The organism is Curtobacterium sp. MMLR14_010 (assembly GCF_001865015.1).
In the GTDB taxonomy this organism is placed as follows: Bacteria; Actinomycetota; Actinomycetes; order Actinomycetales; family Microbacteriaceae; genus Curtobacterium.
The window spans coordinates 9,179-58,934 of record NZ_MJGV01000025.1 but is presented as its reverse complement, the minus strand read 5'-3'; the positions used below and the strand labels follow the sequence as shown (position 1 = coordinate 58,934).

45 protein-coding genes and 2 tRNA genes are annotated in these 49,756 nt (G+C 72.1%); 14 read left to right on the top strand and 33 right to left on the bottom strand.

The genetic code is table 11. The features are described from left to right. Positions 1 to 42: 42 nt before the first annotated feature. The 7 genes from BIU98_RS05715 to BIU98_RS05685 all read right to left on the bottom strand — a co-directional run bounded on the left by BIU98_RS05715 (position 43) and on the right by BIU98_RS05685 (position 9,272). Positions 43 to 3,744 (bottom strand): chromosome segregation SMC family protein, encoded by a 3,702-nt coding sequence (locus tag BIU98_RS05715; protein WP_071273053.1) that lies wholly within the window; start codon positions 3,742 to 3,744, stop codon positions 43 to 45. Between the two features lie 31 nt (positions 3,745 to 3,775). After that, the gene (gene mutM / locus BIU98_RS05710; protein WP_071273050.1) at positions 3,776 to 4,765 is read right to left on the bottom strand and encodes a bifunctional DNA-formamidopyrimidine glycosylase/DNA-(apurinic or apyrimidinic site) lyase; all 990 of its coding nucleotides are present in this window, start codon (positions 4,763 to 4,765) and stop codon (positions 3,776 to 3,778) included. Positions 4,766 to 4,769: 4 nt separating this feature from the next. Continuing rightward, positions 4,770 to 5,582 carry a ribonuclease III gene (gene rnc, locus BIU98_RS05705; protein ID WP_083393010.1) on the bottom strand — a complete coding sequence of 271 codons (813 nt, stop codon included), beginning with the start codon at positions 5,580 to 5,582 and terminating at the stop codon, positions 4,770 to 4,772. 14 nt (positions 5,583 to 5,596) lie between these two features. Continuing rightward, complete coding sequence (gene rpmF / locus BIU98_RS05700) at positions 5,597 to 5,800, bottom strand: 50S ribosomal protein L32 (RefSeq protein WP_071273047.1); 204 nt, start codon at positions 5,798 to 5,800, stop codon at positions 5,597 to 5,599. Positions 5,801 to 5,846: 46 nt separating this feature from the next. Continuing rightward, entirely contained in the window at positions 5,847 to 6,410 is a 564-nt protein-coding gene (locus BIU98_RS05695; protein WP_368073037.1) for a DUF177 domain-containing protein, read from the bottom strand. 157 nt (positions 6,411 to 6,567) lie between these two features. Beyond that, positions 6,568 to 7,059 (bottom strand): pantetheine-phosphate adenylyltransferase, encoded by a 492-nt coding sequence (gene coaD, locus BIU98_RS05690; protein WP_071273041.1) that lies wholly within the window; start codon positions 7,057 to 7,059, stop codon positions 6,568 to 6,570. 56 nt (positions 7,060 to 7,115) lie between these two features. After that, entirely contained in the window at positions 7,116 to 9,272 is a 2,157-nt protein-coding gene (locus BIU98_RS05685; RefSeq protein WP_254787801.1) for an ATP-dependent DNA helicase RecG, read from the bottom strand. A 283-nt stretch (positions 9,273 to 9,555) separates the two neighbouring features. On the opposite strand from BIU98_RS05685, the gene BIU98_RS05680 reads away from it, so the two are divergent. Beyond that, on the top strand, positions 9,556 to 10,119 hold the full coding sequence (locus tag BIU98_RS05680) for an RsmD family RNA methyltransferase (protein ID WP_071273038.1): 564 nt from the start codon (positions 9,556 to 9,558) through the stop codon (positions 10,117 to 10,119). Positions 10,120 to 10,282: 163 nt separating this feature from the next. Here BIU98_RS05680 and thiL read toward each other — a convergent pair whose 3' ends face one another. Beyond that, positions 10,283 to 11,314 (bottom strand): thiamine-phosphate kinase, encoded by a 1,032-nt coding sequence (thiL, locus tag BIU98_RS05675; RefSeq protein WP_175481296.1) that lies wholly within the window; start codon positions 11,312 to 11,314, stop codon positions 10,283 to 10,285. Between the two features lie 24 nt (positions 11,315 to 11,338). Here thiL and BIU98_RS05670 point away from each other — a divergent pair, with 24 nt between their 5' ends. After that, on the top strand, positions 11,339 to 11,824 hold the full coding sequence (locus tag BIU98_RS05670; RefSeq protein WP_071273035.1) for a DUF3515 family protein: 486 nt from the start codon (positions 11,339 to 11,341) through the stop codon (positions 11,822 to 11,824). A 285-nt stretch (positions 11,825 to 12,109) separates the two neighbouring features. On the opposite strand, the gene BIU98_RS05665 is transcribed toward BIU98_RS05670, so the two are convergent. The 6 genes from BIU98_RS05665 to leuC form a co-directional block, all read right to left on the bottom strand. Next, positions 12,110 to 13,195, bottom strand: a complete 1,086-nt coding sequence (locus BIU98_RS05665; protein WP_071273031.1) for a D-alanine--D-alanine ligase family protein — start codon at positions 13,193 to 13,195, stop codon at positions 12,110 to 12,112. 32 nt (positions 13,196 to 13,227) lie between these two features. Next, entirely contained in the window at positions 13,228 to 14,241 is a 1,014-nt protein-coding gene (locus BIU98_RS05660; RefSeq protein WP_071273080.1) for an NAD(P)H-dependent glycerol-3-phosphate dehydrogenase, read from the bottom strand. A gap of 106 nt (positions 14,242 to 14,347) precedes the next feature. Further along, positions 14,348 to 15,211, bottom strand: coding sequence for a 1-acyl-sn-glycerol-3-phosphate acyltransferase (locus tag BIU98_RS05655; protein ID WP_175481295.1), 864 nt, complete (start codon positions 15,209 to 15,211; stop codon positions 14,348 to 14,350). A 1-nt stretch (position 15,212) separates the two neighbouring features. Beyond that, positions 15,213 to 16,580 (bottom strand): UDP-N-acetylglucosamine 1-carboxyvinyltransferase, encoded by a 1,368-nt coding sequence (gene murA / locus BIU98_RS05650; protein WP_071273028.1) that lies wholly within the window; start codon positions 16,578 to 16,580, stop codon positions 15,213 to 15,215. Beyond that, positions 16,580 to 17,176, bottom strand: coding sequence for a 3-isopropylmalate dehydratase small subunit (leuD, locus tag BIU98_RS05645; RefSeq protein WP_071273025.1), 597 nt, complete (start codon positions 17,174 to 17,176; stop codon positions 16,580 to 16,582). Before leuD ends, murA begins: the two co-directional genes overlap by 1 nt. Beyond that, the gene (gene leuC, locus BIU98_RS05640; protein ID WP_071273021.1) at positions 17,176 to 18,612 is read right to left on the bottom strand and encodes a 3-isopropylmalate dehydratase large subunit; all 1,437 of its coding nucleotides are present in this window, start codon (positions 18,610 to 18,612) and stop codon (positions 17,176 to 17,178) included. Before leuC ends, leuD begins: the two co-directional genes overlap by 1 nt. 169 nt (positions 18,613 to 18,781) lie before the next feature. Here leuC and BIU98_RS05635 point away from each other — a divergent pair, with 169 nt between their 5' ends. Continuing rightward, positions 18,782 to 19,849 carry an FUSC family protein gene (locus BIU98_RS05635; RefSeq protein ID WP_071273018.1) on the top strand — a complete coding sequence of 356 codons (1,068 nt, stop codon included), beginning with the start codon at positions 18,782 to 18,784 and terminating at the stop codon, positions 19,847 to 19,849. 60 nt (positions 19,850 to 19,909) lie between these two features. Further along, positions 19,910 to 20,335 (top strand): GNAT family N-acetyltransferase, encoded by a 426-nt coding sequence (locus BIU98_RS05630; RefSeq protein ID WP_071273015.1) that lies wholly within the window; start codon positions 19,910 to 19,912, stop codon positions 20,333 to 20,335. On the opposite strand, the gene BIU98_RS05625 is transcribed toward BIU98_RS05630, so the two are convergent. The 3 genes from BIU98_RS05625 to BIU98_RS05615 are packed head-to-tail and all read right to left on the bottom strand — an operon-like array spanning position 20,332 to position 21,730. After that, positions 20,332 to 20,934, bottom strand: coding sequence for a histidine phosphatase family protein (locus tag BIU98_RS05625; RefSeq protein ID WP_071273012.1), 603 nt, complete (start codon positions 20,932 to 20,934; stop codon positions 20,332 to 20,334). The genes BIU98_RS05630 and BIU98_RS05625 overlap by 4 nt on opposite strands. Then, entirely contained in the window at positions 20,931 to 21,305 is a 375-nt protein-coding gene (gene crcB / locus BIU98_RS05620; protein ID WP_071273009.1) for a fluoride efflux transporter CrcB, read from the bottom strand. The genes BIU98_RS05625 and crcB overlap by 4 nt, the downstream gene beginning before the upstream one ends. Beyond that, the gene (locus BIU98_RS05615; RefSeq protein ID WP_071273006.1) at positions 21,302 to 21,730 is read right to left on the bottom strand and encodes a CrcB family protein; all 429 of its coding nucleotides are present in this window, start codon (positions 21,728 to 21,730) and stop codon (positions 21,302 to 21,304) included. Before BIU98_RS05615 ends, crcB begins: the two co-directional genes overlap by 4 nt. Positions 21,731 to 21,814: 84 nt before the next feature. Between BIU98_RS05615 and BIU98_RS05610 the strand changes: the two genes are divergently transcribed. The 4 genes from BIU98_RS05610 (at position 21,815) to BIU98_RS05595 (ending at position 25,445) form a co-directional block, all read left to right on the top strand. Next, complete coding sequence (locus BIU98_RS05610; protein WP_071273003.1) at positions 21,815 to 22,087, top strand: BatC protein; 273 nt, start codon at positions 21,815 to 21,817, stop codon at positions 22,085 to 22,087. Continuing rightward, positions 22,084 to 23,331, top strand: a complete 1,248-nt coding sequence (locus tag BIU98_RS05605; protein WP_071273000.1) for a cupin domain-containing protein — start codon at positions 22,084 to 22,086, stop codon at positions 23,329 to 23,331. The genes BIU98_RS05610 and BIU98_RS05605 overlap by 4 nt, the downstream gene beginning before the upstream one ends. A 65-nt stretch (positions 23,332 to 23,396) precedes the next feature. After that, positions 23,397 to 24,263, top strand: coding sequence for a sucrase ferredoxin (locus BIU98_RS05600; RefSeq protein WP_071272997.1), 867 nt, complete (start codon positions 23,397 to 23,399; stop codon positions 24,261 to 24,263). 54 nt (positions 24,264 to 24,317) lie between these two features. Beyond that, on the top strand, positions 24,318 to 25,445 hold the full coding sequence (locus tag BIU98_RS05595; RefSeq protein ID WP_071272994.1) for a GntR family transcriptional regulator: 1,128 nt from the start codon (positions 24,318 to 24,320) through the stop codon (positions 25,443 to 25,445). Here BIU98_RS05595 and BIU98_RS05590 read toward each other — a convergent pair. The 5 genes from BIU98_RS05590 to BIU98_RS05570 form a co-directional block, all read right to left on the bottom strand. Further along, the gene (locus tag BIU98_RS05590) at positions 25,399 to 26,454 is read right to left on the bottom strand and encodes a glycoside hydrolase family 76 protein (protein WP_083393008.1); all 1,056 of its coding nucleotides are present in this window, start codon (positions 26,452 to 26,454) and stop codon (positions 25,399 to 25,401) included. The genes BIU98_RS05595 and BIU98_RS05590 overlap by 47 nt on opposite strands. Continuing rightward, positions 26,451 to 27,707, bottom strand: a complete 1,257-nt coding sequence (locus BIU98_RS05585; RefSeq protein ID WP_071272991.1) for an ABC transporter substrate-binding protein — start codon at positions 27,705 to 27,707, stop codon at positions 26,451 to 26,453. The genes BIU98_RS05590 and BIU98_RS05585 overlap by 4 nt, the downstream gene beginning before the upstream one ends. Before the next feature lie 62 nt (positions 27,708 to 27,769). Further along, positions 27,770 to 28,708, bottom strand: a complete 939-nt coding sequence (locus BIU98_RS05580) for a carbohydrate ABC transporter permease (protein WP_083393007.1) — start codon at positions 28,706 to 28,708, stop codon at positions 27,770 to 27,772. After that, complete coding sequence (locus BIU98_RS05575; RefSeq protein WP_083393006.1) at positions 28,705 to 29,688, bottom strand: carbohydrate ABC transporter permease; 984 nt, start codon at positions 29,686 to 29,688, stop codon at positions 28,705 to 28,707. Before BIU98_RS05575 ends, BIU98_RS05580 begins: the two co-directional genes overlap by 4 nt. Continuing rightward, positions 29,685 to 30,968 carry a glycoside hydrolase family 125 protein gene (locus BIU98_RS05570; RefSeq protein ID WP_254787800.1) on the bottom strand — a complete coding sequence of 428 codons (1,284 nt, stop codon included), beginning with the start codon at positions 30,966 to 30,968 and terminating at the stop codon, positions 29,685 to 29,687. The genes BIU98_RS05575 and BIU98_RS05570 overlap by 4 nt, the downstream gene beginning before the upstream one ends. A gap of 157 nt (positions 30,969 to 31,125) precedes the next feature. Here BIU98_RS05570 and BIU98_RS05565 point away from each other — a divergent pair, with 157 nt between their 5' ends. After that, positions 31,126 to 32,664 carry a glycoside hydrolase family 76 protein gene (locus BIU98_RS05565; RefSeq protein WP_071272985.1) on the top strand — a complete coding sequence of 513 codons (1,539 nt, stop codon included), beginning with the start codon at positions 31,126 to 31,128 and terminating at the stop codon, positions 32,662 to 32,664. Between the two features lie 53 nt (positions 32,665 to 32,717). On the opposite strand, the gene BIU98_RS05560 is transcribed toward BIU98_RS05565, so the two are convergent. The 8 genes from BIU98_RS05560 to BIU98_RS05530 all read right to left on the bottom strand — a co-directional run bounded on the left by BIU98_RS05560 (position 32,718) and on the right by BIU98_RS05530 (position 38,941). Then, positions 32,718 to 32,793: transfer RNA gene (locus BIU98_RS05560), tRNA-Glu, on the bottom strand. 60 nt (positions 32,794 to 32,853) lie between these two features. Next, positions 32,854 to 32,929: transfer RNA gene (locus BIU98_RS05555), tRNA-Glu, on the bottom strand. Between the two features lie 122 nt (positions 32,930 to 33,051). Beyond that, positions 33,052 to 33,681: an MBL fold metallo-hydrolase gene (locus BIU98_RS05550; RefSeq protein ID WP_071272981.1), complete on the bottom strand. Its 630-nt coding sequence runs from the start codon at positions 33,679 to 33,681 to the stop codon at positions 33,052 to 33,054. A 535-nt stretch (positions 33,682 to 34,216) separates the two neighbouring features. Next, positions 34,217 to 35,284: a LacI family DNA-binding transcriptional regulator gene (locus tag BIU98_RS05545; protein ID WP_083393005.1), complete on the bottom strand. Its 1,068-nt coding sequence runs from the start codon at positions 35,282 to 35,284 to the stop codon at positions 34,217 to 34,219. Between the two features lie 23 nt (positions 35,285 to 35,307). Beyond that, a complete protein-coding gene (locus tag BIU98_RS18410) occupies positions 35,308 to 35,589 on the bottom strand; it encodes a hypothetical protein (RefSeq protein WP_139200579.1) in 282 nt (93 codons plus the stop codon). A gap of 5 nt (positions 35,590 to 35,594) precedes the next feature. Further along, complete coding sequence (locus tag BIU98_RS05540; protein ID WP_071273062.1) at positions 35,595 to 36,437, bottom strand: carbohydrate ABC transporter permease; 843 nt, start codon at positions 36,435 to 36,437, stop codon at positions 35,595 to 35,597. Positions 36,438 to 36,502: 65 nt separating this feature from the next. Next, positions 36,503 to 37,477, bottom strand: coding sequence for a carbohydrate ABC transporter permease (locus tag BIU98_RS05535; protein WP_139200581.1), 975 nt, complete (start codon positions 37,475 to 37,477; stop codon positions 36,503 to 36,505). Positions 37,478 to 37,681: 204 nt separating this feature from the next. Next, on the bottom strand, positions 37,682 to 38,941 hold the full coding sequence (locus BIU98_RS05530) for an ABC transporter substrate-binding protein (RefSeq protein WP_071273059.1): 1,260 nt from the start codon (positions 38,939 to 38,941) through the stop codon (positions 37,682 to 37,684). Positions 38,942 to 39,255: 314 nt separating this feature from the next. On the opposite strand from BIU98_RS05530, the gene BIU98_RS05525 reads away from it, so the two are divergent. Then, entirely contained in the window at positions 39,256 to 40,578 is a 1,323-nt protein-coding gene (locus tag BIU98_RS05525) for a glycosyltransferase (RefSeq protein ID WP_071272975.1), read from the top strand. Between the two features lie 215 nt (positions 40,579 to 40,793). Here the strand turns inward: BIU98_RS05525 and BIU98_RS05520 are convergent, their stop codons facing one another. Continuing rightward, the gene (locus BIU98_RS05520) at positions 40,794 to 42,101 is read right to left on the bottom strand and encodes a glycosyltransferase family 2 protein (protein WP_071272972.1); all 1,308 of its coding nucleotides are present in this window, start codon (positions 42,099 to 42,101) and stop codon (positions 40,794 to 40,796) included. A gap of 157 nt (positions 42,102 to 42,258) precedes the next feature. Between BIU98_RS05520 and BIU98_RS19295 the strand changes: the two genes are divergently transcribed. From BIU98_RS19295 to BIU98_RS05505, 4 genes are all read left to right on the top strand, one after another. Then, complete coding sequence (locus tag BIU98_RS19295; protein ID WP_175481294.1) at positions 42,259 to 42,432, top strand: hypothetical protein; 174 nt, start codon at positions 42,259 to 42,261, stop codon at positions 42,430 to 42,432. 103 nt (positions 42,433 to 42,535) lie between these two features. Next, positions 42,536 to 43,471: a beta-1,6-N-acetylglucosaminyltransferase gene (locus tag BIU98_RS05515; RefSeq protein ID WP_071272969.1), complete on the top strand. Its 936-nt coding sequence runs from the start codon at positions 42,536 to 42,538 to the stop codon at positions 43,469 to 43,471. Further along, a complete protein-coding gene (locus BIU98_RS05510; protein ID WP_083393003.1) occupies positions 43,468 to 45,021 on the top strand; it encodes a lipopolysaccharide biosynthesis protein in 1,554 nt (517 codons plus the stop codon). Before BIU98_RS05515 ends, BIU98_RS05510 begins: the two co-directional genes overlap by 4 nt. Beyond that, the gene (locus BIU98_RS05505; RefSeq protein ID WP_071272966.1) at positions 45,018 to 46,283 is read left to right on the top strand and encodes a glycosyltransferase family 4 protein; all 1,266 of its coding nucleotides are present in this window, start codon (positions 45,018 to 45,020) and stop codon (positions 46,281 to 46,283) included. The genes BIU98_RS05510 and BIU98_RS05505 overlap by 4 nt, the downstream gene beginning before the upstream one ends. A gap of 121 nt (positions 46,284 to 46,404) precedes the next feature. On the opposite strand, the gene BIU98_RS19290 is transcribed toward BIU98_RS05505, so the two are convergent. Next, complete coding sequence (locus BIU98_RS19290; protein ID WP_071272964.1) at positions 46,405 to 47,421, bottom strand: glycoside hydrolase family 16 protein; 1,017 nt, start codon at positions 47,419 to 47,421, stop codon at positions 46,405 to 46,407. Further along, the coding region (locus tag BIU98_RS05495) for a PIG-L family deacetylase (RefSeq protein ID WP_175481293.1) at positions 47,403 to 49,756 on the bottom strand (2,354 nt) is incomplete at its 5' end. The genes BIU98_RS19290 and BIU98_RS05495, both read right to left, overlap by 19 nt.

Below are 49,756 nucleotides of genomic sequence, written 5' to 3'. Positions count from 1 at the left end.
GCACCGCGCCTCCCGTCCGTCTGCGGCCGGCCGGGCCGCCGGCTACGCGACCGCGTCCGCCGGCTCGGCCTCGCGGCGCTGCACGCGCTGCCCCACCACGGCGGAGACACCGTCCTGGCGCATCGACACCCCGTACAGCGCGTCGGCGATCTCCATCGTGCGCTTCTGGTGCGTGATCACGATGAGCTGCGACGTGTCGCGGAGCCGCTCGAACACGGTGAGCAACCGCCCGAGGTTCGCGTCGTCGAGCGCCGCCTCGACCTCGTCCATGATGTAGAACGGCGACGGCCTGGCGGTGAAGATCGCCACGAGGAGCGCCACCGCTGCCAGGGACCGCTCGCCGCCGGACAGCAGCGTCAGCCGGTCGATCTTCTTGCCGGCGGGCTTGACCTGCACCTCGATGCCCGTCGCGAGCATGTCCGTGGGGTCCGTCAGCGTGATCGACCCCGAGCCGCCCGGGAACAGGATCGGGAACACGACGTCGAAGGCGTCCTTCGTGTCGTTGAACGCCGACTCGAAGATCGTCTGCATCTTCGCGTCCAGCTCCTCGATGATCGTCATCAGGTCCGTGCGGGTCTTCTGCAGGTCCTCGAGCTGGTCGGTCAGGAAGGCGTGCCGCTGCTCGAGCGCCTGGAACTCCTCGAGCGCGAGCGGGTTGACCCGCCCGAGCTGCCCGAGGTCGCGTTCGGCCGCGGCCAGTCGGCGCTCCTGCTCCGCACGGACGTAGGGCACCGTCTCGACGTCGGCGGGGTCGATCTCGTCCGAGGCGTCGAACTCGGGCAGCGCCGGACCACCGGGGAGCGTGGACTCGGCGGGCAGGAGGTCGGCGGCGTCCGCGTCGGAGCTGTCCGCGTCATCAGGGGCGCCGGCCGCAGCCGCAGCCGCCCGCTCGGCGTCCCGGTGCCGTCGCGCCAGCACCCGGGGGTCGATGAGCACGTCGACGGGCACCGGCACGTGCGGCCCGTACTCGGTGACCAGGACGGACTCCACCAGGCCGAGTTCGCTGAGCGCCCGGTCCACCACGCCCGACACGTGCAGCTTCTTCTCGTAGATCTCCATCTCGAGCGAGTGCACCCCGTCGGTGATCCGCTGCAGCCGGTCGCGGAGCTCGCGTTCCTCGGTGCGGATCGTCTGCAGCTCGGTGTTCCGCTTCGCGCGCTCGGCTTCCTCGGTCGCCAGGCGCACCCGGGCCTCGGCCAGCGAGCGGTCCACGGCACCGAGCACCTCGGGCAGGTCGGCGAGCACGCGCTCGGCGGTGGCCATCTGCCCGCGTCGGATCACGGCGAGCCGTGCGGCCTCGGCTGCGGCGGCCCGTTCGGACGCGAGCTGCCGGTCGAGCTGGTCGGCGCGCGTCCGCTCGGACCGGGCCCGTTCGCGCACCGTCTCGACCTGGATGCGCTGTTCGATCTCCGCGGCACGGGCGGCCTCGAGCGCGTCGAGCAGCCCCTGCCGCTCCGATGCGTCGACCCGTGGTCGTGGCTGCGCGGCGTGCTCCTGCTGCGCGCGTTCGGCGTCCGCGAGGACCTGCTCCGCAGCCTCCACCGCGCCGTCGGTCTCCGCCAGGGCGGCCCGCAGGCGCTCGACCTCGGCCCCGGCGTTCTCCGCGCGTGCCCGGACCGACGCGCTGGTGCGGTCGTACTCGGCCACCGCCGCGGCGTGCGCACGGCTCGCCCGGTCGGCGTCGTCGAGCTGGCGGCGCGCGTCCTCGACGGCACTGCGTGCGGCCTGGAGGCTCGTGGCCACGTCCTCGGCGTCCGTCGCGACCGCGTCACGCCGGACCACCGCGTCGTCGCGTTCGGCCGCGAGCTCGATGCGGGACGTGGTGCGCGCGCCGCCTCCGGTGACGCGGACCGCGCGGAGCAGGTCACCCGACCGCGTCACGACCGTCGCCTGCGGGGCGGCGGTGAGCACGGCCTCCAGGTCGACGTCGTCGGAGACCGCGACCAGCGTGTCGGCGAGGATCGCGGTGAGGGCCGGCGGGCCGGTGACCAGGTCGAGGGCCGGACGGACGCCGTCGGGGACCGGGCCGGCGGACGGCGTGCCGGAGGCGTCGGCGACGACGACGTCGATGCGGCCGATGTCCTCGGCCCTGGCGTGGGTGACGGCGTCGAGCGCAGCGGATCGGTCCTCGGCGAGGACCGCGTCGGCGAGGCCGTCGAGGGCGGCCGCGATCGCTGCCTCGGAGCCGGGCGTGACGCTGAGGCGGTCGGCCAGGCGGCCGACGATGCCGGCACGACCGGCGTCGATGAGGGCCTGGGAGCCGTCGCGGACGTCGATCGACATCGCGAGGGCGGCGACGCGGGCCTCGAGGGCGTCACGCTCACGTTCGAGCCCGTGCAGCCGGTCGCGGAGGGCGTCGCGGTCGGTCTGCGCCTGTTCCAGGCGGGTCCCGGCGGCGTCGAGCGCGGCCTGCAGGGCGTCCGGGTCGGCGTCGGCCGAGGGGTCGGTGCCGACCTCGGCCAGCGCGGCCTCGGCGGTGCTGGCGCGCTCGGCGGCCTCGGCGAGGGCGCGTTCCCGGCGCTCGCGGTCGGCCACAGCGGACCCGCGCTCCGCCCGGGCGACGTCGACCGCGCTCGCGAGGCGCTGCGCGGTCAGGTCGTGCTGCGTGACGAGGGCCGCCTGCGCGGCGATCCGCTCGTCGAGGGCGTCGAGCGTGGCCCTGGCGGCACGGACGGTCTCGGCGGTCGCGACCATCCCGCCGGCCATTGCGGCGGCCTGGGCGTCGAGCCTGGTGGCCTCGGCGCGGACCCCGTCGACCTGCTCCGGCGTGATCGTCGGGCCCTGCTGCGGTGCGTCAGCCTGCTGCGCGAGGAGCATCAGCCGCTGGTTCGCGAGGCTCGACAGCCCGCGGAGCCGCTCCTGCACGCTCTCGAGCCGGTGCACGACCGTGCGGGCGCGGTCCACGTCGTCGCCGACCATGCTCTGCTCGACCTGCTGCTGCCGTGTGCGGGTCTGGTCGAGGCGTTCGGACAGGACGATGCGCTCGGACTTCCGGCCGGCCTCGACCTCCTGGTGCTCGTGCAGCTCTTGGCGCAGGCGCACGACGTCGTCCGCGAGGATGCGGGCCTTGGCGTCGCGGGCGACGGCGGCGACGGACTGGGCCTTGCGGGCGACCTCGGCCTGACGACCCAGGGGCTTCAGCTGGCGGCGGATCTCCCCCGCCAGGTCGGACAGGCGCGTCAGGTTCGTCTGCATCGCGGTGAGCTTGCGGAGGGTCTTCTCCTTGCGGCGGCGGTGCTTCAGGATCCCGGCGGCCTCCTCGATGAAGCCGCGCCGGTCCTCCGGGGTGGCGCGCAGGACCTTGTCGAGCTGGCCCTGCCCGACGATCACGTGCATCTCGCGGCCGAGGCCGGTGTCGCTCAGGAGCTCCTGGACGTCGAGGAGCCGGCAGTTCTCGCCGTTGATGGCGTACTCGCTGCCGCCGTTGCGGAACAGCGTGCGGGAGATCGTGACCTCGGTGTAGTCGATCGGCAGCAGGCCGTCGGTGTTGTCGATCGTGAGCAGCACCTGTGCGCGACCGAGCGGACCCCGGCTCGAGGTGCCGGCGAAGATGACGTCCTCCATCGTGCCGCCGCGGAGGGTCTTCGCCCCCTGCTCCCCCATCACCCAGGCGAGGGCGTCGACGACGTTGGACTTGCCGGAGCCGTTCGGACCGACGATGCACGTGACGCCGGGCTCGAACGCGAAGGTCGTCGGCTGCGCGAAGGACTTGAACCCCTTGATGGTCAGGCTCTTCAAGTACATGCGGTCTCCGGGCTCCCTCGTTGCCGGAAGGCTAACGCCTGGTGGCCCGCGGACGCGGTTGGCACACGGGGCAACGGTGGCTGGACCGGTTCATGAAGGCCTCGCGCACGATCGGGGTGCCGCAGCGGGGGCACGGCTTGCCCTGCTGGCCGTAGACCGCGAGGCGCTGGGAGAAGTACCCGGACTGCCCGTTCACGTTGACGTACTGGGCGTCGAAGCTCGTGCCGCCGTCCTCGAGCGCACGGCCGAGCACCGCGCGGACCTCGGCGAGGAGCAGGCGCAGGTCGGCCCGGGTCAGGCGCTCTGCGGGACGGTCGTAGTGGAGCTTCGCGCCCCACAGCGACTCGTCGGCGTAGATGTTCCCGATGCCGCTCACGACGCCCTGGTCGAGCAGGACGCGCTTGATGCCGCTCGCCCGCTTGCGCGCCATCGCGATGAAGCGGTCGTCGTCGAACGCGGGGTCGAGCGGGTCACGGGCGATGTGCGACACCTGGTTGGGGATGCTCCGCCGCCAGGACGCGTCCGGGTGCTCGTCGTCGACGTGCCCGCCGAACCCAGCCGGGGCGCCGTCGATCGTGGGGACCATGGTGTCGATCGCCATCGAGCCGAACGTGCGCTGGTCGACGAACTCGAGCTCGACCGGGGGTTCCGGCGTGCCGGCGCGGTCGGTGCCGGCGGGCTGGACGTCGAGCAGGATCCGGCGGTGCTTGGCGGCCGGGCGGTCGCCGCGGCCGAGGAGGATCTGGCCGCTCATGCCGAGGTGGGCGACGAGGGCCTCGGGGCGCGCGTTGGTGGTCGCTCCGTGGGCCGGTCCTGGTTCGAGCGGCATCCAGAGGAACTTGCCCCGCCGGACCGCGGCGGCGATGGTCCGGCCGGTCAGCCGGTGGGCGAAGTCCTCGCCGGGGCCGTCGTGCCGGGTGAGTGCCCGCTCGTCGAGGACCTGCACGGCGAGGACACGGGCACCACTGACCGCGGGTTCGAGGCCGGCGCGGACGACCTCGACCTCGGGGAGCTCTGGCACCTGGTCAGGCTCCGCGGGTGCTGGACTGGCGCGTGCTGGCCGTGCTGGCCGTGGTGGTCGCCGCTGGGTCGACGGTACCGGGCGCTGCCGTCTCGTCGCCGCGCCCGGACAGCCGCGTCCAGGCTTCCAGTGCCGCGGACATCTCGGCGGTCTTCTTGCTCGACCCGGAACCGGTGGCGATGTCCTCGCCCTGCAGCACGACCGTCGCGTGGAAGGTCTTGTCGTGGTCGGGTCCCTCTTCGGTGACCCGGTAGGCCGGGTTGCCGAGCGTCAGGGACGCCGCGAGCTCCTGCAGGCTGGTCTTCGGGTCCATCGCCGCACCGAAGCGGTCCGGGTCGATGAGCAGCGGGTCGACGAGCCGCAGCACGAGCTCGGTCGCGGGGTCCGGCCCGGCGGAGAGGTACGTCGCGCCGATGACGGCCTCGACGGTGTCCGCGAGGATCGAGGACTTGTCGCGGCCGCCGGTCTGTTCCTCGCCCTTGCCGAGCCGGAGCCAGGCGCCGAGGCCGTTCAGCCGGGCGATCTCCGCGAGCGCGACCGTCGACACCAGGCTGGCGCGGCGCTTGGCCAGGTCGCCTTCGTCGAGGTCGGGGAAGTCGCGGAAGAGCTTGACGGTGACGGCCTGCCCGAGGATGGAGTCGCCGAGGAACTCGAGGCGCTCGTTGTGTCGGATGCCGCCGTGCTCGTACGCGTACGAGCGGTGGGTGAGGGCGAGCTCGAGCAGGTCGAGGTCGACGTCCACCCCGAGGAGTGCACGCAGACGAACGACGTCCGACCCCACCGGGTTGGACCCCGCGGAGCCGGACGTCGCTGTCATGCGTTCAGTCCGGATCAGACGTCGGCGACCTTGCGGCCCTTGTACTCCATGTACAGGGGCGTGCCGGCCGAGTCCTCGACGACCTTCGCGCGGTGCGGGAGGCTGTAGGTGACCTGACCGTTCTCGATCGTCTTCACGAGCTGGACCGGTGCGGCCTTCCACTGCGAACGACGGGCGTGCGTGTTGGAACGTGACTGCTTGCGCTTCGGAACGGCCATGGTGGTTCTCTTTCGGTTGGTCGGTGGTCAGTCGGTGGGGGTGCGGTCACTCAGCCGTGTCGGCTTCGGTCCGCGCCGCGCCATCGGTGGCATCGGGGGCGGTGGTGGTGCTGTGCGTCGTGCTGCTGTCGTCGAACCGGAGCCCGTCCAGCGCGGCCCAACGGGGATCCGTGGGCCCGGAAGCGGGACGGTCACCGAGGTCTGCCAGGCGTTCGCCCGTCACCGGGTCGAGGCCTGGGCAGTCCGGTCGGCAGACCGGCTGGAACGGCAGTGACAGCACCACTGCGTCTCGAACGACCGGTTCACAATCCACGTGGTCTTCGTGAACATGGAAGTCGAAATCCTCCGAGGGATCATACGCGAACAGCTCGGCGAAATCGACCTCGACGGGTTCGGAGATGTCGATGAGGCAGCGCGAGCACTGTCCGGTGGCTTCGGCGGACGCGTGCCCGGAGACGAGCACGCCCTCGTGGAGGCCTTCGAGACGGAGCTCGATGTGCATCTCGTCGCCCTGACGGACGGCGACGACGCCGGCTCCGAGGTCCTCCGGAACGACGAGGTCGAGCGTGTGCTCGCGCATCTCGCCCGGTCGGTGCGCGAGGTCACGCACGCGCAGGGCGTAGGGGCTGTTCACGGGGGAAGACACGATCGACCATCCTAGCGCGGGACCGCTCCCACGTCGAGGAGCGGCGTGCCGTGTCGGGGCGTGGCGTGCTCGTGGCGGGTCCGGCGTGCTGGGCGCGCCGTGCTGCTGGCGTCCGCCGGGATCAGCGCAGGCGGTCCTGCAGCGCGCGCTCCACCACGGTGGGGACGTACGGCGTCACGTCACCGCCGAGCGTGGCGACCTGACGGATGAGCGAGCTGGAGACGTGTGCTCGCGATGCCTCCGGCAGCAGGAACACGGTCTCCACGTCCGCCAGGTGCCGGTTCATGATCGCCATGGGGGTCTCGTAGGCGACGTCCTCGCCGGAGCGCACGCCCTTGACCAGGACCGTCGCCCCGACCTGGCGGCAGTAGTCGACGAGCAGCCCCGCGGTCCACTCCCCGACCCGGATGTTGCCCGGCGCGCCGACCTCGGCGAGCGACTCCTCGATGAGGCGGACCCGGTCGACGGCGTCGAACATCGCCGTCGACTTCGCCGGGTTGTGGACCACGAGGACGTGGACCTCCTCGAAGAGCCCCGCCGCGCGGCCGATCACGTCGAGGTGCCCGAGGGTCACGGGGTCGAAGGAGCCGGGGACCACCGCGATCTGCGTCATGCCCCCGACGATACCGGCGGTGCTCGTCCGGGGGCCCCGGCGCGTGCGGTGCCGGGTCAGTTCTTGCCGAGGAACGCGGCGTCGGACTCGTCGAGCCGCCGGGCCAGGGCGTCGCGCAGCTCGGGCTGGTCGCTGAGGTCGGGGTCACGCTCGAGCAGGCGCTCGGCTTCCTCCCGCGCGTCGATGATCACGTCGGCGTCCCGCACGACCCGCAGGAGGTTGAGCGACGAGCGCCCACCGGACTGTCGTTCGCCGAGCACGTCGCCCTCGCGCCGGAGCTCGAGGTCGACCCGGGCCAGCTCGAAGCCGTCGTCCGTGGCCGCCACGGCGTCGACGCGCTCGCGGGAGGTCGTCTCGTCCTCGGCGGCGGTGACGAGCAGGCACACGCCCGGGTACTGGCCGCGGCCGATGCGTCCGCGGAGCTGGTGCAGCTGCGACACCCCGAACCGGTCGGCGTCGAGGATCGCCATCATCGAGGCGTTCGGCACGTCGACACCGACCTCGATCACCGTGGTCGCGACGAGCACGTCCACGTCCCCGGCGGCGAACGCGGTCATCACGCGGTCCTTCTCGTCGCCGGACATCCGGCCGTGCAGGACCTCGATCCGCCGCCCCTGCAGCACGGGCATCGTGCGCATCCGCTCCGCGGTGGTCAGCACCGTCGCCGGGGTGCGTTTCGGGGCGTCCTCGTCCGTCTCCGGGTCGGGCTCGCCGTCGTCTTCGGCGTGGGCGTCGTCGATGGCCGGGCACACGACGAAGGCCTGGCGTCCGGAGGCGAGTTCCTCGGCCATCCGGGTCCAGATGCGCGACTCCCACCCGGGGTGCTCGGCCAGGCCGACCGTGAAGGTCTCGACGCCGGCACGGCCGGACGGCATGCCCGCGATGGTGGAGACGTCGAGGTCCCCGAACACGGTCATCGCCACGGTGCGCGGGATCGGCGTCGCGGTGAGCACGAGCACGTGCGGCGGGGCCTGCCCCTTCGTCCGCAGTGCCTCGCGCTGCTCGACGCCGAAGCGGTGCTGCTCGTCGACGACGACGAGGCCGAGCTCGGCGAAGTCCACGCGATCGCCGAGGAGCGCGTGCGTGCCCACGACCAGCCGCGACCCACCGGAGGCCGCGGCGAGCAGTGAGCGTCGTCGCTCGTCCGTCGACTGCGACCCGGTCAGGATCACCGGGCGGAGCTCGGCGGCGAGGTCGGCGCCGAGGAACTTCACGATCGAACGGAGGTGCTGGGCGGCGAGCACCTCGGTCGGGGCGATGAGCGCGGACTGCCCGCCGGACTCGGCGACGGTGAGCATCGCGCGGATCGCCACGAGGGTCTTGCCGGAGCCGACCTCGCCCTGCACGAGCCGGTGCATCGGCCAGTCCCCCGCCAGGTCGTGCGCGATCTCGTCGCCCACGGAGCGCTGGTCGTCCGTCAGGGTGAACGGGAGCGTGGCGTCGAAGCGCTCGAGGATCCCGCTCGGGGACGCCGTGCGCGGGGTCGACGCGGTCGCACGGGCGGCGATGCGGCGCTGGACCAGGGCGGTCTGCAGCACGAAGGCCTCGCGGTACCGGAGGGCGTCCTGGGCGCGCTTGAAGTCGGCGACCTTCTCGGGGCGGTGCAGCAGCTCGAGGGCACGACGGAACGGCACCAGGTCGAGCCGTGCGCGCACCGACGAGGGCACCGGGTCGGCGATCTCCGGCAGCGTGTCGAGCACCACCGCCATGGCCTTCGCGATCTGCCACGACGACAGCGACGCGGTGGCCGGGTAGATCGGGATGGGCTGACGGGAGAAGCGGATCGCCTCCTCGGACTCGGGGTCCGCCGTCGCGCGGGGGTCGTCGGCGTCGAAGAGCTCGTAGTCCGGGTGGGCCAGCTGCCGGGCGCCGCGGTAGTCGCCGACCTTGCCCGCGAAGATGCCACGCGCGCCGACGACGAGGTCCTTGGTCCGCCACCCCTGGTTGAAGAACGTCAGCGTCAGCAGGCCCTTGCCGTCGCCGATCTTGGCTTCGAGGATCGACCCCCGGCGCTGGCGCATCGTGCGCTCCCGGACGTCGACGACCTCGGCGACGATGGTCACCGACTCCCCGATCGCGAGCGAGTCGAGCGCCGTCAGGGCCCCACGCTCGGCGTACCGACGCGGCGCGTGCTCGAGGAAGTCACCCACCGTGCGGTACCCGAAGGCCTTCTCGACGGCCTTCGCGGTGCGGCCGCCGAGCACGTTCGCCAGGCGGGTGTCGAGCGGCGCCGGTGCCCAGGCGGTGCCGGCGGGCAGGTCCGACCCCGTGGAGGCCGACCCCGCGGGCGCGTCGGCTGCGGGCGCGTCCACTCCGTGCGCGTCTGCTGTTGGCGCATCGGCACCGGGGGTGCCGTCGGATGACGCACTCGTGCGCGCAGCGGCTCGTGAGGTGACCACACGGCAACGGTACCCGGGACGGCCGACGTGCACCGAGCCTCCCGACCGGCCTGTGGACAACCGCTGCGAGCGCTCGGGCGGCCGCTACGGTTGCTGCATGACCCGCATCATCGCCGGCGCCGCCGGCTCCACGACGCTCCGGGTGCCGAAGTCGGGCACCCGTCCGACGAGCGACCGCGTGCGCGAGGCGCTCTTCTCCTCGTTGGAGTCCCGCGGGCTCGTCGACGACACCGCGGTGGCCGACCTGTACGCGGGCACCGGGGCCCTGGGGCTCGAGGCCGCGTCGCGTGGTGCGGTGGAGGTCGTCCTCGTCGACCGCGGCGCTGCGGCGGCTGCGGCCTGTCGCGAGAACGCGCGGATCGTCAAGCAGCGGGTGCCGGGTGTCCGCATCGACGTGCATGCGCAGCCTGCGCTCGGGTTCCTGCGTGGGACCGTGCGGACCTTCGACCTGGTCTTCATCGACCCGCCGTACGAGGTCACCGAGCACGAGATCGCCGAGGTGCTCGAGGCCCTGGTGCCGCGGCTGACCGCGGACGCCGTGGTGGTCGTGGAGCGGAGCAAGCGCTCCCCCGAGCCGAGCTGGCCGGCGGGGCTCGAGGCCTTCAGCAAGCGCAGCTACGGCGAGACCGTCGCGTGGGAGGCCGTGGTCGCTGCGGCGTGAGGCCTGGGCGTCGGGTGGCGCGTGGGGGTGCGGCTCCGACCCCGAACGACACCACCGCTGTCGTACGACGTCGACGTTGTCGCGCACCGCCCCAGCGCCCACGCACCGCCCCAGCGCCCACGACGCCCGACCCCGAACGACACCACACCGCCCGCTACACCCCTCAGCCCGCGACGCCGTCCCAGTCCGCGTAGGGGTCCCACCCGGTCGTCGGCACGGGCTCGCCCGCACGCAGCAGATCGGCCTCGCCACGCGGCACGACGACACCGATGCGACGGAAGCCACCGGGAAGCACGACGTCCGTGGGGAAGGTCGCGAGCAGGCCGTGGTCCTCGCCCCCGCGCAGTGCGATGTCGTCCAAGACGACACCGGCACCCGCACCCGAGCCCGCGTCGAGCTCCAGCGTCACCCGGCTGGCCCGCGCGAGTCGTCCGGCGTCGATCGCGAGCCCGTCCGACAGGTCGAGCATGGCCGTGGCGCCCGCGACGCCCGCAGCGACACCGTCGGCGATCGGCGGCACCGGCCGACGCTGCCGTCCGACGTCGGGGTCGGTGTCCAGTCCTGCGGCCCGCACGGCCTCGGCCGAGGGTTCCCCGTGCGCGTCCACACCGTCGCGGAACAGCCGCCCGAGTCCCCGCGCCGCGGCCCCGAGCTCGCCGGACACCGCCAGGACGTCGCCGACCCGGGCACCCGACCGGAGCACCGGGGCCCGGCCCTCGAGGTCGCCGAACGCCGTCACCGCGACCGTGAACGCCGACGAGGTCGACAGGTCCCCACCCACGACGCCACAGCCGGGCGACAGTGCCGCGACCGCCAGGCGGAAGCCGTCCGCGATGCCCTCGAGCACCGCGACCGGGGTGTCCTGCGGCGCAGCCAGCGCGACGACGAGCCCCGACGGCACGGCGCCCATCGCGGCGACGTCCGAGAGGTTCGTGGCGGCGGCCTTCCAGCCGACGTCCTCGGGCGAGGACCACGCCCACCGGAAGTCCGGCCCGTGCACCATGAGGTCCGTCGTGACGACGAAGCGTCCGTCGGGCGCAGCGACCACGGCGCAGTCGTCACCGGGTCCCACCAGCGGCGAGCCCGCCGGCAGCCGGGAAACCACTCGGTCGAGCACGACGAGTTCGCCCAGCTCCCCCACGGTCGGTCCGGTCCAGGGGTCCACGGGTCCGCTCGACTCGTCCGTCTCGTCCACACGAGAACGGTAACCTGGTCGACGATGGACACCGCGCGCCGCACCACCCGGATCGCCGCCGGACTCGGCCTGCTGGTCGCCGTGGCCGGTGTGCTCACCGGGTGCACGAACGCCGTCTCGATGACGGCCGCGCCGTCCGCCGACGCGGCAGCGTGTGCCGGCGCGCAGGTGCGGCTCCCCGAGACGGTCGACACGAAGTACGCGATCCGCAACACGAACGCGCAGTCGACCGCCGCGTGGGGCGACCCCTCGGCCGCGGTCTACCACTGCGGCGTGGCTGTCCCGACGGTCTCCGACCTGCCGTGCTTCTCCAAGGGGTCCGTCGACTGGATCCGCGACGACCGCGGCAAGCAGGTCGTCTTCACGACGTTCGGGCGCGACCCGGCGGTGCAGGTCGTCATCGACACGTCGAAGACGACGCCGAACGTGCTGCAGGACATCGGCAACGCCGTCGACTCCCTGCCGAAGGACGGCCACGAGTGCCTCGACCCGTCCCAGGTGCAGGGCTGAGCGGTCAGGACACCCCGCTCACGTCTGCTGAGCGGTCAGGTCCCGTCGCCTGACGGCGCCGCAGGCGACGCCTGGTGACCACTCGGTGGACAGCGCGCGGTGCGTCGTGACCAGCCGCCGGACGGGAGGCTCGGCGCAGGTCCGGCACCGAGCCTCCCGTCGGGTGGAACGCGCGTTCCCACCTGCTGACGCGGCGTCGGCGAGTCGGAACGCGCGTTGCAGGTCAGAACTTCCGACCCCCTACGCGCGAAACAACTCACTACGCGCGGAAGGACCACCGGCGCGTCAGCGGACCGCGGCGCGACCCAGCTCGATGAGCTCGGCGACGAGCTCCGGGTAGGACACCCCGGTCGCCGCCCAGCACCGCGGGTACATCGAGAACGGCGTGAAACCGGGCATCGTGTTGACCTCGTTCACGACGAAGCCGTCGTCGGTGAGGAAGCAGTCGACGCGGGCCAGGCCCGAGCCGCCGATGGCCTCGAACGCGCGGGCCCCGATGGAGCGGATCGCGTCGGTCTCGTCCTCGGTCAGGGGCGCCGGGCAGAGGAGCTGCTCGTCGCCGCCGAGGTACTTGGCGGCGAAGTCGTAGAAGCCGTCCTCGGCGACGACGATCTCGCCGGGCAGGCTGGTGCGCGGGACGCCGTCACGGCCCTCGAGCACGGCGACCTCGACCTCGCGACCGAGGACCCGGGGCTCGACGATGACCTTGCTGTCGTGCTCGAAGGCGAGGTCCATCGCAGCGCCGAGCTCGGACGGCTCATCGACGCGCGAGACGCCCATGCTCGAGCCGGCGCGGGCGGGCTTGACGAACAGCGGCCAGCCGTGGATCGCGATGCTCTCGGCGATGCCGAGGCGGTCGGCGTCCCACTCGCGGCGGAGGACCGTCGACCACGGGGCGACCCGCAGGCCGGCGTGCTCGAGGACCGCCTTGGCGACGTGCTTGTCCATGGCGAGGGCACTGGCGAGCACGCCGTCGCCGACGTACGGCAGCCCGGCGATCTCGAGCATGCCCTGGATGGTGCCGTCCTCGCCGAACGGGCCGTGCAGGATCGGGAAGACGATGTCGACGGAGACGGTGGTGACCGAGCCGTCGCGGTGTTCGACCGTGAGCGCGCGGGGTTCGGCAGCGCTCGGGAACCGGACGCGCGTGCCGTTGTCCGGCACCACCGGCAGGTGCTGGCCGTCGAGGGCCCACGCCGACGGGTCGTCCGGCTGGAGCGTGAAGTCGCCGTCCTTCGTGATGCCGACGGGGACGATGTCGTACGCGGTCCGGTCGACGGCGTCCATGATGCCGCCGGCGGTGACGCAGCTGATCTCGTGCTCGCTCGACCGGCCGCCGAACAGGACGACGACGGTGGTGGTGCTGGTCATGGACGCTCCTGGTTGCAGAGTGGCCGGACCGGTCACTCGCCCTGGGGCTCGTCGGTCTCGGTGAGGTGCGGTGCGATGTTGCGCGGATCGAGCCTACCGGCGAGGACCTCGGCCACCTGGCCCACGATGGGCATGTCGACGCCGTTCGCCGCGGCGAGCTCGAGGATCGGGGCGACGGACGCCAGCCCCTCGGCGGTCTGGTTCATCTGCCGGACGACCTCGTCGAAGCGGTACCCCTGGCCGAGCAGGCGGCCGGCGGTGTTGTTGCGGGAGAGCGGGGACTGGCACGTGGCGATGAGGTCGCCGAGGCCGGCCAGCCCGGACAGCGTGGAGGGCTGTGCGCCGAGCGACACCGCGAACTCGGTCATCTCGGCGAGGCCGCGCGTGATGATCGACGCCTTCGTGTTCTCGCCGTAGCCGACGCCGTCCACGATGCCGATCGCGACGGCGATGAGGTTCTTCAGGACGCCGCCGAACTCGGTGCCGATGACGTCGGTGTTGATGAACGACCGGAAGTACGGGTTCGTGGCGACCGCGGCGACGGCGGTCGCGGTGTCGACGCTCGAGGACGAGATGACGGCAGCGGTCGGCTGGCGGCGGGCGATCTCCAGGGCCAGGTTCGGGCCGCTCGCGACGGCGATGCGGTCCTGGTCGATGCTGAGGCCCTGCAGCAGGACCTCGCTCATCCGGAAGCCCGTGCCCTTCTCGACGCCCTTCATCAGGCTGACGACGGGCACGCCGGCAGGCAGCAGCTCGCGGATCGCGTCGAGGTTCGAGCGCAGGGTCTGCGACGGCACCGAGACGTAGACCTGCTCGGCGCCCTCGAGCACCTTGGCCAGCGAGGTGTTCGCGGTCAGGGTGCGGGGCAGGTTGATCCCGGGGAGGTACTCCGAGTTGCGCTTGGTCTCGGTGATCTCGCGGGCGATCTCCGGACGGCGGGCCCAGAGGACCGTCTCCGCGCCGCCCTCGGCGAGGACCTTCGCGAACGTGGTGCCCCAGCTGCCGGCACCGATGACGGCGACGCGTGGCTTGTCGGTGGACTGCATGACGACGCGGATGGCCGCGGTGTCGACGGCGCCACGTGCGGCGACGGAGGGGTCCGGGTGGTCGTCGTGCGGGCGGAGGCCGGGTGCGGTGGTCCGGTCGGCTGCGTCACTCAAACTTGCCGGTCTCCTTCTGGTTGTTCGCGCTCGGGTCCCAGCGCTGCGCCGGGGCCTGCTCGCCGCGGAGCTGTTCGACGAGCGCGGTGATCTGCGCCATCAGCTCCGCCGTCACCTCGGCCAGCAGCTGCTGGTCGAGGGGCTTGCCGCGGTACGCCGACAGGTCCATGGGCTCGCCGACGATGACGTCGACGTGCGCCTGGCGGAACAGGTGCAGCCGCTTGGAGTACCGCGGCATGATCCGCTGCGTGCCCCAGTGGGCCATCGGGATGAGCGGCACGTCGTTCTCGAGCGCGATCCTGGCGGCGCCGGTCTTGCCGCGCATCGGCCACAGGTCGGGGTCACGGGTGAGCGTGCCCTCCGGGTAGACGATCACCGCGCCGCCCTGCTCGACCAGGCTGCGGCCGCCGCCGAGCGGGTCGTTGAGGCGCGTGCGCCCGGACCGCTCGACGGGGATCTGGCCCATGCCCGTCATGAGACGCCCGACGACCGGCACGCGGAAGATCGACGCCTTGGCGAGGAACCGCGGCAGGCGTCGGCTGACCCACACCGCCGTACCGACGACGAGCGGGTCGATGTTCGTGTAGTGGTTCGGCGCGAGGACGAACGCCCCGTGCTCGGGCAGACGGTTCGGCCCGTGCCAGCGGTACGCCGACACCCAGCGGAACAGCGGGATCACGAAGACCGAGGTGATGCGGAACGCGATGTTGCGCTCACCCCGCTTCCACCGCCTGCCCGGGTTGGGCAGGCCGGTGGTGACGGTGTCGAGGGCGCCGCCGCTTGAGCGGTCGGACCCGTCGAGCTCGCGGCCGTCGTCGGAGCGGTCGGACCCGTCCCCGTGCGATCGTGCAGCCATCTCAGCCGGCGAAGTCGAAGTCCGCCCCGAGCTTGCGCAGCTTCGGGATGAAGTGCTCGTACCCGCGGCTGATGATGCCGACGTTCGTGATGTGCGACTCGCCCTCGGCGGTCAGCGCCGCGATGAGGTGGCTGAAGCCACCACGGAGGTCGGGGACGCGGACGTTCGCGCCGTGCAGCTTGGTCGGGCCGGTGATGACCGCGGCCTGCTCGAACGGACGGCGGGCGACGCGGCGGTCGTGCCCGGGCAGCCCCTCCTTGTGCACGACGATGTCGGCACCCATCTCGTTGAGGGCGTCGGTGAAGCCGAAGCGGTTCTCGTAGACGGTCTCGTGCACGACGCTGCGGCCCTCGGCCTGGGTCAGCGCCACGACGAGCGGCTGCTGCCAGTCGGTCATGAAGCCGGGGTGCACGTCGGTCTCGATGACGACGGGCTTCAGGACCTCGAGCTCCCGGTAGAACCGGATGCCGTCCTCCTGGATGTCGAACCCGCCGCCGACCTTGCGGAAGACGTTGAGGAACGTCATGAGCTCCTGCTGCTTCGCGCCCTCGACGAAGATGTCGCCGTTGGTCGCGAGTGCGGCGGAGGCCCAGCTGGCGGCCTCGTTGCGGTCGTTGATCGCACGGTGGGTGTAGCCGCGGAGCGACTTCACGCCCTCGATGAAGATCGTGCGGTTCGGCTCGACCGTGATGATCGCGCCCATCTTCTGCAGGATCGCGATGAGGTCCATGATCTCGGGCTCGATCGCGGCGTTTCGGAGCTCGGTGGTGCCGTCGGCGAGCGTGGCGGAGAGCAGGACCTGCTCGGTCGCGCCGACGCTCGGGTAGGGCAGCTCGATGTCCGCGCCCTTGAGGCCGTTCGGCGCCGTGATGTGGATGCCGGAGATCTGCTTGTCGACGACCGCACCCATGGCCCGGAGGGCGTCGAGGTGGAAGTCGATCGGACGGTCGCCGATGCGGCAGCCGCCGAGGTCGGGGATGAATGCCTCGCCGAGCTTGTGCAGCAGCGGGCCGCAGAACAGGATCGGGATGCGGCTCGAGCCGGCGTGGGCGTCGATCTCGGCGAAGTGGGCCGACTCGACGTTCGACGGGTCGAGGATGAGCTCGCCTCGTGCAGGGTCCGTGATGCGCACACCGTGCACCTCGAGCAGCGCCCGGACGACCTTGACGTCGGAGATGTCCGGGACGTCCTTGAGGATCGACGGGGTGTCGCCGAGCAGGGAGGCCACCATGGCCTTGGTCGCGAGGTTCTTGGCCCCACGGACTTCGATGCGTCCGACCAGCGGCTTGCCACCGCGGATGACGATCTCGTCCGACTTGAGTCCCACGCGTGCTCCTGCTGCTGCTGCGTCCTGTACGAGAGAGTTCACTACTTCACCGGCAATGTTTTCGGCCGCCAGTTTCCACGGCGGGATTCGAACTCCGTGATCGAGGTCTCGTCACGGAGGGTGAGCCCGATGTCGTCGAGCCCTTCCATCAACCGCCAACGAGTGTAAGCGTCGATCTCGAAAGCCACGTCCACATCACCCAGCGACACGCGCTGCGTCACGAGGTCCACCGTGGCCTCGATCCCCGGGTGGGCCTCGATCTCGGCCCAGAGCCGCTCCACGTCGGGTTCGGTGACCATCGCGGTGACGAGGCCCTGCTTGCCGGCGTTGCCCTTGAAGATGTCCGCGAAACGGGGTGAGACCACGACGGAGAACCCGAAGTCGCGGAGCGCCCACACGGCGTGCTCGCGGGACGACCCGGTGCCGAAGTCCGGCCCGGCGACCAGGACCTTCGCGCCCTGGTACCGCTCCTGGTTCAGGACGAACTCGGGGTCCTGGCGCCAGCCGGAGAACAGCGCGTCCTCGAAGCCCGTCTTCGTGACGCGCTTCAGGTACACGGCGGGGATGATCTGGTCGGTGTCGACGTTCGACCGCTTCAGCGGTGCGGCGATCCCGGTGACGGTGGTGATGGCGTCCATCAGACGGCTCCTTCGAGTGCAGCCTCGTGCTCGTTCGTCAGGTCCCAGGGGCTCGAGAGCGTCCCACGCACCGCGGTCGCTGCGGCGACGAGCGGCGACACGAGGTGCGTGCGACCGCCCTTGCCCTGGCGTCCCTCGAAGTTGCGGTTCGAGGTGCTCGCGCACCGCTCTCCCGGCGCCAGCTGGTCCGGGTTCATGCCGAGGCACATCGAGCACCCGGCGAACCGCCACTCGGCACCGAAGTCGGTGAAGACCTTGTCGAGCCCCTCGGCCTCGGCCTCGAGCCGGACGCGGGCGGACCCCGGCACGACCATGACGCGGACGCCCGGCGCCTTCTCGCGGCCCTTGATGACGGACGCGAAGGCCCGGAGGTCCTCGATGCGGGAGTTCGTGCAGGACCCCATGAAGACCGCGTCGACCGCGATGTCCTTCATCGGGGTGCCGGCGGTGATGTCCATGTACTCCAGCGCCCGGGACGCCGCGGCGCGGTCGTTCGGGTCGGCGTAGCTGGCCGGGTCCGGGACGGACTGCGACAGCGAGACGCCCTGGCCGGGGTTCGTGCCCCAGGTGACGAAGGGCTCCAGCGTGTCGGCGTCGATGAACACCTCGGCGTCGAAGACCGCGTCGTCGTCGGTGGCGAGGGTGTCCCAGTACGCGACGGCCTCGTCCCAGTCGGCACCGGTCGGGGCGTGGTCGCGGCCCTGGACGTAGTCGTAGGTGGTCTGGTCGGGTGCGACCATGCCGGCGCGGGCGCCGGCCTCGATCGACATGTTGCAGATCGTCATCCGGCCCTCCATCGAGAGCGCCCGGATCGCCGAACCGCGGTACTCGAGCACGTAGCCCTGTCCGCCGCCGGTCCCGATCTGCGCGATCACGGCGAGGATGATGTCCTTCGCGGTGACGCCGGTCCGGAGCGTGCCCTCGACCGTGACGGCCATCGTCTTGAAGGGCTTCAGCGGCAGGGTCTGCGTCGCCAGGACGTGCTCGACCTCGCTCGTCCCGATGCCGAACGCCATGGCGCCGAAGGCCCCGTGGGTCGACGTGTGCGAGTCGCCGCAGACGACGGTGATGCCCGGCATGGTCAGGCCGAGCTGCGGCCCGACCACATGGACGATGCCCTGCTCCTTGTCGCCCAGCGAGTGCAGGCGGACGCCGAACTCCTCGCAGTTGCGACGGAGCGTCTCGATCTGGATGCGGCTCGTCGGGTCCGCGATGGGGCGGTCGATGGCGAGCGTGGGCGTGTTGTGGTCCTCGGTCGCGATCGTGAGGTCCAGGCGACGCACCGGGCGACCGGCCTGCCGCAGCCCGTCGAAGGCCTGCGGGCTGGTCACCTCGTGCACGAGGTGGAGGTCGATGTAGAGGAGGTCGGGGTTGCCGTCCTCGCCCTTGACGACGACGTGGTCGTCCCACACCTTCTCGGCGAGCGTCCTGCCCATGCTCTCGACCCTTCGGTTCGTGTCCGTCCACCCCGCTGTTGCGGTGCGGTGCAGCGATGCTACCACTGGTATACCAACCGGCCCACCCCGCCCCGTGGTCGCTCCACCGCGGCCGGGAGGCTCGCCCAGCGTTCGCCGACACGTGTCGCGGTGAGAGGATGGCCGGGTCATGCAGAAGCCGCCACACTCGTCCCGCACCGTCAACCTCGAGGGCGCGGCACGTGCCGCGATCGCCGGCGGGGCACCGCTCGCCCTGCTCATCGCCCTGGGCCTGCCTCAGTACGCGGCCTTCGCGATGTTCGCCGGGTTCACGGCGGTCTTCGGGCAGACCGAGCCCTACCGACAGCGGGCCGTCACCACCGGGGTGGCCGGGGCGCTGCAGACGCTGTGCATGTCCGCAGGCATCGGCGTCGGGCTCGTCGGGTCACCGCTGTGGCTGCAGGCGGTGGGGCTCGTGGTCGTCCTGGTCGTGGCGATCGGCACGCTCAGCGCGCTGCGGGCGGTCCCGGCGCAGCCGATCTTCCCCGTCTTCGCCTTCGTGGTCTCGGCGCTCGTGCCGCTCCGGCCGTCGGACCTGCCCCTCGTGGCCGCGATCATCCTCGGGTCCGTGGTGTGGGCGTGGCTCGTCGCGATGTCCGGCGCCGTGGTCCGTCGGGTCGGCCACCCCCGCGCCCCGCACGCCTTCCGCCCGCTCGGCGACCGGAAGCACCGCGACCTGGCGGTGCTCAGGACCGCCGCGCTCTGGGAGACCGTCGCGCTCAACGTCGTCGGTGCCCTCGTCGCCGGGGCGGTCGCCGAGTCCGTCCCCGGGCTCGGGCACCCGTACTGGGCCGTCATCGCGGTGGTGTCGATCCTCCCGGCGCTCCGACAGCGGCACACGGTCGCCCGGGCGGTGCAGCGCCTCGTCGGCACGGTCGGCGGCACGGTCATCGCGGTCGGCATCCTGCTGCTCGAGCCGGGCCTGTGGTGGATCGTCGTCATCGCGGTGGTCGGGCAGTTCTTCGCCGAGATCTTCGTGGCACGCCACTACGCCGTGTGCCTGCTCTTCCTGACGCCCCTCGCGCTCGCCGTCTCGTGGCTGAGCCTGCCGGAGGCACCGGAGCTCCTGGCGCTCGACCGGATCGCGCAGACGACCCTCGGCGCCCTGGTCAGCGTCGCGCTGCTCGTCGTCGGACGGGTCATCGAGCGACGCCGCGGGCGGGCGCTGGGCGCCACGAGCACGATCCGCACCGTCTGACCGGGGCTCCGGTGTGACCGGGGTGTCGCTTGACCGGTGTCCTCGGGCAGGATCGGGCCCATGGACACGAACGCCCTGCGCCTCGTCGAGGGCCCGCCGCCGCTGACGCACTACCTCCGACTCCGACGCGACTCCGGGCTGACCCCGGTGCGCGCCGACCAGGGTGCCGCCGCGATCACCGGCAGCTGGTCGGCGTGCCACGTGGTCGACGCCGGCGGCGTGCCGGTCGCCATGGGCCGGGTCATCGGCGACGGCGGGTGGTACTTCCACGTCGTCGACATGGCCACCGACCCGGGCCACCAGCGCCAGGGGCTCGGCCGCAGGGTCGTCGAGTGGCTGATCGCCGACGTCCGCGCCCGGGCCCCTGAGGGCGCCTACCTGTCGCTCATCGGCGATCCGCCCGGGCAGCGGCTCTACCGGTCGCTCGGCCTGGACGACGTCGCCCCGAGCCTCGGGATGGCGATGGTGCTCGGGGCGGACGACTAGCGCGGCTGCAGGTTCCAGGCGTCGATGACCGGGCGGCCGTGCTCGTAGCCGAGGATGCTGACCGAGGCCGTGCCGAGCTTCAGCACCGCGCCGTCCTGCGGTGCGAGGCGGATCCACGCGGCACCGATCGCGCGCAGGACGTGCCCGTGGGCGATGAACACGGCGTCGTGCCCCTCGGCGAGGAACGGCCGGGCACGGTTGAGCACGCGCTCTGCCCGGACCCGGACCTCCGCGGCGTTCTCCCCCGGCGTGGCACCGGCCGGGACCCCGTCGGTCCAGAGGTCCCACGGTCCGTGGCGCTGCACCTTGATCTGCGGCGTGGTCAGGCCCTCGTAGGCGCCGTAGTCCCACTCGTACAGGTCGTCGTCGAGCTCGGGGTCGACGCCGATGAGCGCCGCCGTGGCCCGGGCGCGCTGCAGGGGGCTGGACAGCGCGAGGGCGAAGTCACGGTCGGCGAGGTAGCGGCCGGCCCGTTCCGCCTGTTCGATGCCGTTGTCGGTGAGCGGGATGTCCGTGCGGCCGGTGTGCTGGCCGCTCTTGGACCACTCCGTCTCGCCGTGGCGGACGAGGACGAGTTCGCCGGGGCGTTCCGAGGTCATGGGTTCCTTCCGATCCAGAGGCCGAGCGCGGCTGCGCCGACCGAGACGACGAGCATCCCGAGGCCGTTCAGGACGGCGAGCCGGGTCTTGCCGGATCGGAGGAGCTGCACGGTCTCGACGCTCGCCGTCGAGAACGTCGTGTACCCACCCATCATGCCCGTGCCGAGGACCGCGACTGCCGGGATCGGCAGGGCGCCCGCCTCGCCGAGCCCGGTCAGCAGTCCGAGGACGAACGACCCGGAGACGTTGATGAGCATCGTGCCGAGCGGGAAACCGGCGACGCGCGCCTTGACGGTGCCGTCCAGCACGAACCGCAGGGCGGCGCCGACGCCACCGCCGACGGCGACGAGCAGGAGCTCGAGCGGGCTCACCGTGCACGCTCCTGCCCGCGCACGCGCCCGGCCGTCCAGAGTCCCGCCACGACCGCGGCGAGCCCGAGCAGCACGGAGAGCAGCGCGTACCCGCTCCCCGCGGCCCACCGTCCCACGTCGAGCAGCCGGGCGGTGTCGTCGGCGAGCGTGCTGTAGGTCGTGAAGCCGCCGAGGACCCCCGTGCCGACGAACAGCCGGACGGTGCGACGTCGTCCGACGTCCGGGCCACGACGCGCCAGGACGTCGAGGAGCAGCCCGAGGCAGAACGCCCCCACGACGTTGATGCCGAGGATGGTCCAGCTCACCCCGTCGACAGGGGGCAGCAGGCCCGCGAGCACCGCGCGGACACCGGTGCCGAGCGCCCCGCCGAGTGCGACCAGCGCGATGAGTCCCCAGCGGTGGTGTGGTGGTCGCTCGTCGTTCACCTGACCAATCCTGGACCGTCGCCAGGCGGACGTCCTACTCTCGGGCGCAGACGGCACTCCGGCCGACTGACGAGAGGGAGCTCCATGAGCATCAACGACGACGACATCACGACGGACGCCCAGAACGCCGGCGAAGGCCCCGCGGACGGCGGCGCGAACCCCAACGGCCACGACGGCGGTGCCGACGGCTCCGCTGACGCCGGCGAAGGCCCCGCAGACGGCGGCGCCAACCCGAACGGCCACGACGGCGGCGCTGACGGCTCCGCTGACGCCGGCTCCGCCGACGCCGGGGAGGGCCCCGCAGACGGCGGTGCCAACCCGAACGGCCACGACGGCGGCGCGGACGGCTCGGCGTGAGCCGAGAGCCCGACACGACGGAGACGGCGAGCGCCCTCGACCGGTGCATCGCCGTCTCCGTCGCGGAGTTCGCCGCAGACCACTGGGGCAAGCGCGCGCTGCTGAGCAGTGCCGCCGACCTCGGCACGACGTTCGACGACCTCTTCTCGACCGAGGCCGCCGACGAGCTGCTCTCGGTCCGCGGCCTGCGCACGCCGTTCATCCGGATGGCGAAGGAGGGCTCGGTCCTGGCGCCGAGCGCCTTCACCGCGCCGGGTGGCTACGGCGCGGAGGTCGGTGACCAGGTCAGCTCCGAGAAGGTGCTCGCCGAGTTCGCCGCCGGGTCGACGATCGTGCTCCAGGGGCTGCACCGCACCTGGCCGCCGCTGCAGGAGTTCACCCGACGACTCGTCGCCGAGCTCGGGCACCCAGCGCAGGTCAACGCCTACATCACCCCGGCGTCCTCCCGCGGCTTCGACCCCCACTACGACGTGCACGACGTGTTCGTGCTGCAGATCGCCGGTCAGAAGCGCTGGGTCATCCACGAGCCGGTCCACGAGCTGCCGTTCGCCGACGAGCCGTGGGGTGACCGTCGCGAGGCGGTGGCCGCCCGTGCCGCCGGGGAGCCCGCGATCGACACCGTGCTCTCCCCCGGCGACGCCCTGTACCTGCCGCGTGGGTGGCTGCACTCGGCGACGGCGCTGGTCGGCACCACGATCCACCTGACGATCGGCATGCCGGCCGTCACCCGGGCCGACCTGGCGCGCGACCTCATCGGCCGGGCGCTCCGTTCGGACCGACTGCGGGGGTCGTTGCCCCTCGGCGTCGACCTCGCCGACCCGGCACAGATCGCCGACGACGTCCGTGCAGCGGCGGAGGACCTCATCGCCTCGCTCGAGGCCGCGGCCGACGGCTCCGCTGTGGACGAGGTCGCGGTGCGCGTCGGGTCCCGGTTCCGCCGGTCGACCCGTCCGGAGCCGGTCCGCCCGTTGCGCACGGTGGAGGTCGCCGCTGGGCTGACCGGGGCCGACCGGGTCCGGTGGCGCGACGAACTGCACGCCGCCGTCCGCGAGGACGCGGGACAGGTCGTCATCGTGCTGCCGACGAAGACGCTCCGGCTGCCCGGCGTCGCCCTCGAGGCAGTCCGGGCGCTGCACGGCGGCGGGACCTCCGCCGTCGGGGCGCTCCCTGCGCTCGACGAGGACGACGCCGTCGTCGTGGTCCGTCGGCTCCTCCGGGAAGGCGTCCTGGTACCCGTCCCGTGACCGAGTGGCGCCGAACGGGCCCTGCGCTCGGGCCGCCCCGCTCCCGGGGCGGTCCGGCGTGCAGCGTGCGGTCCCGGGCGAGCGACGAGGACCTCGTCGCCACCGCCTCCCCTGGACGACGCTGGCTGCTCGTCGAGGTCGCGAGCGCCTGGGGCTGGGACGTCTGGACGCAGTCGCCGGCCCTGCCGCCCGAGATCGGGACCGCCCTCGCGCGTCGCGCCCAGCGTGCCGGGATGCGCATCCTCGCGATCCGCCGGACCGGCCGACTCCGCGGGGCCGGACGCTGGCGGTGGGCAGTGGTCGACGCCGACGCGCAACAGCCCACGGTGCGCTGGGGCGAGGCCGAGGGGCCAGAGGAGCTCCTGACGCTCCCCCTCGACGGCAGCACGGGCGTCCTGTCCGACCGACCGGTGTTCGCCGTGTGCGCCCACGGTCGCCACGACGAGTGCTGCGCGGTCCGCGGGCGTTCGGTCGTGGAACGGCTCGCCGTCGCCTACCCGGACGAGACGTGGGAGTGCTCCCACCTCGGTGGCGACCGGTTCGCGGCGACGACGATGGTGTTCCCACACGGGCTGAACCACGGCCGCGTCGACGAGCACGACCCCGTCGTCATCGCCGAGCAGTACCTCCGCGGACGCATCGCACCCCTCGGGTTCCGTGGCCGCTCGACGCACACGCACGTCGAACAGGCGGCGATCGCGGCTGCCGTCGCCGAGACCGGGGACGACCGGATCGACGCCTTCCGGCCGGTGTCGGTGTCCGAGCCGACGATGGACGGCACCGACTGGTCCGTCGACCTCGACGCCGAGGGACACCGTGTCCGGGTCGAGCTGGAACGGGTGCAGACCGCCGCGACGTACACGACCTGCCGCGCGACGCTCGCCGTGGAGGTGCCGCGCTTCGTGGTGCGGAGCGTCAGCGTCGCCGTCTGATCGACGCGCTTCTGCTCTTGCCGTATTCTCAATGTACGGATTGAGGAGCGGGCGATGCTGTACCAGACCACGTTCGAGGACCTCCGGTCCCGCATCAGGGCCGGCGAGTTCCCCGTCGGCCAGCGACTGCCGTCGGAGGCCGAGCTGCTCGCGCACTACGACGTCAGCGCGATCACCCTCCGCCGCGCCCTCGACATGCTCCGCGAAGCCGGGTACGTCGCGCGCCGCCCGCGTGTCGGCACGACGGTCGTCAGCGCCGAACCGACCACGCGGCAGCAGCCGACCGCGCACACGGAGATCGGCGTCGTCCTGACCAACTTCGACGACACGTTCGGGACACGGGTGCTCGAGGGCATGCTCGACGAGGCCGGCACCGAGACCGACGTCATCGTCAAGCGCACGCACGGCGACCACGACACCGAGGACTCCGCCATCCGTGCGCTCGCGCGCCGCGTGCACGGCCTGGTCGTCCTGCCGAGCAGCTCCGAGTTCATCCCACCGGCCGTGCTCGAGCTGCTGCCGACGGGGTTCCCCGTGGTGATCCTCGACCGGCGCTACGAGGGCATCCCGGTGACGGACATCTCGACGGACAACATCGCGGCAGGCGCAGCGGCGACCGAGTACCTGTTCGACCTCGGACACCGCACGGTCGCACTCGTGACCTCGGACAGCCGCGTGACGTCGAACGACGACCGGCGACGTGGCTGGGTCGGCGCGCACGCCCGCAAGGACAAGGCGCTCGACGACCGGCTCGCGTTCCACGACGTCGAGTCGACCCTCCCTGGTGCCACCGACCGGCCCGAGCACGACGTCGCCCGCCTGGTCGCGTTCGTCGAGGCGCACCCGGAGGCGACGGCGTTCGTCGCCGGTGAGTACAACATCGCGCTGCTCCTGCGGGACGCACTGGAGCAGGTCGGCAAGCGGGTGCCGGACGACGTCTCGATCGTCTGCTTCGACCATCCCGACGCCACGTTCGACCGTCGGCTCTTCCGCTTCACGCACATCGCCCAGGACCAGCCGGGGGTCGGACGGCAGGCCGTGGCCCAGGTGCTGCGACAGGCACGAGGCGAGAGCGACTCCCGGAAGATCCTCGTGCCTGCGCAGCTGGTGGACGGCCTGTCGACCGCGCCCCCGCCTACCGGTCGAGCCGCGCGCGCAGCTCGGTCGCCATCACGGCGCTGAGCTGGGTCGAGTACGGCACCGCACCGACGGGAGGCTCGCTCCAGTCGTTCGCGGCCGGCCGGTCGAGCTCCTCCGGGAACGCCCCCCAGAGCGCGTCGGTGCTGGCACGGACGAACGCCGTCAGGGCGACGCCGTCGGCGTCCCCGTCCGGCAGCCGCTCCAGGAGGAGTCCGAGGTACCGGTAGTACACGCCCTTGAACAGCCCTTCGTCGCCACCGTCGCCCTCCTGGCGGAAGACGACCCCGTCGGACAGCTCGGCGACGGCGGTGCGGGCGGTCCGGACCGCGACCGCGAGCAGGTCGCTGTCCGGTCGGCGGTCGCCGAGCTCGACGGCAGCACCGACGTAGAGCCCCTGGTTGTACGTGAACCGCCACTGCGTGTCGACGCGGCCGTCCCCCTCGCGGTTGACGCCGTCCTCGACGAACCCGTCGGCATCGTCGACCAGGTGCCCGGTGAGCCAGTCGAACGCCGTCTCCGCGAACCGCAGGAACCGGTCGTCCCCGGTCACGCGGTGCAGCCGTGCGCCCAGGATCACGAGGGGTCCGTTCGCCGGGGTGTTCTTGTACGCGAGCTGCTGCTTCCGCCAGGCCAGGCTCGTCCCGCCGTGGTCGTTCCACCCGTGCTCGACGACGTGGTCGAACAGCGCGACGGCGTCATCGAGGTACCTGGGCTCCCCGGTCGCACCGTGCAGTCGCAGGGTCGCGAGGGCGAACCAGAGCATGTCGTCGAAGTAGTCGTTGAACAGCGAGCCACCGTTCCGCTCGACGATGTTCCGGTGCACCGTCCTGGCCTGGTCGAGCCGGATCGGGTCGCCGCTGCGCTCGTGGGCGTCGAGTCGGACGTCGAGGAGGTGGGCCAACCACCAGTAGTTGAACGTGCCGTCGTCGGCGTCCTCCACCGGCCAGGCATTGTGGAGGTACTGCGGCCACGGCGCTCCGTAGAGCTGCTCGATGCTGTCCTGCATGCGGTCGGCACGGTCTGCCCAGACGCCGGTCATGGTGCCGGTCACTTCCGGTTCTCCTGGAGGATGCGGTCGCCCTGCTTCGCTGCCTGCGCGAGTGCCTGCTCCGCGGTCAGCTGGCCGGACATGAACTTCTCGAGCGCCGGGGTGAGGGCCTTGCCCTCGACGTCGCTGTACCCGGGCACGTCCGGGCGGACGGACGCGTAGTCGAGCGTCTTCACGAAGCCGGCGTACCGCGGGTCGTCGGTGAAGAACGGGTCGTTGGCCGAGGAGCGGTTGGCCGGGATCCACCCGGAGACCTTCGCGAAGTCCACGCCGTTCTCGGCCTTGGTCGCCCACCACTTCTCGAATGCCCAGGCACCGTCCGCCTGCTGCGCGCCGGTCGGGATCGCGAGGCCGAAGCCGCCCATCACGGCGCCCTTGGCTCCGCTGGGTCCGGCGACCGGTTCCGTCACGCCCCACTTCAGGCCGTCTGCCTTCTCGAGGTTGGGCACGTCCCACGGTCCGTCGTACTTCATCGCCGCCTGGCCGGCCGCGAAGACGTCGTTGGTGTCGCCGAAGCCGTTCGTGTAGACGCCGTCGTCCATCAGGCTCTTCCAGAAGTCGAGCACCTCGATGCCCTCGGGGCTGTCGAAGGCGGTCTTCGTGCCGTCCTTCGTCAGGAGCCGACCACCGGCCTGCTGGAGCCACATCGAGAACAGACCCGGGTCGTTCAGCATGAACCCGGACTGCTGCAGCTTGCCGCCCGTGCTGACGGTCAGCTGCTTCGCGTCGGTCTTCAGTTCGTCCCACGTCGTCGGCGGCTGCAACCCGGCCTTCGCGAACAGGTCCTCGTTGTAGACGAGCGACCGGTTGTCGACGAGCAGCGGCAGACCGTAGAGCTTGCCGTCGTACCGCATCTCGGACAGGGCCTGCGGGTAGAAGTCCTTCGTGTCGACGTCGTCCTCCTCGACCCGGTCGTCGATGGACTGCAGGGCCCCCTTCGGCGCGTAGAGCGAGGTCTGGTAGCGGTCCCAGAGCACGAGGTCCGGCACCTTCCCGCCGGCGATCGCCGTGAGCAGCTTCTGCTCGACGAGTTCCTGCGGGACGTACTTGACCGTGTACTTCGTCTGCGCCTTGTTGAAGGCGCTGGTCATGGTGTTGATCTGGTCGACCTGGTCACCGGACCAGGAGCCCCACATGGTGACCTCCTGGCGGCCGTCGGCGCCGGTGGCGCCGGACGACCCGGAGGAACAGCCCGTGAGGACGAGCGCGGCTGCGGCGAGCGCGGCGGCTGCGCCGAGGAGACGACGTGACGTCATTGTCGTGTGCTTTCTGCTGTGCGGGGGCCGACAGACCGGCACCCCGGGGTGGACGGGATGAGCTACTTGGTGCCGGCGTGCGCGATGCCCTCGATGATCCAGCGCTGGGCGAGGATGAACACGACCAGGACGGGGAGCATCGTGATCACCGTCCCGGCCATGAGCGGGCCGTAGTTCGTCGTGTAGTTGTTGACGAACCCCGCGAGCCCGACCAGGACGGTCATCATCTTCGGGTCGTTGAGGACGATGAGCGGCCAGAGGAAGTTGTTCCAGCCGGCCTGGAAGCTGAGCAGGCCGAGCACGGCGAGCCCGGCCTTCGTGAGCGGGAAGTAGATGACGGCGAAGATGCGGAACTCCCCCGCGCCGTCGATGCGGGCGGCTTCGCCGAGTTCGTCGGGCAGCGACTCGAAGAACTGCTTCATGAAGAACACGGCGAACGCGCCGGCCGCGCCGGGGACGATGACGGCCCAGTAGGTGTTGATGAGCCCGAGGCCGCCGTTGCCGCCGACGTCGTTCCCGCCGAGCAACGGGAAGTGTCGGAGGATGAGGAACGTCGGGATCATCGTCACGATGCTCGGCACCATGAGCGACGACAGGAACGTGACGAACACGGCCTGACGCCCCGCGAACCGGAGCTTGGCGAGCGCGTACCCGGCGAGGGACCCGAAGAACAGGTTCGCCACGGCGCCACCGACCCCGAGGACGAGCGAGTTGACGAAGTAGCGACCGTACGGGACGGTCGTCACGGCCTGTACGTAGTTGTCGATCGTCGGGTTCTCCGGGACCAGCGACAGCGAACTCGCGAGGATCTCACCGGCGGGCTTGAGCGAGGTCGCCAGGGTCCAGACGAGCGGCGCGACCGTGACGATGCTCACGAGACAGACGCCCACCCACCAGGCGATCGTCTTCGTGCGCCGGACGGCAGCCGCGCGGCGCCGCAGGTGCTGTCGGTCGCGCTCGGTGAGCACGCCGGGCGTGGAACGGGTGGCGGTCGCGGTCATCGTTCGGTGTCCCGGTTCGTGAGGCGGGCGTTGACGAGGGAGAACGCGAGGATGATCACGAACAGGATGAACGAGAGCGCGGACGCGTAGCCCATCTGCAGCGACCCGAACCCGCGGTCGTAGATGTAGTAGACGATCGTGACGGTGGAGTTGCCCGGCCCGCCCTTGGTGAGCACGTACGCCTGGTCGAAGACCTGGAACGCGTTGATGATGAGCAGTGTCGAGACGAGGAAGGTGGTGCGTCGGATGCTCGGCACGACCACGTACCGGAAGACCTGCCAGGCGTTCGCGCCGTCGAGGCGTGCTGCTTCGCGGAGGTCCGGCGAGACGCCCTGCAGCCCGCCGAGGAAGATCATCATGTTGCCGCCGAAGCCGGCCCACACGCTCATCATGACGATCGCGGACATCGCCCAGTGTGAGTCGTAGAGCCAGGCTGGTCCGTTGATGCCGAACCAGCTCAGCGCCTCGTTCAGCAGACCGTGCTGCGGGTTGAGCACCCAGTACCAGATCGTCGCGGTCGCCACGGTGGACGAGACGACCGGGATGTAGAACAGCGTGCGGAAGACACGCGCACTGCGGGCGCTGCGGTTGAGCAGCAGCGCGGTGGCCATCGCGATGACGAGACCGAGCGGCACGTACAGAACCGTGTAGAGCACCGTGTTGCGGAGCGCGATCCAGAAGAACGGGTCGGAGGCGATGCGGACGTAGTTGTCGAACCCGGTCCAGGTGAGCGGCCCGATGACGGCGTAGTCGCTCAGGCTCACGACGGCGGCGATGACGACCGGGAGCGCCGTGAACAGCAGGAACAGGAGACCCGGCAGCGCGAGGAACACCCAGGCCGCCCGGGTCTGGTGCCTGCGCGTCGCGCTGACGCCGCTCCCCCGTTCGGCCCGCGGGCGCTTCGGGGACGCGACGTCGAGGGCGTCATCGGCTTCGCCCGCGACGACGGCCTGCTCCTCGGGGGTCGTGACGACGCTCATCGGGCGCTCCGATCGGGTACCGGCGCCGAGGCGGTGCGCAGGCCGGCGAGGTCGAGCACGAACTCGCAGAACATCGCGTTGGCCCAGGAGAACCAGGGACGGGTGTAGGTGGCAGGGTCGTCGACGTCGAAGGACTCGTGCATGAGCTGCGTCCCGGCGTGGGTCGCGCACAGCTGGCGCAGGACGCGGTCACGTTCGTCGGCGTCGGTGGCGGTGAGCCCCTGGACGGCGAGGGCGATCGGCCAGACGTTGCGCCCGGGGGTGTGCGGGCTGCCGATGCCGCTGCCGGCCGCCCCGCTGAACCAGTACGGGTTCGTGGGTGAGAGCACGGCGGCGCGGGTGCGCCGGTACAGCGGGTCATCGGGGTCGCACCACCCGAGGACCGGCAGGGACAGCAGGCTCGGGACGTTCGCGTCGTCCATGAGCAGGGCGTCCCCGGTGCCGTCGACCTCGTAGGCCAGGACCGCGCCGTGGTCGGGGTGGTGGACCACGCCGTGTGTCCGGATGGCGTTGTCGATCTCGTCGGCGAGGGCGGTCGCCCGCCGTGCCAGGTCCTCGTCGTCGAGCACCGCCGCGGCGAGTTCGGCGACGTGTCGCAGCTCGGTCACGGCGAAGGCGTTCCCCGGGACGTTGAAGCCCAGGGTCGTCGCGTCGTCGCTCGGCCGGAACGCGCTCCAGGTCAGACCGGTCCGCACGGTGCGCGGACCACGTCCCTGGCGGACGAGCGTGTCACTCGGCAGCAGCGGGTCGGGTCGTTGGAAGCGGTACGGCGAGCCCGCCTCGTGGTCCTGCTCGACGGTCCACAGCGCGATCGCCGCAGCAGCGACCTCGGCGAACCGGTCGAGGTGGTCGGTCCGCCCGGTGCGCGCCCAGAGGTCGAACGCCAGGCGGATCGGGTAGCAGAGCGAGTCGATCTCGTACTTGCGCTCCCAGACCCACGGGTCCATCGCCGTGTCGTCGTCAGCGTGACCGGCACCATCGGGCGTGCGGTTGAAGGCGTTGGCGTAGGGGTCGACGAGGACGTACTCGAGCTGCCGCCGTGACACCGACGCCACGGTGTCGGCGAGCGCCTCGTCCTCGGCGACGAAGTGCAGGTACGGCGTGAGCTGCGCGGTCGAGTCACGCAGCCACATCGCCGGGATGTCTCCGGTGACCATGAAGGTCGTTCCGTCCGGCATGGCCGTCATCGTCGTCGACAGGGTGTTCGCGAAGCAGTTCGCGAACACCGCGCCGACGTCGGACCCCATCCGGTCCTCGACCTGCTGGGCGACCCTGCCCACGAGGTCTGCATGTATCTGAACCACGGTGCTCCCTTGACTTTCACTGGTACTGCTCCAACTATATGGATTAGTCGAATCCACGCAAGAAGTAGTTCAAGTATACTTTTTGCGCCTGCACGCGGCAGGGCGGATCGGACCTCGGATCGAAGGAGATCCCATGCAGCACAGACTCGTCAGCCTGCTCGTGACCGGTGCCGTGGCGACGGCCACGCTCACCGGCGTGGGCGTCGCGACCGACCCTGGCCGAGCCTCCGCCCTGACGACCACGCAGGCGACGGACGCGTACGACGCGTTCGTCGCCACCTACTGGGACGCGGACGCGAAGTACTTCACCACCTACAGCGACCGGCAGGTCCACCAGGAGCACGCGGTCGGCCCGCAGGGCGGGCTGTACACCGACTACTGGTGGGAAGCCCAGAACTGGGAGGCGGTGATGGACCGCTACGAACGCACCCACGACGCGGCGAGCCGGCAGATGATCGACGACGTCTTCGACGGCTGGCAGGCGGCGTACCCGGACTTCCGCCAGAACGACTGGAACGACGACATGGGCTGGTGGGCACGCGGCGCGGTCCGTGCCTACGAGCTCACCGGCGAGCAGCGGTTCCTCGACGAGTCGGAGGAGGTCTTCGGGTTCATCGCGCAGTACGAGGACACCACCTACGGCGGCGGCATCTGGTGGAAGAACGTCGACGTCGGCGACGGGAGCAGGAACGAGAAGAACGTCGCCACGAACGGCACCGCCGTCCAGACCGCCCTCCGGCTCTACGCGGCGACCGGCGACACGACCTACCGGGACACCGCCGAACGGCTCTTCGCCTGGCTGCAGACGGACTTCGACCGGAACGGACACATCCGGGACCACGTCAGCGGCACCGGCCAGTTCACCGACTACGACTGGACCTACAACCAGGGGCAGTACGCCGGGGCCGCCCTGCAGATGTACCTGCTCACGAACGACCAGCAGTACCTCACCGACGCCACCCGAGCCGTGGACTGGGCGGTCGCGAACCTCACCGTCGCCGGGACCTTCGTGAACGAGGGCTCGAGCGACACGCAGGGTTTCAAGGCCGTCCTCACCCGCGACATCCGTGACCTGATCGACGACGCCGGACAGACCCAGTACGAGTCGGTCCTCACCGCGAACGCCACGCAGGCAGCTGCCCACGTCTCCCCCGAGGGCATCGGCGGACCGGACTGGACGGCGCCCACACCGTCGATCGCCACGACCCCGCAGCAGTCCCTCGCCGCCTCGGCGACCGTCGCGGTCCTGCAGCAGGCCGTGCCCGACGGCTCCACCGCCGTGGTGCAGGGCGACGGCGTGTACCAGGCCGAAAACGTCGACCACCCGGGCATCCCCACCGAGGCCTCGAACGCCGGGTACACCGGGAGGGGCTACCTCGCCGGGTGGAACGCCGTGGGCACGGCGGCGACCGCGCACGTGAACGTCGCTGCAGCCGGGACGCACACGCTCACGCTCCGGTACGCCGCGGCGGCCGGCACGGCGACCCGGACCGTGAGCGTCGGCGGCGGCGCGCCCGTCACGGTCACCTTCCCGGGAACCGCCTCGTGGTCGACGTGGGCCACGGTCACGGTGCCGGTCCAGCTCGCCGCGGGCTCAAACGCGGTGGCGATCAGCACCAGCACCACCAGCGGCAACTACCTGAACCTGGACCGCGTGGCTGTCTCGCTCTGACCGCGTAGCAGAACGACGAAGGCCCCCGCCGGATCCGGCGGGGGCCTTCGTGCTGGTGACCCCAGCGGGATTCGAACCCGCGTTACCGCCGTGAGAGGGCAGCGTACTAGGCCGCTATACGATGGGGCCGCGGCTGGCAGTGGAAACGAGGTTCCCGTGCCTGTTGTCGGACTCGGAGCAAGTCACCTGTGGTGACCCCAGCGGGATTCGAACCCGCGTTACCGCCGTGAGAGGGCAGCGTACTAGGCCGCTATACGATGGGGCCGTTCCGACAACTCGACAAGTATGGCACAAGCCGCGCAGGCTGCCAAAACGCGGTGTGTCGCCCGGGTGCGCCGACCGTCGGGGGCGAGCCGGGCCTCCCGTCCGTCCTGGCGGCGACCCGCGTCAGATCGTGAGTGACTCGCCGGGCGCGAGCACGACGACCGAGCCGGTCGGGGCGACCGCCTCGCGGAGGCGACCGACGTGCATGTCGAGGCCGATGTCGGAGAGCGTGGCCTCGTGGACCGGGTACGCGCGCCGGGGCGCGACCGCGGCGACGAAGTCCATCATCTCAGCGACCTTCAGCCACGGGGCGCCGACGGGTGCGGCGAGGACCTCGACCGGGACGTCGGGGACCGTGTAGGCGTCGCCCGGGTGGAAGAGGCGGCCGTTCACCAGCACACCGGTGTTGTCGACGACGGGGACGGAACGGTGGATGACGTTGTGTCGGGTGCCGTGGAAGGTCAGTTCGAACGGGCCGACCGAGCGGTGGTCGCCGCCGGTGACGACCTCGACGTCGACGTCGGGCAGGACCCGGGCGACGCCGGCCGGGCCGAGGACGACGGCTCCGGGGTTCCGCGCGAGGATCCCAGCGACCTGCTCGGGCGTGACGTGGTCGGGGTGCTCGTGCGTGACGACGACGGCGACGACCCCGGTGGCCTCGACCGGGCGGGTGAAGCCGCCTGGGTCGATCACGAGGCGTGCGCCTCCGAGCGTGACGACCTGGCAGGCGTGTTCGAGCTTGGTGACCTCCATGCGGGCGAGCGTACGCGCGGGGCGGGCGCGGGGCGGGCGGCCGCGGGCGGCGGGCGGCGGGCGGCGGGCGGCGGCGGGCGGGGCGGCGCGGGCGGCGGGGCGGGATCGCGCCCCGGTACGAACGTCGCGCCCCGTCACACCTGGGCGCGACGTCCACGGCGGGGCGCAACCCGCGCGTGCCGGCGGCGCGACCGTCACGGCGGGGCGCAGCTCGCACGCGCCAGCGGCGCGACCGTCACGGCGGGGCGCAACCCGCGCGCGCCGGCGGCGCGACCGTCCACGGCGGGGTGCAGCTCGCACGCGCCAGCGGCCTGCCCGCGCCGCCCGGCACCGCGTACCCGCCGCCCACACCATGGCGCCGCCACCGGTGCCCGCTGCTACCCCCGCGGCGCTGGCTGACGCCGCACCACGAACGGCGGCTCGAACCACGGACTTCGGTGGCGCGAGCCGACATCAGTTGTGCGACGCCGTCCCGCACCGCGGCGCCCGGGCACCCGACTCCCGGCCCGGCACCCGGCACCCGGCACCCGCGCCGCTACCCCCGCGGCGGCGCCGTCGTCCCCCGCACCACGAGCGTCGCGGGCGCGGGCGGCAGGACCCCGGGCCGAGCCCCGTCGACCTCGGCGAGCACCGCCCGCGCGGCCACCCGCCCCTGCGCCTCGGGGTCCTGCGCCACGGTCGTCAAGCTCACGGCAGCGCCGTACTCGTGCCCGTCGATGCCGATCACCGACAGGTCCGCGGGCACCCGGAGCCCGAGCCGCCGCGCCGCGAGCAGCACCCCGAGCGCCATCTCGTCCGAGGCGCAGAACACCGCGGTCGGACGCCCGGCCCCAGCCCCAGCCCCAGCCCCAGACCCAGCCCCGGACGCAGACGCAGCCGTGCACCCGGACACGGACCCGCCGAGCAGCAGCGCCCCCGCGGCCGCTCCCCCGGCGAACGAGAACCGGCCGTCCGCCAGCCACGACGGCGGCACGTGCAGACCGGCGGCGGCCATCGCGTCGAGGAACCCGTCCCGCCGCCGGTACGGCACGGCGACGTTCATGCCGGCCTCGTCCTGCCCGCCGACGTACGCGATGCGCCGGTGTCCGAGCCCGAGCAGGTGCCCGACCGCGGTGGCCGCGACCGCGACGTCGTCGACCCCGACGTTCCGGAGGCCGGGCGCCGGTCCCCCGATCACGATCATCGGGTGCCGGGTGAGCTCCAGCTCGGCACGCTCGGTCTCGTCGAGCACGAGCGACAGCAGCACGAGGGCGTCCACCCGGTGCCGCAGCATCGACCGCCGGAACGCCCGGTCCCGGTCGCCGCCGGGCCCGCCGAGGTTGTAGAGCACCAGGTCGTACCCGGCTCGGCGCAGCTCGACGTCGACCCCGCCGATGGCCTTGGCGTAGAACCACCGGTCGATGACCGGCACGACGACGCCGACCGCCCGCTGCCGTCCGGTGGCCAGGCCGGCAGCCGCCGAGCTCGGCACGTACCCGAGCTCGTCGGCGACCCGCCGCACCTGGTCGACGGTCGTCTCCGCCACCGACGGCAGCCCGCGCAGCGCGCGGGACACCGTCGCCTTCGACAGACCGGTGACGGTCGCGATCTCCTGGATCCCCACCGCGGTGCCGGCCGGGAGGCTCGTCAGTCGTCCGACGCGCGCGTCGCGCCCCCGGCGACCCGGCTCACGGCCGCGGGCGACGGGTCCGACGTCGCCGCCGTCCGCCGGAGCACCAGGACCCGCCAGCGGTCGAGCACGACGAGGACGAGCACCAGTGCCAGGAGCGTCAGCGCCCACCCGAGCGCCGGCCGACCGGACAGCTCGCAGGCGACGGTGACGACGAGGAACACGACACCGAAGAAGCCGACGAAGCCCATGGCCTCCTCGATCGGTGCCGAGGGGCGACGGGGTGCCCTGAGCGCCACGGCCGTCAGCCCTTCACGCCGCCGGCGGTGAGCCCCGCCACGATGCGCCGCTGGAACACGAGCACGAGGATGACGAGCGGGATCGTGACGATCGTCCCCGCCGCCATCACCGCGGTGTACGGCTCCTGGTGCGGCTGCGACCCGGCGAAGGACGCGATCGCGACGGTGACGGGCTGGGTGGCGTCGCTCGAGAGCTGGGACGAGATGAGGTACTCGTTCCAGGACGAGATGAACGCCAGGATCGCCGTCGTGAACACCGCCGGGGCGGCCAGCGGCAGGATGATCCGGCGGAAGGCCTGCACGCGGGTGCAGCCGTCGATGCGGGCGGCCTCCTCGAGGTCCCACGGCATCTCGCGGAAGAACGACGCCAGCGTGTAGACCGTCAGCGGCAGCACGAACGAGATGCTCGGCAGGATCAGCGCCTGGTACGAGCCCATCCACCCGATGTCGGTGAACAGCTGGAACAGCGGGGAGATCAGCGCGACGCCCGGGAACATCGACGCGGCGAGGATCGCCCCGGCGATGAGGGACTTGCCGCGGAACTCGAGCCGGGCCAGGGCGTATGCGGCCGTGGTGCCGACGAGCAGCGCGATGACGGTCACGACCGCACCGATGAACACGCTGTTGAGCAGCGCGCGGCCCAGGTGGTTGCCGAGGGCGGTCGAGAACGCCGTCGCGTAGTTGTCCAGCGTCACGTGGGTGAACCACGGAGTCGGGTCGAACGTGTAGCCGACGTCCCGGAAGCTCGTGACGATCATCCAGTAGAAGGGCAGGAGGCACCACACGGCGATGACGAGCGCCTGGATCGCGGTGCGGACCCGGGGGCCCGTGTGCCGCTTGACGCGCACGTCGCTGGTGTCGACGGCGCGGTCGCGGGAGCGGGCGGAAGCGCGGGGACGGTCTGCTGCGAGGGTCACTTGAGTTCACCCTTCTGCTGGGCTGCCTGGGTCTGCACGACGTTCGCCCCGAGGAACCGGACGAACACGAACGCGACGAGGAAGACGATGACGAAGGTGATCGTGGACAGGGCCGACGCGGCGTTGAAGCCCTGCCGGATCTGGTCGACGACGAGCACCGAGAGGGAGACCGTGGCGTTGCCGGAACCACCGCCGCCGCCGGTCATGATGGCGATGAGGTCGTAGATGCGGAGCGCGTCGAGCACGCGGAACAGCACGGCCACCATGAGCGCGGGCCGGACGAGCGGCAGCGTGATGAGCAGGAAGCGCTGCATCGTCGAGGCGCCGTCCATCTTGCTCGCCTCGTAGACCTCGTCCGGGATCAGCTGCAGCCCGGCGAGGATGAGCAGCGCCATGAACGGCGTCGTCTTCCACGTGTCCGCGATGACGATCGCGAACCGGGACGCCCACTCGTCGGAGAACCAGAGGACCTGGTGCCCGATGACGTGGTTGAGCACGCCGTTCGCGTCGAAGATGAAGTACCAGAGCTTCGCGGTGACGGCGGTCGGGATGGCCCACGGCACGAGGATCGCGGCACGGACGAGCGCGCGGCCCTTGAAGTTGCGGTTCATGATGATGGCCATCCACAGCCCGATCACGGTCTCGAGCACGACCGTGACGACGGTGAAGAAGAACGTGTTGCCGAACGCCACCCAGAACTGCGAGCCGAGGCTGCCGGGCGGGCAGGTGACCTCGCCGCACCGCTGTCCGAGCCAGTGCACGTAGTTGGTGACGCCCGCGAAGCCGCCGGCGACGAACAGGCCGGTCGCCTTGTCCAGGCCGGCGTCGAGCTGGAACGACTGGATGACCGCACTGACGACGGGGTAGCCGATGACGATGGCGAGGAGCACGATCGTCGGGCCGATGAGGTACACGGCCCACCGGCCGTGCTCGGCGTTCAGCCCGCCCTTCCGCCGCTTCCGCGGCTCCAGCCCCTGGGGGTTCGGGATGGCTGCGGGGATCTCGGTTGCTGCTGACACGGACGGCCTCCTTGCCGGTGTCGGAACGCGATGAGGAACGGACTGGGCCCACGCCGCCGGTTCCCGGCCGTCGCGGAGCGGCGGCCGGGCCGTGCCGGTGGGGAGAGGCTCGTGGCGGCGTCGCCACGAGCCTCCAGTCCGATGCGGCGTGAGCCGCTAGTTGCTGCTGGTCGCCGACTTCAGGGCGGCGTCCATGTCCTTCATGGCCTCGTCGACGCTCTTCGACCCCTTGAGCGCGGCGTAGGTGTTGTCCTGGATCGCCTTCGTCACCGCCGGGTAGAAGGGCGTCACCGGGCGGGGCTCGGCGCTCTTGATCGACTCGAGGAGCGTGGGCAGGTACGGCAGCTTCGCCGTCAGCTCGGAGTCCGTGTAGAGGTCACCGACGACCGGGGCGAGCGAGCCCTGCGTCGCGAAGAACTTCTGCGTGTCGTTCGAGATCAGGAACTCGAGGAAGTCGTGCGCCGTCGCCTTGTGCTTCGAGTACACGCTGATCGCCGCGTTGTGCCCGCCGAGGGTGGACGCACCGACGCCGTCCGCACCCGGGATCGGGGCGATGCCGAACGTGTCCTTCACCTTCGAGGAGCCGTCGGTCTTGGCGAGGTTGTAGACGTAGGGCCAGTTGCGCAGGAACAGGAGCTTGCCGTCCTCGAACGCGGTGCGGCCCTGCTCCTCCTGGTACGTGATCGCCTCGGCCGGGATGTTGCCGTCCTCGAACGCGTCGACGAGGTTCTGCAGGCCGGCCTTGGCCTTCGACGTGTCGACGTCCGGGGTGCCCTTGGCGTTCAGGATCGAGCCGCCGGAGCCGTTCACGGCCTCGGAGGCGTTCACCGTCAGGCCCTCGTACTTGGCGAACTGGCCGGCGTAGCAGCCGATGCCGGCGTCCTTGGCGATCGAGCAGTCCTTCATCATCTCGGCCCAGGTGGTGGGCGGGGTCTTGACGAGGTCCTTGCGGTAGTAGAGCAGGGCGCCGTCGGAGGTCTGCGGGGCCGCGTAGAGGGTGTCGTTGTACGTGGCGGTCTTCACGGTCGAGGGCAGCAGCTTCGAGGTGTCGATCGCCATGTCGCCGGTGAGCGGGGTGAGCCAGCTCTTCGCGGCGAACTCCGCCGTCCACACGACGTCGACGTCCACCACGTCGTAGCCGTCGTCCTTCGCCTGGAAGTGCTGCACGAGGTCGTCGTGCTGCTGGTCGGCCTGGTCGGACTGCTCCTTGAAGGTGACCTTCTCGTCAGGGTGGGCCTTGTTCCACTTGGCGATCAGCGGGCGGACCACGTTCGAGTTGTCCTTGCCCTGCACGTACGTGATCGGACCGCGGCTGTCCTGGCCGGTCTTGGCGTCGTCCGAGGCCGAGCTCCCGCTCGAGCAGCCGGCCAGTGTCAGGCCGATCACGGCGACTCCGGCCACCGATGCCAGACGCATCTTCTCGCGTGTGTTCTTCACGGCGTTGTCTCCTCATCGAGATCACCAGGCAGCGCGATCGGATGACGACGGCAGCGGCCTGGAGCAGGCGACGCTGCCTGCTGGGCGGTGACGCTACGCCCGGCGCACAGCGGGCGCAACCGGTTGCAGGGGGTCCGTGACCTGAGTGTGACCTTCGCGTTGCCGGGGACTGGCTGGGTGAGCGCTCACTGCGGTGGGTGGTGCGGTGCGGGTGCTGCGGAACCCCGCACGAACCCCGCCACCGGCTCCCCGCACGGTTGAGGGGGTCGTCGGACCCCCGTAGCGTCCGGGACATGACCCAGCTCTCCCCTGTGACCGTGCCTGGCCCCCGTCGGGTCGTCAGCGTCGACCTGGACGCCCCGTTGCCCCGGCTCGTCGCCGACGAGCGTGGCACCTCGGCGCTCGTCGTCGGCTACCGTGGCGGCTTCCCCGTCACCACCCTCGACGTCCTCCTGACCCGGGACCCCGACGACGCCGCCCGTGCCCTCGCACCGATGGTCGAGGACGAGCGGCTCAGTGCCGACACGACGACCCCGGTCCCCGACCAGGACCTGCCGCTGATCTCGATCGTCGTCTCCACGATCGTCACGCGTGTCGCGGACATCCGGAACCTGCTCGACTTCCTCGAGAACCTCGACTACCCGCGCTACGAGGTCGTCATCGTCGACAACCGGGTCACCGTGCCCGCGATCGACGCACTGCCCGGGCTCCTCGAGGGCCGTGACGTCCGCCTCGTCGTCGAGCGCCGCCCGGGCTGCTCCGCGGGGCGGAACGCCGGCGTCGCAGTGGCGAAGGGCGAGGTCATCGCGTTCACCGACGACGACGTCCGCGTCGACCCGCAGTGGCTGCGCTCCATCGGGTCCCGCTTCGTCCGCGAGCCGGAGGTGGCCGCGGTCACCGGCATGATCCTCCCGGTCGAGCTCGAGACCCCCGCGCAGATCTGGTACGAGGCGTACTACGGCGGCTTCAGCGGCGAGCGCACGTTCGACCCGGTGACGATCGTCCCCGACGACGTCCGCGGTGTGATGCGGCACGCGCAGGCCTCCGCGATCAGCCCCGACGGCACCGTGCGGAAGCACTTCGCGATCTACGGCATCGGCGGCTACGGCGCCGGCGCGAACTGGGCGGTCCGCCGCTCGGCGTTCGACGCCGTCGGCGGGTTCGACCCGGTGCTCGGCGCCGGAGTCCCCGCCCGGGGCGGCGAGGACCTGGCGATCTTCATCGACATCCTGTGGGGCGGTGGCCGGATCGGCTTCGAGCCCAGGGCCGTCGTGCACCACCGGCACCGGCAGACCCTCGAGGGGCTGCACGGGCAGCTGCACTCGAACGGCGTCGGCTTCACGGCGCTCATGTGCGAGCTCATCGCGAAGGACCGGCGTCACGCGCTGGTGCTCGCCCGCCTGATGCCGCGCGCCGGCCGGATCAAGCTCACGCAGCTCGTGTCCCGACTCGCCGGCAAGCGCGACGCCGCTGCCGAGACGATCACCGAGGCATCCACCACCCGGATCCCCCGCTCCCTGGCCTACCACGAGTTCCGGGGCTTCCCGGCGGGGCCGGCGGCGTACTTCCGCAGCCGCAGGTTCTGGCGGGACGTCGAGGCGAAGCACTCCGCGTAGCGACACGCACCGCAGCACCCAGACGGGCGCAGCACCGGGGACCACCCCGGAGCTGCGCCCGTCGTCGTCGTGCCCGACGTCGTCGTGCCCGCCGGTCCGGCCGGCCGAGCGCAGCAGGACGGGTCCGAGCGCCGCGGGACGGAGACGACGAGGAGCGCCCCGCAGTGGTGCGGGGCGCTCCTCGTGCGTCGCGGGCGGGTGACGCGCCCTGCGGTCTAGCCGCGTCGGGACTGCAGGCGGCCGAGCAGGTACCGCCAGGGACCGCTCAGCGCGGCGACGAGCTCGACGCGCTTCAGGCCTGCGGTGGCATCGCGGAACTCGTCGTCGACGGGCCAGCCGCCGATCGCGTCCACCGCTGCCGCGACCTGTCCGTCGCCCTGGCCGAGCGCTCCGAGCTGCCGGAGCGCACCGAACGCGCGGCGGAGCACGGCGAGCGCGGTCCGCGGACGGAGCACCAGCTTCGTGACCCAGGCCCCGAGCCCGGTGCCGTAGCCGAGCGCCTGCGAGCGCAGTGCCGCCCGGTCCGAGCGGTGCCGGTGCCAGACGAACGCCGAGGGCTCGACGGCGAGGCCGCCGCCGGAGAACAGGACGCGGGTGAACAGGTCCGGGTCCTCGCCGGCGCGGGACGGGGTCCCCGGGCCGAGCGCCACGTCGAACCCGCCGAGTGCCAGCGCCGCCGAGCGTCGCAGCGACATGTTCGCGCCGGTGCCGAACGCGCCGACGGAGAAGGGGAACAGGGGCAGGTCGGCCGGCGGGGTCGCCGTGCGGAACACCCGGCGGTCGAGGTTCCTGGCCCACGTCACCCGCTCGTCGAAGTAGCGCTGCGTCGGCGTGCGGAGCTCCCCGCTCGCGACCAGCCCGGTGACGCAGACCACGTCCGCGTCGCGGGCGTACGCGTCGGCGAGCGCCGCCAGCCACAGCCGGTCGACGACGACGTCGTCGTCGACGAAGGCGACCACGGCGCCGGACGCGAGGGCGAGACCGGCGTTCCGTGCGCGCGAGACGCCGGGCCGGGCCTCCAGGACGTAGTGCAGGCGGTCGTCGCTGAAGGAGGCGACCACGTCGCGGGTCGCGTCGGTGGTCGGCGCGTTGTCGACGACGAACACCTCGAAGTCGTCGTACGCGGACGCGAGCACGGAGGCCACGCAGCGTCGGACGTCCTCGGGCCGGTCGCGGGTGCCGATGACCACCGAGATGCGGCCGACGGGTGCGCCCTGCGGGGCGGCCGGGAGGCTCGTGGCACGCAGGGCGCGGAGGGCCGGTCCCAGCTCGGTCGGGTCCACGTCGCCGTCGGCGGTGACGGCGACGTCGACGAAGCCGGCGACCTCGCGGCCGTCGCGGACGAGGAGACGGGCGCGGCGGAACCCCGAGGCACCGGCGAGCTCGACCGCGGAGGCGGCGAGCGCCTCCTGCCGGTCGACGGCGCCGACCCAGGCGGCTCCTGGCCAGGCCGGGGCCTCCGGCGACGGCATCGCGGGCGTCAAGGTCAGCACGCTGGTGGTGGTCGCCTGGTGGTCACTCATGTCCCCGATGCTCCGGGGGTGCTCACGCCCGGTCAACCGCGGCCGTCCGCGGTTGCGGCGACGGTCGCCCCTCTTGCGGTTTGCCGCCACCAGGACGGCCGATTCCCCTAGGATCGAGGGGACGGACCGGACACCGCGCCGGCCACGAGGAGGACGCATGCCGCTGGGCCCCATGGACGAGCTCGGTGTCACCCTCCCGTCCGAGGAGACCGTCGTCGTCGTGGACACCCTGACCTGCGTGTGCGGACATCCTCGGGACGCGCACGAGCACTACCGTCCTGGCTCCGACTGCGCCCTGTGCGACTGCCAGAAGTTCCGCAAGAAACGCTGATCAGACGCTGGTCGCGGGCCGTGGTGCGGGAAACCGCCGCTTCCCCGCAGACGCCCGTGGGCCGCCTTGTCGGCCCCGGGACGACGCCGTTAGCGTCGCGGACATGGCCTTCTCCACCACGGCGCCCGCGTGCATCGTCCTCGCTCACGAGGACCCCGCACACCTCCGTCGGCTCATCGAAGCGCTGGACCCGTTCCCGGTGTTCCTGCACGTCGATGCGCGCACTCCGCAGTCCGTCTTCCTGGAGATGACGGAGGACCTCCCCGAACGGGTCCACCTGCTCCCCCGCATCCGGACCGGATGGGCGAAGTGGGAGAACGTGGCGGCCGAGGTGTCCGGGTACCGGGCAGCACTCGCGACCACCGACGCCTCGCACATCGCGGTCCTGACGGGCAGTGACTACCCGCTGGCCGACCCCGCGGAGATCTCGGCGTTCCTCGCCGCGCACCAGGACGAGTCGTTCGTCGCCTCGCAGCCCCTGCCGTTCGCCGACTGGGGCAGCTCCGGCGGGTACGCGCGTCTGCGCTTCCCGCACTGGGCCTGGGGCAAGCGGATGATCCGGGTCCCGCTCCCGCGGCGGATCCCGCGCGACGTCGTGTTCGCCGGCGGGTCGCAGCTCAAGCTCCTCGCACGGCACCACGCGGCCGCGGTCGTGGAGACGGTGGACCAGCGCCCGGACCTCGTGCGGTTCTGGCGCCGGTCCTGGATCGCCGACGAGACGTTCGTGCCGTCCGTGTTGAACTCCCCCGCCCTCACCCCGGACTTCGGCGACGAGCACGTCCCGCACTCCCTGTGGTGGATCGGGTGGGACGGTGAGGCGCGCAAGAGCCCGCCGTGGCTGACGATCGCCGACGCCGGTCGTCTGCTCGAGGGCCGCACCGACGGCGACGGCACGCTGCCGGACCTGTTCGCCCGCAAGTTCTCGACCGAGCGCAGCACCGACCTGCTCGACGTGATCGACGCCGCGTTCGGTCTCCGCGGATCGGGGCCGGACCAGACGCCGGGACCCCGCTCGACGGCGACGGCGGTGGCATCGTGACGCTCCCCCCGCAGACCCGCCGCGAGGCCAGGGCCGCCCGCGAGGCCGGCGCGGCTCGTGAGGCAGCCACCGCGCACGGCGACGTCACGCCCGACGGCATCGCGTCCGACGGCGTCGCGCAGCCGACCGACACCGGGTCGGTGACCGTCCGCAAGGGGTCGTCCGTGCTCTTCGGACGCGGCCTGCTGTACGTCGTCGTCTGGTCGATGCAGCTGATCGTGTCGTCGCTCATCTCCCCCGTGCTCGCCCACCTGATGCCGCCGGCCGAGTTCGGCGTGCTGGCCTCCGCGATCGCGCTCTACCAGGCGCTCGTCGTGCTCGCCGTGCTCGGGATCGACCAGGCGTCGGTGCTGCAGCGCGCCGAGGACGGCAACGACCACAAGGCCCGCGGCCTCATCACCGTCGGCATGCTGACAGCGGTCATCGTCACGGTCGCCGCGCTCGTCACGATCCCGCTCTGGGCCGACGCCGCCGGGTTCGTCGGCGCGCACCCGCTGCTGCTCGTCGCGGTGCTCTGGACCGGACCCGCCGCGATCGTGCAGATCTCCCTCGCCCTCCTCGTGGCGCAGGACCGCATCCGCGTGTTCGCGGTGACGAGCCTGCTGTCCTCCATCGGCGGGTCGATCATCGGCCTCGGGCTGCTCACCTTCGTGCACGCCGACGCGACCACGTACGCCTGGGGCGGTGTCGTGGCGCAGGGCGTCGCGATGGTGATCGGCATCGCCGCCACCCGCCCGCGTCTCGCGGGTCTGCTCGACCGCGCGACCACGGTGCGCGCCTTCAAGCTCGGCATCCCGATCGCGCTCGGCAACCTGTCGTACTTCGTCCTGAACGCCGGCGACCGCGTCGTCGTGCAGCGCCTGCTCGGCCCGGAGGAGGTGGCTCGCTACCAGATCGCCTACGTCGTCGGTTCGGCGGTCATCCTGCTCCTGACCTTCACGAACCAGGCGTGGGCCCCCCACTTCGCCGCCCTCCGCGACGCCGTCGCCCGGCGCCAGCTCGCGATGCACTCCCGCGACGAGCTCTACAAGATGCTCGCACCGGTGCTGCTCGCCGTCACGCTGGTCTCCCCCGTCGCGCTGCCGATCCTGGCGCCGGCGTCGTACCGCGTGCACGAGCTCACCGTCGTCGTGTTCATCGTCGCGCTGACCGCCTTCCCGGTGGTCGCCAGCGGTGCGACCGGTCGGCTCCTGCTGATCGAACGCCGCGGCGTCACCGTCGGTGTCATCGCCGCGGTGGCCGGCGTCCTGAACATCGGCGCGAACCTCGTCTTCGTCCCGCTCTTCGGCATCGCCGGCGCCGCGCTCGCCACGGTCATCGCGTACGTCGTGCTCGCCGCGATGCAGCTCGTCGCCATCACGGACCGCCGCGAGTGGCGCGGTCCCGGGCTGCGGGTCGTCCTGCCGGTGGTCGCGGCCCTCGCCGTCGCAGGCGTGTCGGTCGTCGTCCCGCAGGACACGTTCTGGAACCTGATCCGCATCGCCGGCGTGCTCGGGTGTGCCCCGTGGTTCCTGCGCCGGCTGCGCGCTGCACGAGGAGGTGCGTCGTGACCCGACGGAAGAAGCACACGACCGACGACGGCGGCGCCCTGCGCGTCGGTGTCCTGACGAGCGGACTCGCCATCACCGGCGGGCTCGAGCGATGTGTCCTCGAGGACACGCGCGAGCTCGTCGCCGCCGGCCACGTCGTGGAGGTGTGGCACCGCAACGCCCACGCTCCGCGAGCCGAGGAGGGCCCGACGCCGTTCCACGAGCTCGGCGTCCGCCTGGTCGACGCCCCCGACATGCGCTTCGGGCTGCGGTCGGCGCTGCTGGACACGGTGCGGTTCGTCCGCCTCGGACTCCGCCTGCGCCGGTCCCACCTCGACGTGCTGTGGCTGAACCGGCCCGAGTACCTGCCGTTCGGGCGGGTCGCCTCGCTCGTGTCCGGCGTCCCCCTGGCGGTGCACCTGCACCATGCCCCGAACTACCGTCGCATCCGTCCCGTGGCCGGCGGGCGGACCCGGTTCCTCGCCGTCTCGCACGCCATGGCAGCAGCCTGGGCCGCCGCGGGAGCGCCGACCGACAGCATCACGATCGTGCCGAACGGCGTGGACACGGACGCGTTCCCGGCAGCGACGCCGGACTCGGTCCGTCGTGCCCGCCGGACCCTCGGGATCGAGGAGGGCACCCCGACCGTCCTGTACTACGGACGGTTCACCGAGGCGAAGGGCGTCCTCGCCCTGCTGCGGGCGTGGCACCTGGTGCTCGCGTCCGCCGAGGCGCGCGCGGCAGCGGTGGCCGCCGTCACCCAGGCGCACGAGACCGTGCCGCGCACGACGGACCACACCGCCCGGGAGACCAGCGTGCCCGTCTCGCGGAAGCCGCTGCTCGTGCTCGCCGGTGCCCTGTACCCGGCCGAGGCCGACGTGGTCGAGGCCGCCATCGCGGCGCTCCCCGCCGGGTCCGTGCTCGTGCTGCCCGAGCGGGACGACGTCGTCCCCCTGCTGCACGCCGCGGACCTCGTCGTCGCGCCGTCCATCGAGCCCGAGGGCTTCGGCCGTGTCGTCGTCGAGGCGATGTCGGCCGGGCGCCCCGTCCTCGCGGCGGCGTCCGGGGGAACCGGGGAGATCCTCTCGGACGAGTGGGCACGGTTCACCGTCGACCCGACGGACACCCGTGCGCTGGCCCGGAAGCTCGTCGACCTGCTCGACGAGGCCGTGCTCGACCCGTCCCTCGGCGAGCAGGCCCGGGACTGGGTGGAGACCCGGTACGGTCGCGCTCCCCACGTCGACGCCCTGCTCGGGGCGCTCTCGGCGTCCGCCCGGCGCTGACGCGGCGGCACTGACGCGGCCGCGCTGGCGCGTCGGCCCGGCTCGCCCCGCAGGAACGGAACAGCCCCCGTCACATCGGTGTGACGGGGGCTGTTCGCCGTGCGAGGAGGTGTCCCGGGACTCAGCCGGACGCGCTGTCCGAACCGTCGCGGGCCGTCCAGGTGCCCTGCTCCGGCACGGTGACACCGCGCGGCACGGTCGCTGGCGGCTGCGCACCGTCGGCCGGCACGTCGATCGTCATCCAGTCGATCAGGAGCGACCCCTGCGCGGACGGCGGGGGCGTCCCCTCGACGGACCCGGCCTGCACGACCAGGTGCATCCGCGCCGTCGGGATGCTCGACGTCGTGGTCGCGATCACCTGGTCGTCGACGAGGAACGACATCCGGACCGGCGTCCACTCGATCGTGTAGGTGTGCCAGTCCGCCAGCGAGGCGGCCGTCTCGTAGTGCACGCACTTCTGCGGCGGGTCCTCGAGACAGTGCACGTTGAGCTGCGCCGGCGTGCCGAGCGCCCCCTCGGGGAAGTCGATCTCGCCGTCCGACCAGACGTTCTCGTCACTCCAGAGCAGCATCGCGACGCCGTACCCGTCGACCTGGTCGCTCTTCATCCGGACGCTGTACCGGCCGACGGTCTGCCCGCCCCACCGGCCGTCGACCAGGGGCACGACGCCACCGGCGAGCGGCGTCCCACCCGCGGTGGTCCGCAGGCGCATGTCGAGCATGCCGTCGTGCGCGCTCAGTGCGGACGACTGGTACCGACCGGTCCCAGCCGTGTCGGCGAAGCCGTGGTACACGGAGAAGCGGTCGCCGTAGGCCGTCTCGAACCCGCCCGACGCGGCGTCCTTCGTGAAGTCCTCGGAGAAGACGCGCTTCCAGCCGGTCTCGCCACTGCTCAGCACGGGTCCTCCACTCGGGTCGGGGTCGTCTCCGCCACCGCGTGTCGTCGCGGTGGTCACCACAGCGGCCACGAGCAGCAGGGCGCCCACCGCGACGGCGAGGCGACGCCCGTCACGACGGTGGGCGCCGCCATGACGGGCGAGGCCCGACCCGTGCGCGGGGGCGGCGCCGTGCGCCGCGGCCGTGGTCGCGTCGAGCGGGTGCTCGAGTCGTTCCTCGGTGGTCAGCTCGTCGCCGCCCACGCACGCACCTCCGAGAGTCCGACGTTCACGGTGCTCGTCGAGACCTTCGTCGTGGTGAACCGGACCCAGGTGACGTTCCTGCCTGCGAAGTCGACCGTCAGGGGCTTCCCGTCGTTCGGCAGGGTGCCGACCGTGACCTTGCTGCCGTCCGAGAACGTCAGCGTGCCGGCGGTGATCTGGTCCGCCGTGTTGGGACGGTCGTCGAGCACGATGCGGCGGAGCGCCACGGGCGAGGTCCAGTCGAGCTGGATCCACGCACCGGTCCGGCCGTTCGGCACGACCCACTCGGCCGTCGGGTTCGCCGGGTAGCCCGACACCACGCCGTCGACCGCCTTCGCGACCGTCTGCCCGTCGGCGGGGTTGTCCTTGACCGCCGTGGCCTTCGCCGAACGGGTGACGTCGGTCAACGTCGGAGTCGGAGTCGGAGTCGGAGTCGGCGTCGGCGTCGGCGTGGGGGTCGGCGTCGGAGTCGGAGTCGGCGTCGGCGTCGGCGTCGGCGTCGGGGTCGGCGTCGGCGTGCTCGTCCCCGTGCCGGTCGTCCCGATCGCGCGGATCTCCGCGAGACCGACGTTCTGCGTCGACGTGCTCACCGCCGTCACCGTGAACCGCACCCACGTCGCCGCCCTGGCGGTGAACGCCACGGTCTGCACGGCACCACCGTTCGGCAGCGCCGGGACGGCGACGCTCGTGCCGTCCGAGAACGTCAGCGTGCCGCCGAGGACCTGGTCGTCGGCGTTCGGGCGGTCCGCCAGACGCACCTCGGACAGCGTCGTGGCCGACGACCACCCGAGCTGGATCCACGTCCCCGCCTTGCCGCCGGGAGCGACCCACTCGGCCGACGAGTTCGCCGGGTAGCCGGACACCACGCCGTCGACCGCCTTCGCAGCGGTCTGGCCGTCCGCCGGGTTCTGCGCGCTCGCGCTGACCGTCGCCGTGGCCGTCACGTCGCTCGGCGTGGTCGACGTCGGCGGCGTCGTGGTCGTCGGCGCGGTGCCGAGCACCCGCATCTCAGCGAGCCCCACGTTCTGCGTCGACGTGCTCACCTTCGTGACCGTGAACCGCGCCCACGTCACCTGCCGCGCGGTGAAGGCGACCGACTGCACGGTGCCGTCGTTCGGCAGGGTGGGGACGGTCACGGACGAGCCGTCCGAGAACGTCAGCGTGCCGCCGAGGACCTGGTCGTCCGCGTTCGGACGGTCCGCCAGTCGCACCTCGGACACGGTCCGTGCCGACGTCCAGCCCAGCTGGATCCACGTGCCGGCCTTGCCGTTCGGCGCGACCCACTCCGCAGCGGAGTTCGCCGGCCAACCGGAGACGACGCCGTCGACCGCCTTCGCAGCGGTCTGTCCGTCCGCCGCGTTCTGACCGCTCGCCGTCACCGTGGCGCCGGCGGTCACGTCGGTGGCCTGCGGGTCGGAGGGCGTCGGGTTCGTGGGCGTCGACGGCACGGAGGACCCGACGGCGTACTCCCGGCTCAGCCACTCGGTCTCCGGGCGGCCCTCGCACGCCGGGTAGGACGCGCAGGTCAGGTCGTCGTGCGCCGCGTACGTGAAGAACGCATCGGCCTTCGCGCTCGTCTCGGCGGTCGTCAGGTTCGCCGGACGGCTCTCGATCGGGTACCCCAGGTACCCCGTGAAGACGTGGCTCGCCGTGTACTGCTGCTGCGCCTGGTCGGTGAGGTAGGCCACCGTGTGGTGGTCGCTGTGGTCGCCGTCGCCGTACGTCCCCTGGTTGTCCATCGTGCGGACGTCGGTCGGCTTGGTGGCCTGGATGACGCCGAGGAGCGTCGAGCGCAGCTGCGCGAGGGTGTACGTCGCGGGGCGGTCGGCGTCCGCCACCGTGCTGATCGTGTCCATGCCGCCCAGGTACAGGCGCTGCAGGCTCCCGTAGTCGTGCACCCAGTACCCGTTGCCGTCGACGTCGCCGTCGGGCAGGTCCATGAACACGAGGCTGATGCGCGGGGCGGCGGTCAGGGTCTTCGTCTGCAGGGTCTGCCCCGACACCGCGAGGGATCCGTCGGACCAGGTGTCAGCGACGCCGGCGACCCGGGCGTAGGCCTCCTCGAGGCCGTCCTGACGGCTGGACCAGTACCACTTCGGGTACCCGGCGTCGGCCGCCGTCACCACGACGGTGCGGACGCACTTGCCGGCGGCGATCGCCGTGCGCAGGTCGCGCCCCTGGAACAGCAGGTCGTCGTCGGGGTGGGCGATGACGACCATCACGCTGCCGGCGCTGCAGTCGGCGGTCGTGGCGGCCCCGGCGGACTGCGCCACCAGGTTCGGCCCGACGACGAGTGCCGCGATCGCGGTGACGACGGCCGCGACGGACACGGCGA

Bases quoted from the DNA above. Each gene is read 5' to 3' on its own strand.
- BIU98_RS05565 (WP_071272985.1), top strand. From the start codon at position 31,126: ATGCAGCACAGACTCGTCAGCCTGCTCGTGACCGGTGCCGTGGCGACG.
- BIU98_RS05715 (WP_071273053.1), bottom strand. From the start codon at position 3,744: ATGTACTTGAAGAGCCTGACCATCAAGGGGTTCAAGTCCTTCGCGCAG.
- BIU98_RS05635 (WP_071273018.1), top strand. From the start codon at position 18,782: ATGCAGAAGCCGCCACACTCGTCCCGCACCGTCAACCTCGAGGGCGCG.
- leuD (WP_071273025.1), bottom strand. From the start codon at position 17,176: ATGGACGCCATCACCACCGTCACCGGGATCGCCGCACCGCTGAAGCGG.
- BIU98_RS05550 (WP_071272981.1), bottom strand. From the start codon at position 33,681: ATGGAGGTCACCAAGCTCGAACACGCCTGCCAGGTCGTCACGCTCGGA.
- BIU98_RS05665 (WP_071273031.1), bottom strand. From the start codon at position 13,195: ATGACCAGCACCACCACCGTCGTCGTCCTGTTCGGCGGCCGGTCGAGC.
- BIU98_RS05655 (WP_175481295.1), bottom strand. From the start codon at position 15,211: ATGGCTGCACGATCGCACGGGGACGGGTCCGACCGCTCCGACGACGGC.
- BIU98_RS05515 (WP_071272969.1), top strand. From the start codon at position 42,536: ATGGCCTTCTCCACCACGGCGCCCGCGTGCATCGTCCTCGCTCACGAG.
- BIU98_RS05575 (WP_083393006.1), bottom strand. From the start codon at position 29,688: ATGAGCGTCGTCACGACCCCCGAGGAGCAGGCCGTCGTCGCGGGCGAA.
- rpmF (WP_071273047.1), bottom strand. From the start codon at position 5,800: ATGGCCGTTCCGAAGCGCAAGCAGTCACGTTCCAACACGCACGCCCGT.
- BIU98_RS05530 (WP_071273059.1), bottom strand. From the start codon at position 38,941: ATGCGTCTGGCATCGGTGGCCGGAGTCGCCGTGATCGGCCTGACACTG.
- BIU98_RS05585 (WP_071272991.1), bottom strand. From the start codon at position 27,707: ATGACGTCACGTCGTCTCCTCGGCGCAGCCGCCGCGCTCGCCGCAGCC.
- BIU98_RS05660 (WP_071273080.1), bottom strand. From the start codon at position 14,241: ATGCAGTCCACCGACAAGCCACGCGTCGCCGTCATCGGTGCCGGCAGC.
- BIU98_RS05625 (WP_071273012.1), bottom strand. From the start codon at position 20,934: ATGACCTCGGAACGCCCCGGCGAACTCGTCCTCGTCCGCCACGGCGAG.
- BIU98_RS05525 (WP_071272975.1), top strand. From the start codon at position 39,256: ATGACCCAGCTCTCCCCTGTGACCGTGCCTGGCCCCCGTCGGGTCGTC.
- BIU98_RS05680 (WP_071273038.1), top strand. From the start codon at position 9,556: ATGACCCGCATCATCGCCGGCGCCGCCGGCTCCACGACGCTCCGGGTG.
- BIU98_RS05670 (WP_071273035.1), top strand. From the start codon at position 11,339: ATGGACACCGCGCGCCGCACCACCCGGATCGCCGCCGGACTCGGCCTG.
- BIU98_RS05595 (WP_071272994.1), top strand. From the start codon at position 24,318: ATGCTGTACCAGACCACGTTCGAGGACCTCCGGTCCCGCATCAGGGCC.
- BIU98_RS05520 (WP_071272972.1), bottom strand. From the start codon at position 42,101: ATGAGTGACCACCAGGCGACCACCACCAGCGTGCTGACCTTGACGCCC.
- coaD (WP_071273041.1), bottom strand. From the start codon at position 7,059: ATGACGCAGATCGCGGTGGTCCCCGGCTCCTTCGACCCCGTGACCCTC.
- BIU98_RS19295 (WP_175481294.1), top strand. From the start codon at position 42,259: ATGCCGCTGGGCCCCATGGACGAGCTCGGTGTCACCCTCCCGTCCGAG.
- BIU98_RS05610 (WP_071273003.1), top strand. From the start codon at position 21,815: ATGAGCATCAACGACGACGACATCACGACGGACGCCCAGAACGCCGGC.
- BIU98_RS05630 (WP_071273015.1), top strand. From the start codon at position 19,910: ATGGACACGAACGCCCTGCGCCTCGTCGAGGGCCCGCCGCCGCTGACG.
- leuC (WP_071273021.1), bottom strand. From the start codon at position 18,612: ATGGGCAGGACGCTCGCCGAGAAGGTGTGGGACGACCACGTCGTCGTC.
- BIU98_RS05580 (WP_083393007.1), bottom strand. From the start codon at position 28,708: ATGACCGCGACCGCCACCCGTTCCACGCCCGGCGTGCTCACCGAGCGC.
- rnc (WP_083393010.1), bottom strand. From the start codon at position 5,582: ATGACAGCGACGTCCGGCTCCGCGGGGTCCAACCCGGTGGGGTCGGAC.